The sequence below is a fragment of the Blastococcus sp. VKM Ac-2987 genome (assembly GCF_026967805.1).
GTDB lineage: Bacteria > Actinomycetota > Actinomycetes > Mycobacteriales > Geodermatophilaceae > Blastococcus.
Genome location: NZ_JAPVBG010000002.1, coordinates 538,547 through 594,449, shown reverse-complemented (window position 1 = coordinate 594,449; position 55,903 = coordinate 538,547). Strand labels below are relative to the sequence as shown.

The following is a 55,903-nucleotide window of genomic DNA, read 5'->3' as shown; positions in this document are numbered from 1 at the left end:
CCTGCTGCTGCTGTCGCTGCGCTCCGTCGGCGTGGGCGCCGACCAGGTGGGCACGGCCGAGGCCCTGGCCGTCTTCGCCTTCGCCCGGCTGCTCACCGCCGTCCCGCTCACGCCCGGCGGCCTGGGCGTGGTCGAGCTCGCGCTGATCACCGGCCTCGCGGCGGCCGGCGGGCCGCGGGCGCTCGTGGCCGCGGCGGTGCTGGTGTTCCGGGCGCTGAGCTACGTCCTGCCGATCCCCGTCGGTCTGGGCAGCTACCTGTTCTGGCGGCACAACCGGTCCTGGCGGCGCGAGGCCAACGCCGCGCCGAGGACCGAGCTGGTGCCGGAGGCGGCGTGACACCACCCAGCCGGGCGGGGCGGCCTGTGGTTCAGTGGGACAGGTCACAACCGCGTCCCGGGGGATGGCGCCGTCGTATCCCCGGGGCAGCGTCGAAGGAGTTCCCCGATGGCCCAGCCCGCGACCGAACCAGCCCGTACCGCCTCCGCTGTCCCACCCGGGAGCCCCGACACCGCCCCCGTCGCCGGGACTCCCGAGCAGGCGGCCGAGGCAGTGATGGGCCTGGACATGCTGCTGGTCGACGCGGCCCGCGGACCCCTGCGACGGCTCGTGCCGCCGGCCGGCACCGCACTGCGCTTCGGGGGTGCGCTGGCCCGCAAGCCCGACAAGGTGGCCCGCCGTGGCGGCGAGCTGGTCCGCGAGCTCGGCAAGGTCGTGGCCGGCCGCTCCGAGCTCGCGCCAGGCCCGAAGGACAAGCGCTTCGCCGACCCCGCCTGGAGCGGCAACCCACTGCTCAAGCGTGCGGTGCAGGCGCACCTCGTCACCGCGCGGGTGGCCTGGGAGCTGATCGAGGACGCCGACCTCGACTGGCAGGACGACGAGCGGATCCGCTTCACCGCGACCAACCTGGTCGACGCCTTGGCGCCCAGCAACGTGCCCGGACTGAACCCGGTGTCGCTCAAGGCGGTCATCGACACCGGCGGGGCCAGCGCCCTCAAGGGCCTGCGGCGGCTGATCCGCGACCTCGCCAACCCGCCGCGAGTGCCGACCATGGTGGAGCCCGACGCCTTCACCGTCGGCGAGGACCTGGCGGCCACGCCGGGCGCCGTCGTCTTCCGCAGCGATGTCTTCGAGCTGATCCAGTACCGGCCGACGACGGAGACCGTCCGGAGCCTGCCGCTGCTGATGGTCCCCCCGACGATCAACAAGTTCTACGTCGCCGACATGGCGCCGGGGCGCAGCATCGTCGAGCACTACGTGTCCAGCGGCCAGCAGGTCTTCATGATCTCGTGGCGCAACCCCGACGAGCGGCATGCCGAGTGGGGCATGGACACCTACGGGCAGGCCGTGCTCGACGCGATGGACGCCGTCGAGCGGGTGACCGGGAACGAGCGGGTCGCCGTCCAGTCGTTCTGCTCCGGAGGCATCATCACCGCGATGGTGCTGGCCCACCTCGCCGCGATCGGCCGCCAGGACCGCGTGGCCGCCGCCAGCTACGCCGTCACCGTGCTCGACTGGGCGCGCGCCGGCACCATCTCCGCGTTGATGGACGAGGAGGCCGTGCAGGCCGCCACGGAGAAGTCCCGCAAGAAGGGCTACCTGGACGGGGCCCAGCTGGCCGAGGTGTTCGCCTGGTTGCGGCCCAACGACCTGGTGTGGAACTACTGGGTGAACAACTACCTGCAGGGCAAGCCGCCGCCGAACTTCGACATCCTCTTCTGGAACGCGGACACGACCAGGATGGCCGCTGCGCTGCACCGGGACTTCATCGGCGTCGCGGTCGGCAACTCGCTGACCGAGCCGGGGACGGCGACGATGCTCGGGACGCCGGTCGACCTGTCCAAGGTGGCGGTCGACTCCTACATCACCGCGGGGATCGCCGACCACATCTGCCCGTGGCAGTCCTGCTACCGCTCCACCCAGTTGTTGGGTGGCGAGAGCCGATTCGTCCTGTCCACGAACGGGCACATCGCCTCGCTGGTGAACCCGCCCGGGAACCCGAAGTCGACGTTCCGGGTGGCCGGGTCCACCCCGGCGGACCCCGACCGCTGGCTGCAGCAGGCCGAGACGGTCAAGGGCTCCTGGTGGCCGGACTTCATGTCCTGGCTCGGGGAGCGCTCCGGCGAAGAGGTCCCGGCACCCCGTGAGCTCGGCGGGAACGGCCTGGAGGTTCTGGCCGAGGCCCCGGGGACCTATGTCTTCGACAAGTAGACCGGAGGTCGTCCGGAGCCTGACCGTCGGCGGCCGCACGCTGCGGGTCGCCGTCCGGCCGGGCACCGACGACGAGCTCCCCCCGCTGCTGCTGATGAACGGCATCGGCGCGAGCCTGGAGGTGCTCCAGCCGTTCGTCGACGCCCTCGGCTCCCGCCGGACCGTCATCCGCTTCGATGTGCCGGGCGTGGGCGGGTCGCCGCGGCCGGTGGTCCCGTACACGCTGGCCACGCTGGCCCCGGTCGTGGCCGGGCTGCTCGACCGGCTGGGCCACACCCGGCCGGTCGACGTCCTTGGCCTGTCATGGGGTGGCGCGCTGGCCCAGCAGTTCGCCGTGCAGCACTGGCGAAGGTGCCGGCGACTGGTTCTCGCCGGCACGGCGACGGGCACGCTGATGGTGCCGGCGAGGCCGCAGGTGCTGCGCCGGATGCTCACGCCTCGCCGGCACCGCGATCCCGAGTACGCCCGTGAGGTCGCCGGCCTGATCTACGGCGGAAGCATGCGAACAGAGCCCGAGCGGGCCGCGGCCGTGCTGCACACGTACACGCGGGTGGGCCCCCGGCGCGGCTACTACTACCAGCTCGCGGCGAGCGCCGGCTGGAGCAGCCTGCCGTTCCTGCGGCTGATCCGGCAGCCCACCCTCGTCGTCGCCGGCGACGACGACCCGATCATCCCGGTGGTGAACGCACGGTTGATGGCCCGGCTCATCCCGGACGCCCAGCTGCACGTCTACGCCGGCGGGCACATCGCGCTGGTCACCGAGGCCGACGAGCTGGCCCCGGTGATCGAGCGGTTCCTCGACGCCTGACCCGGCGGGTCAGACCATGCGCGGCCGGGCTGCGAGGTGCTCCTCGTACTTGTCCAGGACGTCGTCGATCAGCTGGGCGTGCGTGTAGTTCATGACGTCGTAGCCCGCGGCGGGCGCCCCGTGCCCCGGCTCCAGGCGCACGTCGAGCCGGGAGTCCGCCGCATCGACCGGGCGGCGGGCCGGCTGGCCGGTCTGGATCCGGTAGCGGAAGGGGGCGCCGCCGTCCACCTCGGCCGCCAGCTCCACGGACCGGTTGCCGGCGTCGTCCACGACCCAGCGCGTCTCGGACACGAGGTCACGCGCCCGCAGCTCGGCCGCCGCCTCGTTCAGGGCCGGCAGCGCGGTCTCGGTGAGGTACTGCGAGGCACGCTCCCGGCCGCTGGTCACCGGCTTACGGCGGCGGCGCAACCGGTCCCGGCGCCGGGCGGCGGGGCGGCGGGTGGGCCCGACCCCGTGCCGGACGGTGGCCCGGTCGGCCTCGTTCCGCAGGGCCCGGTACAGCCCGACCATGACCATCAGCATGACGAAGCCGAACGGCAGCCCCATGATGATCGTCGCGTTCTGCAGCGCCGGCACACCGCCGACCACGAGCATCGCCGCGGTGAGGACGCCGGTGGCGACCGCCCAGACGATCCGGACCCCGCCGGCGGCGTCGTCCTGCGGCCGCGCCAGCCGGGAGGACAGGTTCGCCATCACCAGGGCGCCGGAGTCGGCGGAGGTGACGTAGAACAGCAGGCCGACGAAGGTCGCGATCGAGGCGATCACCGGGAAGGCCGGGTACTCGGCCAGCAGCGTGTAGAAGCCCCGCTCGGGGGTGTTCATCGCCGTCTCCCCGAACGCGGCGTCCCCCTGCCGGATCCGGTCGATCGCGCTGTTCCCGAAGATCGACACCCACATGAGGATGTAGCTGAACGGGAGCAGCAGCGTGCCGGCGACGAACTGGCGGATGGTGCGGCCGCGGGAGATGCGGGCCAGGAAGAGGCCGACGAACGAGGCCCAGGCGATCCACCACGCCCAGAAGAACAGCGTCCAGCCGTTCAGCCACTCGTCCGGCCGGTCGTAGGCGAAGGTGTCCATAGTCCGGCCGGGGAAGGTGCTGACGAAGTCGCCGACGTTCTGCACCAGCCCGTTGAGCAGGAACGCGGTGTTGCCGGTGACGAGGACGAAGCCGGCCAGCCCCAGCGCGAGCAGGACGTTCAGCTGCGAGAGCCGCTTGATCCCCCGGTCCACGCCGCTCACGGCGGAGACCGTCGCCACGGTCACGGCGAGCGCGATCAGCCCGATCTGCGCGGCCCGGCCCTCGGGGATGCCGAAGAGGACCGACAACCCGTAGTTCAGCTGCACGACGCCGATGCCCAGCGAGGTGGCGACGCCGAAGATCGTGCCCAGCACGGCCGCGATGTCCACGGCGTCGCCGAGCCCGCCGTGCACCCGCTTGCCGAAGATCGGGTAGAGCACGGAGCGGATCGCCAGCGGCATGTTCATGCGGTAGGCGAAGTAGGCCAGCGCCATCCCCATCAGCGCGTACATGCCCCAGCCGTTGAGACCGTAGTGGAACAGCGTCCAGACCGTGGCCTCGCGGGCCGCGTCGACCGTCTCGCCCTCCCCGACCGGCGGGGCGAGGTACTGGGTGACCGGCTCGGCGACGGCGAAGAACATCAGGTCGGTACCGATGCCGGCGGCGAACAGCATCGACGCCCAGGCGAAGGTGCTGTACTGCGGGCTGGAGTGCTCCGGGCCGAGCTTGACCCGCCCGTACCGCGAGAACGCGATGGCGAGCACGAAGACGAGCACGGCCGAGGCGAAGGCGATGTAGAACCAGCCGAACCACTCGGAGGTCCAGCCCACCAGCGAGCCGATCGTGCCGCTGGCGGAGGCCGGGCTGAGCATCGCCCAGACCGCGACGACGAGGACGCCGGCGACCGATCCGTAGAAGACGCGTCGCTTCAGCCCGCCGCCCTGCCCACCACTTGCCTCGTCACCGTCCACCGGGCGGATGGTGGCACACCCGGCCGGGCTCGGCAGGATGGCCCCGGACCGGGTGGCTCACCGCACGGGGGCCCCGGGTCCCGGCGAGAAGGCCCGCCGGACGCGGCTCCAGCGGTTCGGCGTGCGTTCGGCGTCGAGCAGCTCGGTCGCGGCCAGGGCGCGGTCGACCACGTGCTGGGCCGGTGGCTCGAACGGCCGCAGCGACCGGCCGGCCGGGGTGCGCAGGCGCTCGACCGCGCGCACGAGCGACCCGCCGGTCGCCTGGATCGCGGTGGTCACCGCCGCCGGCTCGACCCCGAGGTGCTCGCCGAGCAGGCGGTCCCGCATGCCGACGACGGCGGCCGTCAGCTCCGCACGGCGCGGGTCGTCCGGCTGCGCCTCGATGGTGAGGTCGCACTCGGTGTCCAGCCCCATCGACCGGTTGTTCAGGTTCGAGCTGCCGATCCGCAGCAGCCGGTCGTCGACCACCAGCACCTTCGCGTGCACGTACACCGGCCGGCCGGCCTCGGTCACCGGCACGTACATGCGGAACCGGTCGTGGACGTCGGCCTCCCGGACCAGCGCGAGCAGCCGGGCCCGGGCGGTGCCCATGGCCTTCTCCTCCAGCCAGCCCTCCGCCGACTCCGGGGTCACGAGGACGAACTCGGGGCCGGCCTCCTCCCCCAGCCGCTCGGCGATCGCCTCCGCGATCCGGCGGTTGGCGAAGTACTGGGCCTCGATGTAGACGGCGTCCCGGGCCGTCGCGATCGCGGCCAGCCACAGCAGCTCGATCTCGTGCACCAGGTCCTTGCCGCCGTGGCGCGGCCGGGTGCGCGAGATGGCGACGTCGACGTCGGTCAGCAGCGGCTCCACCTCACCGGGCCAGCACGGCTCGGCTTCCTCGACCGGGTCCAGCCGCCGGCCGGTGCCGCTCTCCCACCGCTCGCGCGCCAGCTCACCGAGGGCCTGCGCGGCGGGGCCGGAGACCAGACTCGTCACGTCGTGCCAGGGGCCGGTCGCCCGCCGCGAGGTGGGCCGGTGCCGGTGCCGGTGCCAGTCGGCGTGGTCGGAGGTGTCCCACCGGTCGGCCGTGACGTCGATGCCACCGGCGAAGGCGAGGCAGTCGTCGATCACGACGATCTTCTGGTGGTGCGCGGCGCCCAGCGGGTGGCGGTGATCGACGGCGAACCGGAGCCGCTCGTGCGTCCGGCGACGGAGCAGCGGGACCGGGAGCACCCCGCGCCGCAGCGACTCCACCATCCCCATCCCCCACTGCAGGATGCCGATCTCCAGCCCGGGGTTGGCCCGCACGGCCATCTCGAGCACCCGGCCGAGCCGGTCGTCCCGCGCCCGCCCGGGCGCGCGGGGGTCGAGCCGGATCCGGGGCTCGAAGTCCCAGCCGATGAACAGCACCCGCCGTTCGGCGCGCAGCACCGCCTGCTTGAGGACGGCGAAGTAGTCGGCGGCATCGACGAACACCGCGTAGCGGTCCGCCCGCTCGATCCGCCAGCACGTCTCGCCGGGCACCAGGACCGAGCCGGGCTCGACGCGCGGGATCGTCCGGCCGCCGTCCTCCGGTGCCGCGGTCCCGGCGTCAGCCACCTGCCGCTCCCGTTCCGCGGAGCGGTACCGGCCGGTGGCGGCGGCGCGCCCCGCGGGCCTGGCGGTCCGTCACGCCGGGGAGTCTGCCCGGTCGCGCAGCAGCGCACCGGCCTGCGCGGCCGGCATCGGCCGGTAGAGGAGGTAGCCCTGGGCCCGGTCGCAGGCCTGCGCCTTGAGCCGGGCGAGCTGCCCGGGCTCCTCGACGCCCTCCGCGACGACCGTCAGCCCGAAGGTGTGCGCCGCCCGGATCATCAGGGCCACCAGCTCGCGGTGCGACGGCTCGGCGGACGCCACGAAGCTCCGATCGATCTTCAGCGTGTCCACGGGCATGTTCCGGAGCTGCCCGATGGAGGTGTAGCCGGTCCCGAAGTCGTCGATGGCGATCCCGACGCCCATGTCCCGCAGCTCGGTCAGGTGGTCGTAGGCCACCGGGTCGTCGACGAGGACCGTCTCGGTGACCTCGACCACGAGCAGCCGGGGCGGCAGCCCGGACGCGGCCAGCGCGTCGGCGACGTCGGTGACCACGCGCGGGTCGGCCAGGTGCCGGCCCGAGATGTTGACCGCGACGGTCGGCTCCGGAGCGCCCGGGGCGGGGGGCGACGCGGCCCGCCACTCGGCCAGCTGCCGGGTCGCCTGCAGCAGCACCCACCGGTCGATGTCGCCGATGAGGCGGGAGCCCTCGGCCACCGGGATGAACCGGTCGGGCGGGACCAGGCCGACCCCGGGCCGGTTCCACCGCAGGAGGGCCTCGTACCCGGCGATCCGGCCCGAGGACACGTCGACGACGGGCTGGTAGGCCAGCGTCATCTCGCCGTCGGCCAGGCCGGAGGAGATCGCCGCCTCCAGCTCGGCGCGCTCCTGCAGCTGCCGGCGGAGCGTCTCGTCGAAGATCTCCGCCCGCCCGCGACCGTGGGCCTTGGCCCGGTACGCCGCGGTGTCGGCCTCGGCGAACAGCACGTCGGCGTCGGTGCCGCCGTCCCGGCTGACCGCTACCCCGATGCTCGCGCCGATGCGCACCTGGACCGTCCCGGTCGCGATGGGTTCGCTGACCGAGGCGATCAGTCGGTCGGCGAGCTCCAGCAGGTCGTGCTCCTCGTGCACCGGCTCCACGAGGACGACGAACTCGTCGCCGCCCAGGCGGCACACGACGTCGCCCGGCCGGACGGCGGCGCTCAGCCGCCGGGCGACCTGGCGCAGCACCTCGTCCCCCGCCGCGTGGCCGTGGCCGTCGTTGACGGTCTTGAAGCCGTCCAGGTCGACGAAGAGGAGACCGGTCATCTCGCCGGACCGCCGGCCGCGGTGCAGCGCGGAGGTCACCAGGGTGAGCGCCTGCGCGCGGTTGGGCAGCTCGGTGAGCGGGTCGTGGGTGGCCTGGTGGGCGAGGGCGAACTGCAGCTCCTCCCGCTGGCGCACCGAGTGGACGATCTGCTGCACCGAGGCGTGCACGACCTCGCCCAGCGGGCCGGGCAGCGGCTGGTCGAGGAGCGCGGCGTCGAGGTCCCCGCGGGCGACGGCCTGGGCCTGGGCCTGGATCCGGCGCAGCCCGGCGACCGCGGAGCCGAGGGCGGCCGACACGGTGCGCACCTCACGGGGCCCCGCCACCTCCACCTCGACCAGGGAACCCTCGCTGATCTTCGTGGCCTGGCCGGCCAGCAGGCGGAGCGCCCGCGCCACGCTGCGGCCGAGGAAGAACGCCCCGAGCGCGGAGCCGGCCAGCAGGCCAGCCCCGACCACGAGGATCACCTGCAGCCGGTCGTTGGCGCGTTCGCGGTCGGTCGCGGCGAGCCGCTCCGCCTCGCCGACGGCCGTCTGCACGAGGCCGGTGAGCAGGGCGTTGCGCTCCTGGCCCCGGAACAGCAGCGGCACCAGCTCCGCCACCGGAGGGCCGGCGGCGAGGTCCCCGGTCAGCCCCGCGGCCAGGCGGGCGTCGACCTGCTCCACGACAGCGGCGGTCCGCATCTCCTCCCACGCCTCGCGCAACGGCTCCTGCGACAGGGTCGCCATCTGGCGCTGCGCGTCGACGTAGTCCAGCCACGACGTCTGCCAGGCGGTGCGCGAGCCGATCAGGCCGTCGCCGGCACCGACGAGCAGCGACCCCAGGAACAGCGGCATCTGCCGGCCGGCGGTCTGCGCCAGCCGGGCGATGGTCTGGACGTCCTGGACCGCGCGCAGGGTGGCGTCCGGAACCCCTTCGGCGGTCGCCGCGGCAGCCGTCGCGGCCTGCGCGTTCATCAGGTCGTTCGAGACGTGCAGGAAGTCCAGGTAGACGGCCTCGATGTCCAGCTCGTCGTCCTCGTCGCGCGCACGCAGGGCCGCCAGCTCCTCGCCGGCGTGCGCGGCGGCCCGGGCGGCCGGGGTGCCGGCCGGCACCTGGGCCAGCGCGTGGTCGGTGGTGGCCCGCGCGCTCTCTACCGCCTCGAAGGCGGTCTGCCGCTGGGCGAGCAGCAGGAACTCGGGCAGGCCCAGGGCGGCGGCGGTCCGGGGGTCCTCGATCACGTGCAGCGACAGGGCCGGGATGATCTCCTGCTCGACACCGCTGCGCGCCGCGTCCAGCAGGGCGAGGGTGCGCACCGCCTCCTCGGCGCGCGCCGCCCCGTCCGCCTCGACCGCCCGGGCCTGCGCCGCCGCGCCGGCCAGGACCACGACGCCGATCAGCGGCAGCAGCACGATCGCGGTCAGGTACCGCCACAGCGGCGCCCCGCGCCGGTGGCCACGCCGCACTGCTCCCTGGATGCGCACGGTGTCGTATCGGCAACCCGGGGCGGCGCTTGAGGGGCCGTCCTCCCCGGAGGTGTGAGAGGGCCGGGGCGCGCGGTTTGCCAGGCCGCGCACAGCGGCGCCCCCGCGGATTGTCAGACCCCTCCGCGACCCTGGGGGCACACCGCGACCGAGGAGAGCAGTGATCGACACCCCCGCCCGTACCGACCGCTCGAGCACCGCCGGCCTGCCGCCGGCCGCCCTGCGCCTGCCGGCGCGGCTGCGCCGCCGCCCGGTCCTCGTGGTCCCCCCGAGGCTGGACGACGCCGCCCGCCACCCGTGACCGGGTGGTGCCGGCGGGTCGTCCCCGCCGGCACCGTGCGCCGCACGACCCCGGGCGCCTGATCCGTCGCTCAACGGGCCGGGCTGCTCACCAGGTGGCAGCCGGTGGAGCCGAACTCCTCGACGGGGAAGCCCAGCTGCCGGAGCAGGGTCCCGACGGCGGCGGTCATCGTCCGCTGCACCGCCGTGTCCATCGCCCCGCCGCGCACCTGCTGCAGGCTCATCCGGTCGTGCTGGTGCCAGGTCACGAGGACGCCCTCGCCCGCCGGGTGCGGCGTCAGGCAGACCCCGCCGGCCGGGTCGGCGCCCTCGCAGTCGTGCAGCGGCAGGCCGGCCTCGACCAGGGCCGCGGAGACGTCGACCGCGAGAGTCGTCAGGGAGTCGTCGTCGTCCATGAGCGGGTCCCAGTCCGCGGGGAGGCGGTCCAGCTGGCGCCCCAGCTCGGCCAGCCAGGCCCGCTCCTGGACCGACTGCCGCCGGGCCACGCCGCCGTCGGCGCGCCGGGCCCCGTGCACGACGTCGGCGGTGCCGGGCAGCTCCTCCGAGACGAGGGCCCACTCCGCGTCGAGCCGGTCGGCGAACGGTCCGGCCACCGCCTCACCCCCGGGCTCGCCGACCAGCCACCACCCGGTGGCCGGCGGGCCGTCGGCCAGGTGCCGGCCGGCCGGGTGGGTCGCCAGGCCGACGGCGGTCCGCTCGGCAGCCGGCTGCTCCGGGCCGGCCCCGTCGACGGCCCGGACGGCACCGGTGCGCGCGGCGGCCGGCGCGGGCGCGGCCGCCCGCTGCTGGTTCTGCACGGCGTTGCGCTCGAACTCGTACCGCGCGGTGGAGCTGGCGCCCAGGGCGACGACGACCGCGATCAGCGCGCAGCAGCCCACCAGCGGGGCCAGCACGGCCATCAGCTCACCAGGCACGCCAGGCTCCCTGCGGGCCCGCGCCCCAGAAGGCTGCCCGACGCGACCACTCCTGGACGCGGGTGGCCATCCCCGGCCCCGGCGTCCCGGCGATCGCGGGGACGGCGACCGGCTCGTCCACCATCAGGTCGAGCAGCAGGGCCAGGGCCTCGCGGTCGGGCACCTCCGGGGCAGCGGTGGACGGCTGGTGGAGCGGTAGCGCGGTGGCGTGCACAGGAACTCCTCGCAGGTCGTGCTCCGCGGCTGGGGAAGCGCCGCGGACGACCCGAAGGCTAGGTCCGGGCGGACGGCGCGACGGCTGCTCCGGACACCCCCCGACGGGGCCCGTGTCCCATTCGTTGCACAGCGCATCCCGGGCAGCCGGTGACCCGTCCCAGCGCCCGGCGACCTGTCGACATGACGCCCGCTCCCGAGCGTGGAAATCCCTCCGCCAGGGTCCGGTCGTCCCGGTGCGGCCCCGGCGCGCCCGCGTGTCGCGGCGGAGGAGCCGTGCCGCGGCGCCCCTCGCCCGCTGCGTCATCGGCATCTCCCGGGCGGATCGGCACCGTGCTCCACGGCTCACCTCGACGGCCGGGACCCGGCGGTGCTCCGACGGGTCGCGCAACCCGGCCGAGCCCGGAGGCGACCGGCCGCAGCGCGGTAGCATCGCCGCGTGACGATGCAACCGTCGGTCGCCTCCCCGGCGGGGACGCCGCTGGAGGAGACGGCGGGGCTGTTCCCCGCTGCATCGCTGTTCCACAGCCTGTCCGACCCGGCGCGCCTGGCGATCGTCCGCCACCTCGCGCTGGGCGAGCACAAGGTCGTCGACCTGACCGCCCACCTGGGGCTCGCCCAGTCGACCGTCTCGGCGCACCTGGCCTGCCTGCGCGACTGCGGCCTGGCCACCTCCCGTCCGCAGGGCCGGGCCTCGATGTGGTCGCTCACCCACTCCCCCGACCTGCTGGCCCTGCTGTCGGCCGCGGAACGGCTGCTCGCCGCCACCGGCGACGCGGTCGCCCTCTGCCCGGTCTACGGCGAGCCGTCCAGGGCCTGACCACCCCGGGCCCGCCTCACCCGGCGACGGAGCTCGTGAGGACCGCGAGCCGCTGGGTCGCCCGGGTCATCGCGACGTAGCGGTCGACCGCGCCCTCGATGCCCTCCCCGAACCGCTGCGGGTCGACGAGGACGACCAGGTCGAACTCCAGCCCCTTGGCCAGCACCCCCGTGCCGGAGGCTGGTCATCAGCAGCAGCTCGGAGTCGTCGGCCGCGATCAGCTCGTCGATGACCCCGGCCATCCGCGCGCGCTCGCCGGCGACGACCGCTCGCTGCCGCTGCCGCTGCCGGAGCCGGGATGCCTCGGGGTCGCCGAGCCGCTGCCGGGCGGCGTCCAGCAGCGGCAGGTCCGGGACGGTCCAGGCCCGGGCGTCGTCGCGCTGGAGCGCCCGGATCTCCTCGCGGGTCAGGCCGGGGGCGCACCTGCGCAGGTAGGCGGGCACCGACCACAGGTCCGCGACGACGTCGGCCGGCTCGAGCAGCGGCCACGCGCGGGTGAAGGCACCGCGCAGCTCCCGGTTCCGCTGCAGGGACGCCCGCACCTCGTCGGCCGGCTCGTCGCCGTCGTGCTCGTCGCCGTCGTGCTCGTCGACCAGGATCGTGAGCAGCTCCTCCCACACCTGGTCGCGCGCCTCGTTGTGCGGCGTGCCCGGGTCCGGCGGCTCGAACGCCTCGGCCCAGGCGTCGGCGCGCAGCCGGATGTCGCCCGCGTCGGTCTCGACCGTCATCCCCGTCGTCGGCGGGTCCTCGTAGAACCGGACGGCCGCCTCGATCACCGCCACCACGTCGAGCGACGCCTTGACGCGGGCGACGTCGGCATCGGTCTCGGTACCGGCCGTGGCGCCCTCGGGGACGAGGTCGCGCAGGGTGGCCGTCTGCACGCCCTCCTCCCCGAGGCTGGGGAGGACGTCGGAGACGTACGCCAGGTAGGGCTCGTGCGGGCCGACGACGAGCACGCCACCGCCGTGGGCGCCCAGGCGCGGGTCGGCGTGGAGCAGGTAGGCGGTGCGGTGCAGGGCGACGACGGTCTTCCCCGTCCCGGGGCCGCCGTCGACGACGAGCGCACCCTCGGAGCCCGCGCGGACGATCGCGTCCTGGTCGGCGTGGGTCGCGGCGAAGATCGGCTCGGCCGCGGGCGAGCGCCAGTCGACGAGCAGCCGGCGTCCCGTGCTGTCGGTCAGCCCGAGCCGGCCGACGTAGACGGGGTCCGCGCCGTCTGCGGGAACGATGCGTCCGAGGCAGAGGTCCAGGCCGAACCGGCGGAGGGCACGGAGGCGGGCGCTGATCCGGTGGATCTCCAGGTCGCGGTCCAGGGCTGCCTGGCCGTGCCCGCCGGGTGCCCTGCGCTCGGCGTCGAGCCGGGCGGAGAGCTCGGCGATCGACTGCCGGAGGCTCTCGGCGATGGCCGCGAAGTGCTGCTCGTCGGTCCGATCAGGGCCCGCTCGGCCTCGGCAGCGAGGTGGTCGGGGAGATGGAATGCGCTGGTCGTCAGAGGGTCCACGCCATCAACTCCGATCTGAGGCCAGCGACCATAGGACGAAGATTTCGGCCTCATGAGGACGGCCGGTTCCTGCTACACATGAGGTGGCGGGAGTTCCGGCGCGGCGCTCGCCCGGCACGTGCCACGTGGAACATCCGGCGCCGATGTCGAGAACCCGGAACCGGCTCCGTCCCTGAGGTGAACGCGACCGGAAGGGGTCGCGCCGACACCGAGGAGAGCCCGAGATGGCCAAGTACCTGCTGCTGAAGCACTACCGGGGCGCGCCGGCGGCGAGCAACGACGTGCCCATGGACCGGTGGACGCCGGAGGAGATCTCCGCCCACGTGCAGTACATGCAGGACTTCGCGGCCCGGCTCGAGGGCAGCGGGGAGTTCGTCGACGGGCAGGCGCTCGCCCCCGGCGGGATGTGGGTCCGGTACGACGGCGAGGGGCGCCCGCCGGTCACCGACGGCCCGTTCGCCGAGACCAAGGACCTCATCGCCGGCTGGATGGTGATCGACGTCGACAGCGAGCAGCGCGCGATCGAACTGGCCGGGGAGCTGTCGGCGGCTCCCGGGGCGGGCGGGGAGCCGATCCACGAGTGGCTCGAGGTGCGCCCGTTCCTGACCGCGCCGCCCACCGTTCCGGAGTGACCCCCGCGGTGGACGAGGTCCTGCTGCGCAGCCTCACGCCGGGCGTGCTCGGGGTCCTCGTCCGCCGCGGAGCCGACTTCGCGGCGGCCGAGGACGCCGTGCAGGAGGCGCTGGTCGAGGCGGTCCGCAGCTGGCCGGCCGACCCGCCGCGGGACCCGAAGGGCTGGCTGGTCACCGTTGCCTGGCGCCGGTTCCTGGACGCGACGCGGGCGGACACCGCCCGTCGGCGGCGCGAGGAGCTCGTGGACGAGGAGCCGGCGCCCGGGCCCGCCCCCGAGGTGGACGACACGCTCCAGCTGTACTTCCTGTGCGCCCACCCGTCGCTGTCGCCGTCGTCCGCGGTCGCGCTCACGCTGCGGGCCGTCGGCGGGCTGACCACCCGCCAGATCGCGCAGGCCTACCTCGTGCCCGAGGCGACCATGGCGCAGCGCATCAGCCGGGCCAAGCGCAGCGTGTCCGGCGTGCGGTTCGACCGGCCCGGCGACGTCGCCACCGTGCTGCGCGTCCTCTACCTGGTCTTCAACGAGGGCTACTCCGGCGACGTCGACCTCGTCGCCGAGGCCATCCGGCTCACCCGGCAGCTCGCGGCGGTGATCGACCACCCGGAGGTGGCGGGGCTGCTTGCCCTCATGCTGCTCCACTCCGCCCGGCGCGCCGCCCGGACCGCGCCCGACGGGAGCCTGGTGCCGCTCGCGGAGCAGGATCGCAGCCGGTGGGACACCGCGGCGATCGCGGAGGGCGTCGAGATCCTGCAGACCGCGCTGGCCCGCGACCGGCTGGGCGAGTTCCAGGCGCAGGCCGCCATCGCCGCGCTGCACGCCGACGCGCGCTCCGCCGAGGAGACCGACTGGGTGCAGATCGTCGAGTGGTACGACGAGCTCGTCCGGCTCACCGGGAGCCCGGTGGCCCGGCTCAACCGGGCGGTGGCCGTCGGCGAGGCGGACGGACCGCGCGCCGGGCTGGCGGCGCTCGCCGCGCTGGACGACTCGCTGCCGCGGTACACCGCCGTCGCCGCGTACCTGCACGAGCGCGACGGCGACCTGGTGACCGCTGTCCGGCGGTACGTCGAGGCCGCGCAGCTGGCGACCGACGCCGCCGAACGCGACCACCTGACCCGCCAGGCCGCCCGCCTCAACGCCCGCCGGTCCGGCTGACGGACGGGCAGCGCTGCGGGTTTCGTGAGGATCGAGCCCCCGCCGCGGGGAGCCGGCGAGCGGCTCGGTCGTCGAACGAGCGCCGGTCAGGGCCGGCCGGGCACCGGGTCCGGGTCCGGGAAGGACCGATCCCCGAACAGGATGCGGCGGGCGGCCGCCCGACCGGGAGGCGTGCGCAGCAGGGGGAAGGCCGCCGCGGCGACGGTGGGCGTGCGCACCTGGGCCAGCGCCCGGCGCAGCAGCAGCCGTCCGCGGAAGCCGGCCCGGAGTGCGGCGCCGTCGTAGCGGGCCAACGCGTCCGGACGTCCGGTCCGCAGGGCGTCGTCGAGCGCGCTGGCGGCGTGCTCCGACAGCCGCAGGCACGGGTCGAGGCCGCCGGCGGTGAGCGGCGAGACCGCCCCCGCCGCGTCGCCGACGAGCAATCCGTCGGCGCAGCTGATCCGGCGCAGTAGCCCGCCGACCGGGATCGGTCCCCCGCGCCGCTCGACCGCCTCCGGACGACCTCCGCCGACCAGGCCGGGCGCACGGGCCCCGAAGCGCTGCAGGGCCTCCCGCATGCCCTCGGGGAAGCGGTCGGCATAGCCGGCGACCCCGACGTGGGCGTGGCGCCCGTCGTTGACCACCCACGCCAGGTAGCCCGGCGCGAGCGAGGGGTCGAGCACGCAGTGGAACGCCGGGACCTCGTCGCTGCGGGGCACCGCGAAGACCTCCTCGGCCCCGACCAGCAGGTGGCGGTTGCGGTCCAGGGCGAGGTCGCGGGCCACCCGGGACCGGGCTCCGTCAGCGCCGACGAGGAACCGGGCCCGCACCCGGGTCGTCCCGCCCGGACCGGTCAGCAGGGCGGTGCTCAGCCCCCGACCGGTGTACCTCGTGCCCAGCGCGATGCGTACGCCGGACTCCGCCGCGGCCCGGGCAGCGGCCAGGTAGAGCGGCCCCATGTCGCCCACCCGGTACTCGTCCCGCGCGCTGTCGAGGATCACCGGACGTCGGAGCCCCGGCGGGTAGAGGACCACGCGCCGGATCGGTGGTCCGAGGTGCTCGGGCGGCAACGGGAAGTCGTCGAGCGTCTTGCGCACGAAGATGCCGGTCGTGCGGATGGCCGCGGTGAGACGGGTGCGCCGGTCGACGAGCAGGACCTCGTGCCCGCGCCGGGCGAGCAGCGTGGCGGTGTGCAAACCGGCCAGCCCGGCACCGACGACCAGCACGTCGACCTCCTGGGGGGCGGTCGTGCTCATCGGTTCGCGTCCTGCCGGAGGAGCCGGAGCCCGCCGAGCAGCAACGCGCCGCCGGCCCAGGCGAGCAGGACGGTCACCGCCGATGCCCGCGTCATGCCCTCGAGCTCCTGGAGCAGCAGGAACGCCGCGCCCGATCCCGGCAGCGCCTGGGCGAACGACGTCAGCCACTCGTAGCCGAACTGGGGCAGGAACAGCGGCAGCACCAGCATGAGGAGGAAGACCGCGATCAGGCCACCGGCGGTGTTCCGCAGCAGGAACCCCAGCCCGACCGCGAGCGACGTTCCCGCAGCGAGGACGAGAGCGACGGTCGCGAGCACGTCGACCCCCTCGTCCACGGGCAGGGCGAGCCCGGGCGTGCCCGCCACCCAGGCCGCCGCGGACGAGGCGACGCCGAGCAGCACACCGAGCGTCGTGGCGGTCGCGACGGACACGACCGCCCGGGCGAGGAAGAGGACCGAGCGGCGCGGGGTCCACTGCAGGGTCGGGACGATGCCGCCGGTGGCGTAGTCGGAGGTGACCGCGGTGAGGGCGAGTGCCAGCAAGGCGAACTGCGCGGGCATGGTCGCCAGGGACGCGACCAGCCACGCCGGGTCCCCGCCAGTCGCCTCGCCGCGCGACTCGAGCCCGGCGATCGTGCCGATGCCGACCATCACGACGGTCCCGGCGAGCAGGAACCACCACGTGGCCCGGACCGTCCACAACCGGGCCCACTCCGCCGAGAGCGTGCGGGCGAACAGCTGGACCGTGGGGACGTCGCCACCCACGGCTCGAGCGGGCGAGGACGTCGTCACCGTGCTGCCTCCGTCGTCGCGGCCCCGGTCGGGCCGCCCTGGTACTCCACGCTGTCCCCGGTGAGCGCCAGGTAGGCGTTCTCCAACGACTGCGCGACCTCCGAGAGGTGGCGCAGCGGGATGGCCGAGGCTGCGGCGATCTCGCCGACGTCGTCGGCGGTGCCGTCCTCGACGAGCAGTTCCTGGTCGTCGAGCCGCCGGACGGACAGCCCGCGCTCCCGGAGCCGGGCGAGAAGGGCATCGGCGTGCGCCGTGCGGACCTGCACCTGGCGGTGCCCGAGCCCGCGCAGTATCTCCGCCGTCGTCGCGTCGGCGATGAGCCGGCCGCGGCCGATCACGACCAGGCGGTCGGCGGTCTGCTGCATCTCGCTGAGCAGGTGGCTGGAGACGAGCACGGTGCGCCCCTCGTCCGCGAGCCGGCGCAGCAGCGCCCGGATCCACCGGACGCCGTCGAGGTCCAGGCCGTTGACCGGCTCGTCGAACAGCAGCACGCGGGGGTCGCCGAGCATCGCCGCGGCGATGCCCAGGCGCTGGCGCATCCCGAGGGAGTAGCCCTTGATGCGGCGGCGGGCAGCCGACCCGAGCCCGACCTCCTCGATCACCTCGTCCACCCGCTGCCTGCCGATGCCGTTGGTCCGGGCAGCCACGCGGAGGTGGCTGCGGCCGGTACGGCCGGGGTGCAGGGAGCCGGGGTCGAGCAGCGCGCCGACCTCGCGCAGGGGTTCGGCGAGGGACGCGAACGGCCGTCCGTTCACCAGGACGGTCCCCGACGTCGGCCGGTCGAGCCCGAGCACCATCCGCATCGTCGTGGACTTGCCGGCGCCGTTGGGGCCGAGGAATCCGGTCACCTTGCCCGGTTCGACGTCGAAGCTCAGGTGGTCGACGGCCAGGACGTCGCCGTAGCGCTTCGTCAGGCCCCGCACCTCGATCACCGCCGGGCCTCGCTCGCCGGCTGCGGTGCGACCTCGTCGTCCGGCACCCATTCGAGCAGGTCGCCGGGCTGGCACTGGAGCACCCGGCACATGGCCTCGAGCGTGCTGAAGCGGACCGCCTTGGCGCGGCCGTTCTTGAGCACGGCCACGTTGGCCGGCGTGAGGCCGACCCGCTCCGCGAACTCGCCCACGCTCATCTTGCGCCTGGCCAGCTCGACGTCGATGCGTACGACGATGGCCATCAGATGACCGCTTCCATGTCGGACCGCAGCGTCGTCGCCTGCCGCAGCAGCGCCCGCATGACCACCATGAGCAGGCCGAGCACCGCGCCGACCACGAGCAGGAGCAGGAGGAGCGCCGGCAGCACCGGGTCGTCGCTGACCTCGTCCACGATGAAGTAGTACGAGCAGACGAAGGTCACCAGGAGCATCGCCCAGCCGCCGGCGATCGCCCGCACGATCGCGTTGACCCACGGAAAGGCACTCGCGCTGAATATCCGGTCGTCCGTGACGAGGGTCAGCAGCGCCCAGGTGCACACGACGACGACCTGGACGCACGCCAGCGCCAGCACCGCGGCCGCCAGCATCACCCACCGCATGGAGGACCGCTCCAGCGTCGGCTCGGTCAGGTCCGGGAGGAGCGCGGGGGCGCCCAGGACCTGGGCGAGCACCAGGGCCGCGAAGACGACGACGAGCAGGATGCGGAGCGGCAGCACCACGCGGCGCAGATGCGTCATGCCATCGACTCTCACGGAGAATCTATCGAATGTCAATCGATACGCGCCGTATCGCATGCGCCATCGCCAGGCATTCACCTGCTCGGGTGCGGTGACCTGGCTGCCGGGCGCCACGGCGTCGTCGACGCGCCAGTGCTCGCCCGCCGGGGGGCCGGCAGGTGCGACGAGGTCGCTCCGCTCAGCCACCCTCGGGGGCATCGACTCCCGTGCGGTCGTGCCGGTCGGCAGGGTGGGCCCCGTGGGGATCGAACCCACAACCCGCGGATTAAAAGTCCGCTGCTCTGCCAGTTGAGCTAGAGGCCCGGTGGGTGCAGAAATCCCTCCAGGTGACGCACCACACAACGCGTGAGACAACTGGGGGCGGCTGCGGCCCGCTGCGAGGCTAGCGCGCCGCTCACTGCGAACAGGAGACCGATGGGCCACCTACCCGGTGGTGCTCGGCCTCGAGCCCCCTTCGAGTCCACACGCTCGTCTGCGACGGCCGTTCGTCTGGCCATCTGCACCGACCGTCCTAGACGGTGTGCTCCTGCACAGCCGAAGAGAGCCTGCTCGCGAAGTGGCCGTAGCCGTCGGTGGCGCTGATACCGCGGCACTCCACAGCAAGCGCGACGATCTGCTCGGCTCCCACCTCCACCTGCTCGAACAACTCGACACTCCCGACGGGAAGGACCGGTCCGACGTCGGACGGTCGGGGGTAGAGCAGCACGGCACTCGTCGTCCCGGTGGCACGCATGAAGGCGAGGGTCTCGTAGATGTCGTCGGCCGCCATCGAGGGACGCGTGCCCTCACGGGTGCGGTACTTGGCATCCACGACGAGGACCGGCGTGCCATTCACGACGATCACGACGTCCGGTGTGACGTCGAGCGGGCTCGTCGACCGATCCCCGAGCCGATACGGCTGCTGGCCGAGCACCTCGGCAGGCATTCCGGTGCGCAACGCCGCCTCGACTAGCGCCTGCCATGTCTCCCAAGTCCGCAGCACGAACCCGGGCGTCAGCAGGTGCTCCTCCTGGAACTGAACCCCGAACCCGCGCAGCACCTGCAGGGACAGGTCGTAGGCGACTTGCCACTGCCGGTATCGGCTGGGAAGACGAACCGGGCGCAGCGACGTCACCGGCGGCTGATGGCCGATCGCCTGCCCAACCCGCAGCAGCTGCCGCCGTGTCTCGGAGTCGCGGACCTCGGGCAGCAACGCCCGCACCGCGCCGGCGAGCACCGCGTTGTGCTCGTTGTCGCGCCGCAGTTGCAGGACGCGTTGCGGCCAGCCGTCCGGGGGCGGAACGAACAGGTCGATCGGGTCCACGTCCCCCTCGTAGGCGAACTCCTGTACCTCCCGGGTCCGGTACGAGCGGACCGGACGCCGGTGGCTCTCCCAGAACAGCTGTACGAGTGTCTGGCCTACCAGGGTGGCGAGGTCGCCGCGGCGACCGTGGCCAGCGCGAATGTGCTCACGCGGCAGCACCCGGCCGGTGCGGGAGAACACCGCCAGCAGGAAGAAGTCCTCCTGCCAGCCGGGATCGTCCGGGTCAAGGAACTTCGGCGCGATCTGCAGTTCCAGGTCGGGTGACAGTCGGACGAGCCCGGCGATGCCGTCGACCCGCAATGAGCCCGACGCGCTCACCATGAACGGGCTACTGCGGAGCCGCAAGAGCTCGCGCAGACGACGCGCAGCGGGGTCCAGCAGCGCGAGAACCTCGTCGTGGGGCACACCCAGCGCGGCCGCCGCGGACCGCACCACACCGGGCTCGTCGCGGGCCTCCCGAACGGTCAGCCGCTGAAGCGAGGCCACGTCAGGCCTGGGCGATCGCCCGGAGCGCGGCGAGCAGCGGATCGCCGGAGAGGTACTCCGGCCCGCGCAGGTGCACGACGGGCTGGCCGGCGAACGTGGTCTCGTCCAGCTGGTACGGGCTGGCCCCACGATCCGCGGCGAGCACGTCGGCGACTCCTCGGGTGTCCCCGAAGAAGACCTCGTCCACGTGCTGGCGCACCAACCGCCAGACGCGGGCGGCGTACATGACGGCCTCGGGCAGCGGCTGAGGCGGAGCGTCGAGGATCAGCACTCCGTGGCCAAGCTGGTACTCGGGCCCGCGGCCCAGGCTGATCTTCTCGTTGACCCGCCGCCAAGCCGCGATGAGCAGGCTGTACACCTCTGCAGCCGAAGACGGCGTCCCCGCCGGCACGTCGGCGGCGTGCACGCCGAAGTGCCGATGCAGAACTGCCTCGTCGGGGGTGAGCCGGAACGGGGTGAAGCGGCGCAGGAACGCGACGTCCAGGGCCTCCACCGACGTGTCGACCTGGTTCATCGCCGCGACGATGTACAGGTGCTTCGGCAGCGCGTAGGAGATCTGATGGCCCTGCTCGTCGAGGATGTCGAAGTACGCCGTCCGGTTCGTCGGGCTTCCGGCGTCATCCAACCGCTTGTCGCCGTCGAGCGCGACGATCGACGGGCCGAACACCGCGACCGCCGGCCCGCGGTTGATCTCGTCGATGAGCAGCAACGCGGCGCCGTCCGGAGCGAGCGCGTGCTCGCTGGCCCGGTACAGGCTCCCCTCGGTCACCTCGAACCGGAGCACATCAGAGTCCGGGTCGACCCGGGGAACGATGCCGCGGAGGAGGTCACGCTGCTTGGAGCCGGAGTGCATGGGCATCGGGAACACCTCCCGCGTCCCGCGTGACGGGCTGGGCAGGTACGGCGGCGGCGGGCCGCCCGTGGTGGCCGGGATCGCGATCCTGCTGGTTCGCACGTAGGCCGGGCCACCGGTCTGGTGTCGGAAGCCACGTGCTACCTCGCCGAGCAGCCGTGACTTTCCCGTGCCGGGCGGGCCGCTGATGAGGACGTTGTGGTTCAGGCGCAGCAGGTCGAGAACGTCCTGGGCGTCCTGCGGGACCGGCGCCGGCGGGTTAGCGGACGTCATGCGCGTAGTGGACGTTGTCCTGGAAGTCGATGTAGCCGGCCACGGCACGGTCACGACGCCGGTTCGGGTTATCCAGATGCTCGAGCACCCGCCTGGCAACCGCCGGCGCCCACTCCCCCGCTCGGAGTTCGTGCTCGTATGCGTAGTGCACGCGAAGCTCGCCCTGGTCGTTCTGGACGAACAACACGAAGACCCGCGGCGGCCTGCCCTCCTCGTCCTTCATCGCCTCCCGCGCCTCCAGCAGCTGGCGGGTGGCCGGGGAGGCGTGCACCTTCGCGATGCGTCCCTCGCTAGGACGGGCGTCGGTCGGCGTCTCCCACACCATCTCTGCCTCGGTCGTCGTCTCCCCACCCGTCTCGGTCACCTCGTCCAGGTAGACCGGTCCCGTGCGCAGCGGCACATCGACCCGGCCGCCCTTCCGACGACGGTGCTCCTCACGCGAGAGCGGGAGAAGCCGGGCGAAGATCCCGTCGAACTCCTTGAACGGGAAACGCAGATCGCGAGCTCCGCCACCGCTGTCGCTGTCGTTGGACTTGGCCGCGAGCTTCCGGTAGTCGCCCTCGAGGAGCTCCTTGTAGACGAGCCTGCGTACCCCGACCGGCCTCTCCAGATCCCCGCTCGACACGTGCGACTCCCTACTTCGTCGGCTTGGCGTAGTCCGAAGGCACGTACGGCATCGCGCCCTGCGCCTGGGCACGGTCCGCCCGCACCCTCCAAGTACCAGCATCTTCTCCCAGTTCGGAGGCGAGAGCCGAAAGTGCAACGTCTCGGGTGACGGTGGACCTCTCCTCCCCGGGCAGCGGGGGCTGACCCCGGTCGAGCAACCGGAAGTCGTTGAGCACGATCTCGAGGTCGGCCAGGTCCAGGCCGAGGCTGCGGGCGGCGATCGCGTCGATCTCCGCCCGGTCCTGCCCCAACGCCCACAGATCGGCATCGCGCGCGCCCTCCGCCTGGCGCAGCCTGTCGGCCAGTTCGATGACGCGGAGGATCTCGTCGCGGGTCAGGGCCGGCAAGGGCAGCGACCGCAGCAGGAAGTAGTTCATGCTCGTCGTGACGACGCGGCGGGCGGCCCAGTCGACCGGCAGGCTGTTCGCCAGCGCGACCCACAGCGTGGCCGCCTCCTCGGTGCTCAGGCCGTCGACGTCGAAGGTGAGCGTCGGCACCTTGTTGCCGCACACCACGCCGGCCGGGATCAGCGCGGCTAGCAGGGTGCGTTCGTTCGTCTGCCCCGTGACGTCACAGAACCCCGCGCGGACGTCGCCGGTGCGGGCCTCGAGGGCGGGGGTGAGCAACCGGCGCGGGTACCAGAACTGCGGCGCGACCGCGGCCGCTGCGAGGCGCAGCGGCTCCCAGACCGCGGCGCGACCGGTGCCGGAGCGGTACGCCTTCGCCCGAACGCGGTGCTGATGCACCATGCGACCTTCGACCAGCGGAAGCGCGCTCGACGAGGCGCGGCAGACGAAGTCGGCCTTGTCGTTCGTCATGTCCAGCTCGCGCAGGTAGCTGTGCCGCCAGCTGTCGTGGTCGAGGGTCACGCCCTGTTCGGACATCCGCGCGAAGATCCGCCACTCGTCGGCGGTCCGAACCTCCGGCACGGTGAGATCGGGCCGAAGCCGCCGGAGCTCGGTCCGGTCGATCTCCACGGCCGGCTGAGCGAGGACCCCCGCGCCGGTGCCGGCGGCGTGATGCAACGCCAACGTCGAACCTGCATTCGCCTCGGTGAGCTGCGCGACAACGGCGAGAAACTTGAAGCGGGTGTCGATGGCGAAGAACGAGGCGCGGTTCTCCAGCACCGTGAGCGACAGCGCCTCGGCGTGGTCGAGGAGGAACTCGCGCAGCGGCTGGGTGCCCTGGGAGCGGATCAGTCCAGCCGGCAGCAGCAAGCCGAGCTGGCCGTGGGGGCGGACGACGCGTGCGGCCAGCTCGAGGAACAGCTTGTACAGGTCGGCCTCGCCCTTGCCCTGCAGCCGGGAGCGGGCACCGAGCTCGTCGGCGTACGCCAGCATCCGCTGCCGGGCCTCGTCGTAGGCGGCATCGTCGTGTCCCGTGTAGTCCGAGCCGTAGTGCCGATCGATCCCGGCGGAGGTGAGCAGCTCGTGGCGGGTGACCTTGAGCTTCTCCCACGGCGGGTTGCCGATCGCAGCCGCGAAGCCGCCAGGTGCGAGCGCCTCCCATTCGGCGAGCGGGCGCGTGAGGCTGTCGCCGATCACGAGGCGCTCGTCCAGGGCCGACACGGCGTCGAGGTCGTCGACGGTGGCGGCGAGGGCCGCTCGGGTCGAGGCCAGCGCGTCGCCGTGCAGGTCCGCTCCGCACACGGCGTCACGGACGAACCGCGTGGCCGCTGCTCGGTCACCGTCGGCGACGTGCAGGGTCAGGGCCACCAGCAACATGCCGCTGCCGGCGGCGAGGTCGATCACCCGATCGCCGGTGCGGTAGCTGCGCGGCAGCTGAGCGGCGAGGTGCTGGGCGAGGCGGAAGTCGGTGTAGTAGGCGCCGGCGGTGCGCCGCGCTCCAGGATCGAGCTGGGGGTGCGCCAGCGCCGACAGCGCGAGCGGGACTGGGATGGGGAGCGCGTCGAGCAGGTGCAACAGCTTGTCGCCCCAGACGCGCACGTCGTCTGCGGGGACCTGGCCGGGACGGCTGAAGCGCTCCCGGTAGTCATCCAGGTCCCAGCCGGCGTAGCTGGCCGCCGTCGCCTCCAGCAGGTCGAGCCGGCCAACGGCGGGCGCGTCGAGGTCGGCGAGCGCCCGCGTGACGAGCGCCGCGGCGTCGGCGAGTAGGCGCTGCTCGTGGGTCCGGGGGCGGCTCACGCGGCGGCCTCCAGCTGCGCGACCGGCTTGCGCAGGTCGAACAGATACTCGTTCACGTCGGAGCTGTGGGCGGCCGCGGCGCGGTTGGGCCGGTAGCGGCCGATCGCGCCCAGCCGGTGCACGGTTAGCTCCCCGTGCTCGGCCAGGACCGCCTCGAGGTCCGCGCGGCTCACGTGGCCCTGATTGCTGTAGCTGAGCAAGATGCGACCGGCACCGCATTCCTCGACGAGCCGGTCCAGCGCGGTGAGCGCGCGGCTGCGGTAGCAGAAGTCTGACGCGAGGTGCTTCCACGGACGCAGGCCGGTCACTCCGCCGACGTCCGGCTCGTCGCCCGCCGCGACGGTCTCGAGGATGTGGTAGTAGGCCGCGTACTGCCGCTTGGTGTACGGCGGATCGAAGTAGGCGACGTCCTCGGGCTGGTACTCAACGTCGAGCACGTCCCCGACACTGACCTCGAGCCGCAAGGTCTGCTCAGCGAGCTGTCGAGGCGCCATCCGCAACGGCCGCATCGCCGTGGCCGTCCAGTCCCGCAGGAAGCACCCGTAGGTGCCCGCGGTGTTGGCGACGTGGTTCACCGCGACCATCAGGTCGGCGAGAAGCAGTACATGTTCCAGCTCGGTGAGCCCACCGGCGGCGTTCCAGGCGGCGATCTGAGCGCGCGCCGCGTCGATCTTGCGGGCGTTGGCGACGGTGAAGTACTTCCGCTCCACTCCCGCGGTCTCCACCGAGAGGGGGCTGTACTCGCGCGCGATGAATCCGACGGTGCCCCCGAGTCCGTTCAACGCCGCCACCGCGGCCTCGTACCCGCCGAGGCCCGAGAATCGGGCCTGGTCCCGGCTGACGAGCCGCGCAGTCGCGGTAATCGCGGCGCTGCGCAACGAGTCGTTGAGACGCACACCCCACCCGGCCTCGGCGGCGGCTACGGCGACCGAACCGGTCCCGCAGAACGCGTCGACGAACACACCCGCTGGCGTCCCCGGCGCTCCGAGCTCGTCGATGATCTCCGCCGCGACGCGCGCCTTCGAACCGATGTACCGCAGGCCCACCGCCACCTCCTTCGTCGACCCGTACCGTGCGCGGCGGCCTGCGAGCGGCAATCGACTGAACCCTACGGCCGGGCGGTCCGCCGGTCGGTCAGCCCGCGAACGTGTCGCGGCTGGGTGACGGGTCACATGCGGGGAGGTGGCCGAGCGGGGGTTCGGCCCAGCTTGGCGAATCTGCGAGGCAGTCACGGCGTACCTGTACACGGCCGGGCCGACACAATCACGGCGGGTCCAGCCGCTACCCCCCGTCCTCGCATGCCCCACCCGTCACGCCCGTGAACCATGCCTCGCCCACATGCCTCGTACCGAGGCGCGCGGCCGCCAGCGAGACACCGTTGCTACTGGACGCGCTCATACCCCGTCGTGTCCGCGGCGAGGGTCGCGGCGGTGCTGGTTCACCTCCCGTCGTGCCGGCCTGACCCTCGCCGCGTGGCACGGCGGGTGCCCGCGCGTGATGTGCGGTGTGGAGTTGTCGAGGTGCGTGCGGGCGGCCGGTTGCCGCCAGGCTCCCGTTCCGCCGCGACGGACCGTGCGGCACCGCGCGGAACAGTCAGTCGCCTATTCCAGCCACTGTCTTATGAGCTATCACACGAGAACACATGCAACCTCTTGACACGCAGGCTTGCATGGGAGCACGGTGTGTTCACAAGAGATCGCCGGTGATCTCTAACGAGCGAAAGGAGACACACAATGAACACGCAAGAACTTGCGGACGCCGCCCAGAAGATCGGTGAGGGTTGGCACGAGCTGGCGCAGGCGCTGGCTCGCTTGGGCGACCCCGAGGGCATCGAGCCCGAGGCGCCCGAGGCGGAGACCGAGCTCGACATCTCGGGCAGCACCAACGAAGGAAGGCGTCGTCGGCAGGCGATCGTGCTGCACGCCCTTGAGCAGGCGGGCGGACGCATGCACAAGGACGCCTTCTACCGCATCGCACAGTCGGTCGGGTACGACAACCGCGGGCTGGCCGGCTTCTCGACCGTGCAGGCGAATCTCGTGCAGGTGGAGCACGGGGAGGGCGGCACGGACAGCGGATACCGCGTGCTGACCGACAAGGGCCGCCGCCGACTGGAGGTGAACCGCCACCTGCTGCCGCCGGAGTGAGGCCGGATCACAGCCGCAGTGCCACGAATCCCCGCCACCTGATCGGTGGACGGGGATTCGTGTGCGTGAGGGCGCCGGCAGCTACCCGGCCTCGAGCGGGTCGAGGGCGATCTGGTGGAGGCAGTCGATGCCGTACTCGCGGCCGAGGACGTCGGCGGCGGCGCGCAGCCGGCTGGTCGCCTGGTAGGCGTGGCGGGCGGCCCAGTGGCGGATGGAGTTCGGGGCGACGTCCTCGCCGGTGATGCCGGCGGCGTCGAGGACGCGGTTGAGGTTGCCGCTGATCGAGGCCTGAACGTCCTTGTGCCCGGGGTCTTTGCGGCCGGTGTAGGCCACGGTGGCGCCGGCCGGGACGGCGGTGCGCTGGAGCGTGCGCAGCACCCGCGCGGTCTGTGCGCGCCCCCAGGGAGTGAGGGCGACTGTGCGGGGGGCGGCGTCGCGGGTGCCGACGAACGCAACGGTGGTCGGCGTCTGCATGTCGTCGAAGTCGGTGCCGCGCGCGCTGGGGATCTCACCGGTGCCGCCGCCGGCCTCGGCCAGTGTCCAGGTGATGGTGACCTGGTCACGGCTGGCCGGGTTCCAGCCGGTCACGGTGAGCCGGCCGGCGACGACCTCGATCTCGGTGAGCGGGCGGTCGGGCAGGACGTCGGTCGGCTGGGGCTTCTTGCCGGCGCGGCGGGCCTTCGCGGCGCGGGTGCGCTGCAGTTCGGTCAGCCGGAACAGCTGAGGGACGGGGATCTCGCCGGCCGGCCCACGCCGGCCGCGGGCAACGGTCAGCCAGGCGGGACCGTCGGCGACGTCGGTGCCGGCGGCGGTGGGGATGCCGAGGTGGTCGAGGGTGAGCCAGATGACGATCAGCGTCATCCGACGCCAGTGCTTGTGCTCGAGGGTGGGTTCGCCGTCGAACTTGCCGTTGACGAACCTCGCCGCGCAGCCGGTGTCGACCGCGCGCAGGTCGTCGACCTTGTTGGAGGGCAGCCAGGCGGCGAAGCGGCTCAGCGTGGCGACCGCGGCGTCGAGACCGGCCGGGGTGGGGAACAGGTTGAGCTCGCGCCATACCGCGGGCAGCAGCGCCAGCACCTCGGCCGGCATCAGGGGCTGGTCGGGCTCGGCGCGGTGGCCGGCGGCGATGGTGACCGCCTCGGCGTAGCTGGCGGTCGGCAGCGCGGGCAGTGGCTGCGGGGCAGTTGGGGCGCCCGGGCGCAGGTCGGCAAGGGTGAAGGGGGCGCGGACGCGGGCCGGGACCGCAGGCTCCAGGACCTCCTCGACAGCGGGCGGAACGGGGACGGCGGCGGTCATCGGGAAGGTTCTCCTCGGGGGGTGCCGAGGCGGTCCCCGGCGGTGAACCCACCCTCTTCGACCAGGCCGTTCCCCCGCGTCGGCCGCCGACCCGATCTCTGTGTCCCCCCATCGCCCTACACGACGGCCGCGGCCGGGGACGCCCGGTGGGCGCTCCCCCGGCCGCGGCGGGTGCGGGTGGTACTCGGATCAGGCGGCGGCGCGGGGCGCCTTGCGGGTCTTCTTCGGCTTGTGCCCGGCCTCCAGCCCGGTGCCCAGGTGGTGGACGTAGGTCAGCGCGTTGTTCAGCAGTGCCCAGGCCAGCCAGTCCAGCAGCTGGGCGTGCGGGTCGAGGCTCTGCGCGCGGCCCTGGATGTAGAGGGTCTTGTTGTAGGAGGAGTTGGCGCCCTCGGTGTCGTTGCGGACGTCGAAGAGCGCATGGAAGGCCTCGGTGTAGGCCTCCGGCAGCACCCGCAGCAGCCGAGTGGCCCGGTTGCGCTGGCGGCGGGTGCCAAGCGTGGGGCGCAGCACGATGCGGTGGACGAAATCCCCGTGCCGGCAGGGGATGCGGAAGTCCAGCTGCAGGTAGTAGCAGCCGGCGTCGTCGCGAGGGCGGGCAGCGCCGACGCGCTCCAGCGGCTCACGGGTGGTCTTCACCTTCTCCCCGGTGACCTCATCGAGCGTCCACTCCCATAGGGCCTGGTCGTCGGCGACGAGCCCGTGCCGGCACTCCGTGCCGTCGGCCAGCTCGTGCACCGCGGGGTCGAAGTCGAAGCTGACCAGCGTGGCCTTCTGCTTCGCCTTGCCCGAGGGCGTCAGGAAGGTGCGCTGTCCGACCGGGTCCCGGTAGCCGGGGTCGTCGAGGACGGTGCGCACCGTGTGGTGGAACTCCGCGCCGCGCAGCCGCTTCTTCTCGGCGGCGGTCTTGATCTCCCGGCCGTCGGCACGGTGCGTGGCGATCTTCATCGCCGTCGGCGTGTTGTCCGGCTGGCGGGTGCGGTTGCTCGCCCGCGTGGTGGCCTTCTTGCCGGTGTCGGCCTGCGGCGCCTTGTTGACGGTGATGACGCCCTCGACGAGCAGCTCGTCGATCGGGAGGCCGTCGAACAGGCCGTCGTAGATGAGGAAGTGCAGCGCATCGCCGATCAGGCCGCGCACCTGGCGCACCGCTGGCAGCGCGACCTCCTTCTCCGCGCCGGGCGCCATGCCGGTGAACAGCACCACCCGGCTGTCGGTCAGCTCCGGGTGGCGCCAGTACAGGCCCACCATGTTCAGCCCGACTCCGGTCTTGCCGTCGGCGGCGCTGTCGGTGAAGACCGTCTGCACCCGGGGCGTGCCGACGGTGGCCCTCGAGCCGTACAGCTGGGTCTGGGTGGTGCCGTCGGCGAAGGTGTCGATGAACTCGCGGACCCCGGAGTTGGCCTTCTTCGTCGACCCGTCGCCGTGGATGGCGTTGAGCCGGTTGGGGGTCTGCAGGTCGATGTCCTCGTCGGGGAAGCCCCCCAGGGCGCGAACCAGTTCGACGGAGACCACGCCGAGGTGGCGGATGAGCTGCTGGAGCACCGTCGGCTTGGCCGGGTCGTAGATGCCGTCGTCGATCGGCTGGCCCTTCGTGTGCTTGGGCGCGAGGTACTCGTCGCGGTAGTACTCGAACTGGGCCCAGGTCATTGGCTGCTCGCGCAGCCACACCCCGGTCAGCTGGTGGTAGGCCACCCGGAACCGCAGCCAGTTGATCGGGTTCCGCATCTCCGCGTCGACCTGCGCGCCGGAGCGGAAGACCCGTTCCAGGACGGTGTAGATGAGCATGAGCAGCGGCGGGTAGTCCATCCTCCGGCCGCCCTTGCCCTTCGTGGACTTCGGTTCGGGCAGTACCGCGGCGAAGGTGGCCAGGTCCGGCCACTGCAGCACCGCGCAGGCCACGTCGATCGCCGGGGCCGCGGCGCCGCGAAGGCGCTCGCCGGCGCGCAGGTTGTCCATCGCCAGCAGCTCGGCGACCGACATGCTCAGCAGCGCGGTCACCTCGGCCGGGGCGGTGTCGTCAGAGGAGACCAGCCGGGTCACGGACTGGGGCTGGTGGGAGAAGGCGGGGCCGGTAGCCCCGGTGGGGTTCGGGTGGATCACGGGCGTGGTCGACGTCGGCATCGAGGGGTGCTCCAGGTCAGTCGTGTCAGGGACACGACGACCCGTCCGGACCCGCGTACCGGTAGGCAGTCGCCACCATCGGGCCCGATCGGTGACTCGGCGTTTCGTAGCCACCGCGCGCGCTACGAAAGGCAGGCTGCCGACGTGCCGCGACGACGTACCTGCCTGGCCTGCAAGCGCCCCCTGGCTCACCCCGACACCGGCCGGCCCCGCACGTACTGCTCGCTGAGCTGCCGACAGCGGCTGTACCGGAAGCGCCGCAAGCAACAGCAGCGCGACGAGGCGAGCCTGCTGGCTCAGCTGTGGGCCACCCCTGTCGCGCTACGCGCGCTGGTCTGGGCCGCGTTCCCGCACATCACCCTCGACGTCGCCGCCACCCGGGACACCGCGCTCACCGAGCTCTACATCGGGCCCGACCAGACCGACCCCCTCCTTCAGGACGCCTTGAGCCCGGAGGTGGACTGGGCCGAGCTGGCCGCCGGCGGAGCGTGCTGGATGAACTGCCCGTACCGGCGTGATCTGCTGCCGCGGTTCCTCGCCAAGGCGGTGGCCACCGCCGCCCACTGCGACGTGGTCGGCCTGATCCCCTGCAAGCCGACCGAGCGCTGGTGGATCACGTGGGTCCGAGACACCGGCGCTCGCTGGGAGGCGATCCCCGGCCGGGTCGCCTTCGACCACCCCGATGGGACACCGGGCAGGTCCGCTCCCATGGGAGTGGCGCTGGTGCACTGGCCGGCGAGGATCGGCGAGCTTCCCCACGGCGGGGAGACCCGGTTGCTTGGCGTCGCGGCCGGCCAGTAGCCGACCGTCACCGCGCTCACGGCCGGCGACTCACTCGTTTTCGTGAACCGGCCGGCCGTGGCTCAAGCTCGGCGGCCGTCCCGACGATGCAGTCAGCGCGGTGATGAACCGCCGCCCCGCAAGGGGCCGCGCCCACTCGGGCGCCGGGGCCCTGGGCTCGTCCTTCGGACGACCCAGGGCCCTTCTCCGCATTCGGCGATCCCCGCCGAGCGGACCGGCCGGCAGCGAACACGGCCCGCGCGTTCACTGGACCCTGCCGTTGTCAGTACCAGGTTGCACGATGCCCGCCATGAACAGCGCACCCGAAGCGCCACCGGCCGCCGGCGGGCACCGGTGGCGCTGGCAGAAGCGGCCTCACGGTGCCATTGAATGGGTCGCGCCAGCACCGGGACAGCTGGGCGAGGACGGCGGCACAGTCACGGTGAGTCCGCCCAGCCCGCATCCGGGCCGCTGCCCGTCGTGCGGTCGGCGCGCGCACATCCGCGTCGCCTTCCTCGCGCTGCCCGTGTGCTCACCCTTCGGCCCTGTGGGACAGGGCTGCTCTCGAGCCCACGCCACCCAGTCCATCGCGGCGAAGTGGTCGAGCTGGACAGACGTCAGCGCCGCCCACACCGAGGCGGCCGGCGAGCTCCGTGCGCGCGCGGATGCCTCGGAGTGGGACGAGCGGACCGCTGCCTACATCGAGCATCGCGGCCAGTACGCCGCGTTCCTGGCCGCCGCGCCCAGCGAGACCGCACGCCGGTTGGCACTCCAACTGTGGAGCGGCGACCCTCCCCGGCTCAGCGTGGCCGACACCGCAACCATCATCACCGGCATCCTGACCGAACCACCCGAACACGACGGGCAGGCCAACGCTCGGGACGCGGACGCGGGCCACTGACACAGTCCAGCTAGGGCGTGTCTGCGGGTCTTGCGTGCCACCGCCGATCTCCCTGAAGGCGGCCTATGGGACACCTGCGGCCCTGTTCCTTTCTAAAGAGCACACATGCGCCGATCAGCAGAAATGTCGGAGGCGCGACCTAGCGTTCACCACGTGATTACAGCGAACCCATTCGGCGTCGGAGCCAGTGGCGAGAGCCGAATGCGGCGCTCGGGTCGTTGTGCATGTTGCGGCCTGGCCTACGGGTACGAATGGTGGCCGGGCGCCCCCGCCCAGCCCTACTGCGCCCCTTGTCTCGATCATGCCGGGGGTCCGAACGCCACTGACGACTCACGCACGCTTGCGCGGCTCCTCGACCATGAGCCACGGATCAGGGCCTACGCCGACCACGCTGCCAGGCGGGCGACGCAGTACGAGGGCGAGGCCAAGAAGGCGAAGACCGACGGGGCGAGGCAAGCCGCTGCGGCGCTGAGGCAGCGCGACCACTACCGCCAGTTGCTCGCTGACGTCTACAGGATCCACAGCGAGGCAAAGGGCCAGTGCCATACCTGCAAGTCCAGGTATCCATGCTCCACGGTGAAGGTGCTGGAAGGTGGCCCCGGGGGAACAGGCGACGCCATCATCCGAGCCGCGTCACGGCGAGACGACCATGTGGATCTCTTCGGGGAGCGATAGGCCCTTCCCCGGATCTCACCCTCACCGTAAGGGGGGCGGAGCTGACCACGGCAAATGAGAGCGACGGGCATGGGTCCATCGGGCCTCGTCCACCCCGCGGTCATGTACGGGGTTCAGCCGCGGACGAGTTCAAACTCGACCTCGGGGCTATCGCTCGCGATGGTCACCACGTGGGCACGGATAGGCGCGACATCGTCGCCCAAGATGACAACTGTGTCGCCAGCCTGTAAGCGCCGCCGGACCGAGGCCTTCACGCGCGAGCGCACGCGGCCTGCGTCGCGACCGACCAGGGAGAAGTCGATGAAGATCTCCGGCACCACGCCACCTCCTTGCCTGTAAGCGTGGCATCCGCCGCTGGACTGGTCCATGCGCAGGTGCCGTGCTCAGGCGGAGCGCAGTGATCGCCGACGACCGCCAGCGGGCGTGGCCACGCCGGCCTCTGCTGCCCTGTGAGCGACCACAGCGTTGGACAGCAACGCGAAACAGACCGCGTCGAGCAGCTGACGGCGCCAGCCCAAGCTCATCGCCCTGTTCACCAGCAACGACCGTTTGAACGCGCTGTTGAACGCCTCGGAGTCGTTGCGGATCCCGTAGAGACGGGCGAAGTCCTCCTCGCCTTCGGCGATCAGCCGCACGTTCTCGGCGCGGCGGGCGTCGGGGTCGCCGGTCTCACCGTGCGGGGTGATCCACGCGTCGAAGTCCCCCCGGGGGCAGGGCACCACGAAGGCGGCGGAGAAGTGGTAGTTGCCGTTGCCGCGGCGCGGCCGCTTCACCTGCCGGCGGGTGAGCCGGTGCGCCACGACCGGGTCGCCGGTGTCGTCGAGCGTGACCTCCACGATCGCGCCGTCGACGGCGGCGAGGGCGTGGGTGCACTCGCCGTCGTCGGTGTCGTGCTCCCAGCTGCCCAGCGGATAGCTCTTGACGGCCTTGAGCCCTCCCCGCTCCGCCTTCTCCGCCTCACTGAGCGGTGCTGCGGCGACCTTGTTGACCACGACCAGCCCGTGCCGGGTCATCAGGTGCTCCAAATGCACTCCCCGAAGCGCACCGTCGTACACCACCGCCAGCACGCCGGCGCCGGCGACGCGGTGCACGTCGCCGATGAGCCGGACCGCGGCCTCGGCCTCCCGCCCGGGTCGCTCAGCCCGCCCGACGGCGAGCACGACCCGCTGGAAAGGGGCATCGCCGCGGGCGTAGACGACGACCAGGTTGGTGCCGTGCACCGGGCCGGTGTGCCCGTGCCACTCGGCACTGTCGGGGTCGTAGCGGCGGGTGGGTATCTCGACCAGCTCGCCGGTGCCCTTGTCGCGGTACCGGCGAACCCGCTCCCCCGTCTCCGGGTCCTCGATCCACACCACGGTCGGCGGTTTGTACAGCGAGCGGACGACCGTGCCGTCGCCGTAGACCGTCCGGGACCGGGCCGGATGGTTCAGCGACCCCGGGCCCTTGGGATCCAACAGCCCGAGGGAGCGTGCCTGGGCCACCGAGCCGGCGATGAACAGCCGGTGCATCTCGGCTAGCGCCTCGTCGGTGGTGAGGTGGGTGTTGCGGGCGTACTGCCAGGCGGCCCACGTCGGCGGCCGATCCCCCGGCGGCGCCCACAGCTCGTCGGGCAGCTGGTCCCGCATGGCGGCAGCCTCGGCCTGCATCAGCGGCCACAGGCCGCCGTTGCGCAGCTCGGCGTCCAGCTTCGCGCCCGAGCGGGTCATCCGGGCCAGCACGCCGAAGGCGATGAGCAGGTAGCCGGGGTACACGGGTCGGCGCCCGACCGGCGGGTCGGCAGGAATGAGCGCGCCCAGCTCGTAGATCAGTCGATGCCGCATGACCGCCCGCACCTGCTCCACGGTCGAGGGCACAGCGCTGCGCGGGCGGCTCATCGCGGCTCCCGCCAGGCCAGCGCGATGTCCTCGGCGGCGGAGTCCAGGCTGCGCGCCCCCAACCGGCGGGCCACCTCCTCGATCGGCGCACCGGCGTCGAACAGTTCACGGCCGGCCCAGTGGCGCAGCGACGCCGGGCGTACATCCGGCTCCGCGCTCAGCCCGGCCAGGTTCAGGACGGTGCCGAGCGCGTTGCAGACGCTGGCCTGGCCCACGTGCCCACCGGGCCTCGCGGCGCCGCGGTAGGCCAGCAGCGTGTCGGGGGTGGCACCGGCGGCATGCAGTGCCTCCAGATGGCGGACCAGCACTGCCCCGCCCCATGCGGTCAGCGTCCCGGTGCGCGGGTCGTGGCGGCTGGTGCCGGGCAGCTGTACCGCCTCCGGTCGGTGCGGGTGGTCCAGGTCGCGGATACGCAGCGCACTGATCTCGCTGGACACCGCGGTGGTCTCCCCCAGCGCCCAGCACACCGCCAGCCGCAGCGTCCTCGCTCCCACGCCCATCCGGCTCGACAAGCGGCATAGCGCCGCCTCGTCAGCGGTCAGCGGCCGTGCTGCGAGCACGCCACGCGGCGGCAGGACCAGGTCCAGCGTGGGATCCCCGTCGTACTCGCCACGAGACCGCAGCGATCGGTACAGCATCCGCAGACAGGTGCGCCGGGCGTGCATCGTGGCCAGCTCCGGCGGCAGCCCGGCTCGCGTTGGAGCGTGCACGAACGCCGCCGCGTCCTCTGGCCGCTCCTGCCCGAACCGGTGGACACCGGTGCGTTCCAGTCGGCGTACATACCGGCCGACCGTCTCGGTGGCGCGCAGCATCGTCTGCTCGCTGATCAGCCACTCGTCGCGCCACTGCGCGACCACAGCGGCCATCGCGTCGGCCAGCGGTGGCCCGGCTTTCGCCGTGGCCGTCGCCGGCGGGGTGCTCTTGGCGGCTACCCGTCGCCCCACGTCGTCTCCCTTGGTCGGGTGTGTGACGGGGGCAAGGTGCGGGCGATCTTCGCGGCTGCATTCGCCCGCACGTCCGATCACGTGCGTTCTCTGGCTCGTCGGCGGGTGATTGCGCAGTAGCCAGGAACCGCGCACAGACCTCCACATCCGGTCTTGTGCCGGTGACCGCCGGCGTCACGCCCGGACCGCCTTCGGGCGGGCACCTCGCAGCTCATCCCCATCACGGTGACCGCGGACAACTCCACAGCGAACGAACGGGCCCGGCACACACGTGCGGGCGGGACCGCGACGTCGCGCGCCGATGGCACCGAAGGAGGTGATGAGCAGCCACCGGGCGCAACGGGGACAGGCCTCGGCAGAAAGGAGGTGATCAGCACCGAGGCCACCCACGCGCCCCGCGCTACGTGTGAGCCCCGCGCGAGCTCCAGCCACGTCGGGACGCCCGACCGTCAGCTCATCCACGGGCATAGGCGCGGTCGACCAGAAGGCGGAAGAACCGCTCGTTGAAGCGACACGGGCGGGTTCCACGCGCAACGATGCAGGTCGGAGCCGAGGAAGGAGGCGAGATGCAGCCAACGACAGGGACCAGCCTGAAGCTGCTGCTGGACACAAACGCCTTCATCGCTCTCGAGCCCACATCCACAGCCGTGGAGCGGGGTCTCGAGTTCGGCGCCGAACTTGCCCGCCTGGCTGCGGAGGGCGGTCACCGGCTCTACCTGCACGAGGCGACCCGGCGGGACTTCGCCCGCGACCGTGACCTTGCGCGTCGTAGCGCGCACCTCGCCCTTGCCGCGAAGTACCCGGCGCTATCCGGCATCCCGCAGTCCACGCTCGCGGACCTGGTCACGCGACTGGACCTGCCGGCGCCCCCCGCGCCCGACAGCAACGACGCGGTAGATCTGGAGATGCTGGCGGCCGTTGGCGCAGCCGCCGTCGACTACCTCGTCACGGACGACGCCCGACTGCGAGGCCGAGCGCGCCGCACCGGGCTGGCCGAGAACGTCCTGCCTCTGGCCGAAGCGGTGCAGCTCCTCCGCGACTTGTCACCGCGCCCACTCAAGCCGCCCCCCGCGGTCGAGCACGTCCTGTCCTACCAACTCGACCCACACGACCCGATCTTCGATTCCTTGCGGGAGGACTACCCCGGCTTCGATGCCTGGTTCGCGGGCGTGCGAAGGGCGCACCGGCCCGCGTGGATCATCCGTCACGACGACGAGAGATACGCCGGGGTGATGCTCGTCAAGGAGGAGACCGACACTCCCTACGGGCTGCCCGGCAGGGTGCTGAAGGTCTCGACGCTCAAGGTGACCGACGAGGCGCACGGCCGCCGCTACGGCGAACTGCTGCTCAAGACCCTCTTCAACCATGCCGAGCACCACAGCCACGACACGATCTACGTCACCGTCTTCGAGAAGCACGCGACCCTGGTCGATCTCCTCACCGCATTCGGGTTCCGGGATCACGGACGCAGTCCCGTCGGCGAACTGGTCCTGGCCAAGGCCCGGCGTCCATCTGCGCAGGGCACGGACTTGGACCCCCTGGAGTTCCACACCACATTCGGGCCACCCGCGATCGACACCCGGGCACCCGTCTTCGTAGTTCCGGTGGAGCCGCGCTGGCACAACGTGCTGTTTCCGGACTACCCCGGCCAGTTGAGCCTGCTGACCGGTGAGCACCCGTACGGAAACGCGCTGCGCAAGGCATACCTGTGCAACGCACCCACCCGCCGCGTCACCCCTGGGTCGACGCTGCTGTTCTACCGCTCCCGGGAGCGATCGGCGGTCACCGTCGCCGGCGTCGTCGAGGACGTTCACGTCAGCCACGTCCCAGAAGAGATCGCCCGCTACGTCGGCCGGCGCACCGTCTACACCCTGGAAGACATCACACGTCTCTGCCGCTCGGCGCGTCCGGTGCTCACTCTCCTGTTCCGTCAGGACCGCCTGTTAGAACCAGCATGGTCCCGGCGGGAGCTGATGACCGCCGGGGTACTCAACGGTCACCCGCAGAGCATCACCGAGGTCCGCAACGAGGAGGGACGACGCTGGCTGCAGGAACGGCTCAACGAACAGCGCTGATGTCGATCCATCCGCGGTACGCCGACGCGATCCTCGCCGGCACCAAGCGGGTGGAGTTCCGCAAGCGACGCCTCGCACCGGACGTGTCCACCGTGGTCATCTACGCCACGCAGCCGGTGGGTCGCATCGTCGGCACCTTCGAGGTGCTCGGCCACGACGTGGCGCCGCCCCCCGAGCTATGGAACCGACACCGCATTCACGCCGGGATCAGCGTCGCTGGATACGACGAGTACTACGCGCAGACGCCGGCGGCCGTAGGCATCCTCATCGGCTCGGTGCAGCAGCTATCTCAGCCGCGGCCGGTCACCGATCTGCCCGGCGTCAGCCGACCACCCCAGAGCTTCAGCTACCTGACCCGGGCACAAGCCATTGACGTGCAGACATGGCTTCAGCGCGAACCGCGGGACACCGACAGGACGTCCTCCGCCAGCGGCCCGCCGTCGGTCGTGGCTTCCATTCTCGTCAGGACGGCCGACGCCATTCACGCCGCGGCGAGCTTGCTCCGGCGGGCCGTGTAAGCGATTCGCCGGGGATGAGCGGCTGTACGCGTCAGGCTGGGTAGCGACTGCTGGCCCGTGCCCGCCCGAGGCCTTCCAGTAGTTGTGCCCAGCCGGTGTTCTTCCGCCGGAAGGCGCCCGACGACCGGCGTCGCTGCGCCAGCGTGATGACCTAGACGTCGACCGCCAGCCGGCCTGCGCCGGGGAGCGCTCCAGGTTGACGCGCGCCCGTGTGGCGTTGCGGCTCCGTTGTGCGCTGTCAGTCGGTGGTGTGCTCGCGGAGGGGATGGGACCGGTCGACAGTGATGCGGTCATCAGAGTCCTGCACCTTCAACCGGCTTTCCAGGTCGGCCAACCGCTGAGTCAGGAACTCGACCTGCCGCGTCAGGACTTCAATGCGCTCGTCCGCGGCCCTGACCGCAGCGTCACGGTCAGCTTCGTCCCTGGGCGCAGCTTTCGCCGGTGTTCGTGCTGACGCGAGAGCACCAATCAGCTCCAGCACCTCACCGGCCTTACCGCCAATCACGTGGCCCCCGACCGACGCTCCGAGGCCGACGAGAGGCGGGCTCACCGCGAACAGCGTCGCGGCGATCGACTTCGCCCGCTTTCGGCGCTTGTCTGGATCGTCCTCAGCCGCGACCCAGCCCGCGGCGAGCAGCTCGTCTGGCGAGACCTTCAACGCCTCTGCGAGCTTCTTGAGCGTCGATGGGCTCGGACTGCGCTCGCCTGTCTCGATCTTCAGCACCGTTGAGCGGCTCATGCCCGCCGAGCGCGCAAGCGCCTCCCGCGACAAGCCAGCTCTGATCCGCGCGACCTCGAGGGCCTGCGGGAGCCCGCGATGCGCCTCTTCGCTCTCCGGCTGGGCCGCCGATCGCCGAGTACGAGGCTCGCTTGACATGTCCGCAACTGTACGCCAACGTACCTGACAGCAAGAGTCCGCAACTGTCCGCAGGGAGCAATGACATGACGAACGACGAGTCCCAGTACGAGCACGAGACGGCGCCCGGAAGCGCCGCGGAGATCGACCAGCGATACACCAGCGACTCGTCACGGGCGTCGGAAATCAGGGACCAGCTGCGCGAGGCCCGCGAGTGGGCCGACTACCTGCGTCCCACGGATGAGGACAGCCCGGGTCGGCGCGCCGGGAAGTACCTGGCTCAGGCCGGCATCGTGGCTACGGCCACCGGTGTCGCCATGACCGTCGTCCTGTGACGGACTGAGAGACACGGGGAGAAGCCATGTCATCAGGACAGCGCTGCGGCCACTGCAGGAACGACGGGCACAACGTCCGGACATGTCCGGGCTTCCGCGCCGAACTGCACGAGGCGAAGCACGGCATCACGATCACCCGGCGCGCGGTCGATCGGCTGCGCGAGATGTTCCGGCAGAAGAACGAACGGATCTACGACCTCGAGATCGAGGTCCAAGACCTCCACGTCACGGTCCGCGCGCAGGAGGAGAAGCTCACGAAGCTGGAGTCTGAGCTGGCCGCCGCGCACGTCGTCATCGCTACGCAGGACAGCCTCATCGACGCTTACGCGAACGAGGTCGAGGCCCTCCGCGGGCAGCTGGCCCAGGCGAAGGGCGTCCTTGGGTCGCTGAGCCGTAGGTGATTGGACGCAGCTGACGGGTCCCACTGGGTGTGCCCTCCTGCGCGAAGCGGGGGGCACACCCAGTCAACGCAACCTCGCGCCTCTCCGGCCATAACCCGTCACCACTTGCGGGGCCTTCAGGCATTCCAACTGGGGCGCTCCAGCGCTCCGCGAACCACGGCTCCGTGTCCCATGAAGCGCCTTGTAGACCGTCCGCCGACGACGCGAAGGCGCAGGTGAAAGGGGTTTTCTGCATCCACCAGAGGCCCTCGGCTACAGGGATCCCGCAGCCCTCGGAAGGCTACCGCCGGAACCCCGCCCGGCTGCCGCGCTCGCCGGCATCCCCGACGCGGAGGTCACCGGGACGCCGGCTCCCGCGTCACCCGATCGCGGCACGGCGCTGCCCTCGACGGTCGGCGTGGTCATGATCGCCGTCGTGACCCCTTCGGACGTCGTCCTCGAACTCCGCCAGGCGCCGCTGTCGCAGGCGCTCTACGGCGCGTCACTTGTGGTCGCCGTCGTGGTCGCGGTGGTCGTCCTGACCGGCGACTTCCCCGCGCACTTCACGATCCTCTTCATCGCCTTCATGGTCGGCATCACCGGCTACAACACGGCGACGGCGCTGAGCCGCGCCCGCGCGCACGCCGACGGTTCGCTCGAGGTGCGCAACCGGCTGACCACCCGCCGCCTCCGACGCTCCGACATCGACCGCGTGATGCTGGGCCGCCAGGGCGGGCCCGGCTCCCTGCGCCGGCTGGAACTGCTCCTCCGGGACGGGACGACGCTGCACCTCGTCGCCACCGAGGTGCCTCCGCTGCCCGGCCTGAAGCGGCGACTGGAGGAGCAGGCCGCCGAGCTGCGCGCCTGGCGGGACGGTGCCACGTAGCGCCACGGCTCCCGGGCGCCGGAGGCCTGGCTCGCCGACGGCGTGAAGGTGCACACACCGGCCCGCGCATGGGACCCGTCGGTGCCGGTCATAACCTTGAGGGGCCGTACCGGCGAACTGCGGTGAGATACCTCATACGCCGGCGGTCGCATGTACCGGCCGATTTCGACCGACGATCGATGGAGGGCGCTGCAGCGCCTCGCCGAGCACAGCCAGAGAGGCAGCCGTGACTTCCGAGCGCAGCGTTCCCGACAGCGCGAACCCCGACGTCGTACTCGTCGGGGGCGGCATCATGAGCGCGACCCTGGCCCAGTTGTTCAAGGTCGTCGCCCCCGAGTGGAGCGTCGCGGTCTTCGAGTCGGGCAAGGCCGTCGCCGGCGAGAGCTCGGGCCCCTGGAACAACGCCGGCACCGGGCACGCCGCCCTCTGCGAGCTCAACTACACGCCCGCGGGCCCCGACGGCCAGGTCGACCCGACCAAGGCCATCACGATCAACGAGCAGTTCCAGGTCTCCCGGCAGTTCTGGTCGCACCTCGTGCGCGGCGGGATGACCGGCTCGCCCAAGGACTTCATCTCCCCCGTCCCGCACCTGAGCTTCGTCACGGGTGAGGACGGCCGCAGCTACATGCGCGCCCGCCACGCCGCCCTGGCCGCGCAGCCGCTGTTCGACGGCATCGAGTACACCGAGACCCCGGCCGAGATGGCCGAGTGGCTGCCGCTGATGATGCGCGGCCGCGACCCCGAGGAGATCGTCGCCGCCACCCGCTCGGCAGCGGGCACCGACGTCAACTTCGGCGCCCTCACCCGCCTGATGCTCGACGACGTCGCCACCCGCGGCGTCGACGTGCACGTCAACCAGCGCGTCGACTCCCTGGAGAAGCAGAGCGACGGCCGCTGGAAGGTCACCGTGCGCGACACCGTCTCCGGTGACCGCGTGATCATGCGCGCCCGCTTCGTCTTCGTCGGCGCCGGTGGTGGCGCGCTGCCGCTGCTGCAGAAGGCGGGCATCCCGGAGATCCGCGGCTTCGGCGGCTTCCCGGTGAGCGGCATGTTCCTGCGCAGCCGCTCGCCCGAGCTGGTCGGCGACCACCAGGCCAAGGTGTACGGGCAGGCCGCCGTGGGTGCGCCCCCGATGTCGGTCCCCCACCTGGACCTGCGCCTGATCGACGGCGAGTACTCGATCCTGTTCGGCCCCTACGCCGGCTTCTCCCCCAAGTTCCTCAAGGCCGGGTCGATGTTCGACCTGCCCAAGAGCGTCAAGCCGAACAACCTGGGCTCGATGCTCGGCGTCGCGCGCACCGAGATGGCGCTGACCAAGTACCTCATCGGCGAGCTGATGCAGACCCGGAAGGCCCGCCACCGCACGCTGCAGGCGTTCGTGCCCACCGCCGAGCAGGCCGACTGGGACATGGTCACCGCCGGCCAGCGGGTGCAGGTCATCAAGCAGGACCCGAAGTCGGGCAAGGGCGTCCTGCAGTTCGGCACCGAGTTGATCGTCGGCGGGGACGGCAGCATCGCCGGCCTGCTCGGCGCCTCCCCGGGCGCCTCGACCGCCGTCTCGGCGATGCTCACCCTGCTCGAGCGCTGCTTCCCGCAGCGCATCGACGCCTGGCGACCGCTGCTGCAGACGGCGATCCCCTCGTACGGGCACTCGCTGAACGACGAGCCGGCGCTGCTGGAGCAGGTCCGCACCGAGACCATGCAGACGCTGGAGCTCAACGCCTGATCCCGCCAGGCGCCCCTCCGGGGCCCGCACCTCGCAACATCCGCGCCCCGGGCGCCGGTCTGCCTGCAGACCGGCGCCCGGCGTCGTCAGAGCACGCCCAGCACCAGCAGCAGGATGACGGTCAGCACCGCGGAGATCAGCAGCGAACCGAGACAGCCGAGGCGGCTGGAGAAGAGGAAGAACATCCCTCTCGGGTGCCCAAGAGGTGGTGATCGCCACACGTCGTGTGCGCCGCGTCACCAACACTCGCGCTGGACCACCCGTTCAGGGGACACGGCTAGCCCCAGCGGTTACGTACCGTCATCATCGTTCCGGTCGGGATCGCGGCAACTGCGCTCCCGACCGCCGCATCGTCCGCTCAGCGCTCCGGCGCCCGGCGGGAACGACCCCGGCCCGGCTGACCCGTTCCCCCCGGGGCGGCCGGGCCGGCCTCTCCCCGGCCGGGCTCAGCTCCCGCCGCGGCACACCCGGGCCACCAGATCGGCCAGCGCGGTGCGCAGCCCGTCGTCCACGGGCAGGTCCACCACCACCGGCTCGTCCCCGATGCGCATCCCCAGCGGGACGACGTAGGGCTGCTTGACCTCGGCGAGCACGTGCCCGTCGCAGGTGGCCACGGTGAACCGCACCGCGCCGTCCGCCGCACCCGCCCCGGCCGCCAGCTCCAGGGGGAGCTCCGCCGCCACGTCGAACTGCACGTTGCCCGTCACGCGGTCGAGACCGACCCGCTCGTCGCCCTGCCGTCGGGTCAGGGTGAGGCGGCCCGACAGTTCCTCGTCGCCTGCCCGCAGGTCCGTCACGCCGAGCTCCACCGCCCGGGCCACCGCCGCGGCGGCGCACTCCTCGTCGTGCACCCGCTCCAGCGCGCGCCCGCCGAGCGGGACGCGCGCCTCGTCCACGGCGCCGTCCGGGCGCAGCACCGTGAGCCGGGCGGCAGCGGGCGCCGCGGCCCCGGGGCAGCGCGCTGCCCCGTAGGGGGTCGGCAGGTCGATGACCCGCCCCGGCGCGAAGGCGGCCGCCACCGCCACCGGCGGGAGCGGCGCGAAGCCCGGCACGTCCAGCGCCACCGCGGTGACGGTGAACGGCTCGTCCGCGGTCGCGGTGACCCGCACCTGGATCCGCCCGCCGACGGCCTCGTCGGTGCGCAGCCGCACGGCCTCGGCCGCGATGCCGGGCACGGGCGGCACGGCGGCCGGCACGGGCCCCGCCGACGTCGGCGCCGCCTCGTCACCGACCGGCTCGCCGCCGCACCCGGCCAGGACCAGCGCCACGAGCAGCGCGGTCAGCCGCCTCATGGCCCCGCAGCGTAGGGCCGCGGAGCGTCAGCGGTGGCGGCTCGGCACCCGCGCCTTGACCCGGCCGGCCTCCATGCGCACTTCGAGCTTCTCCTGCGGGTTGGCCGCCGGACCGCGCCGCGGCTCGCCGTTGTCGAGGGCGAACGCCGAGCCGTGCCACGGGCACACCAGGCAGTCGCTGCCCCGCACGTTCTCCACGGTGCCCTCGTCCAGCGGGCCGGACAGGTGCGAGCAGGCCGCCACGAAGACGTCGACCCGCGCCCCGCGCCGGACGACGGCCAGCGGCACCGCCATGCTGCTGCCCTTCCCGGTGCGCATCGCCGGCCGGCCCTCGGGGAGGTCGTCCAGCGGGCCGAGGTCGATCCAGTCGGTGCTCAGGGCCCGCACCGCGGTAGCCGCGTGCGAGGCGCCCGAGGACTGCGCGTAGGACATGTGGCCGCCGATCGCGGCCGAGCCCCCGGCCAGGCCGAGCCCCGAGTAGGCCAGCACCCGGCCCAGCGTGCCGCGCCCCTGTCCCCGGGCCACCAGCGAGCCGGCGTACAGGCCGAGCGCGGCGGTGTTCAGAACCGCGTGCAGCGCGCCCAGCCGGCGCACCCCGCTCCCCTGCTCCGACCAGTCCGCCGCACCCGACAGCGCGGCAGGGACGGAGGCGGCGACGCCGGTGCCGATGAGCACCGTGGCCGCCGGCCGCAGCCGCGGCACCGCGTCCAGCAGACCGGCGGACACCCAGCTGCCGACCGGCACCTGCACCAGCACCGGGTGGAGCGGGTGGCCCAGCCAGGTGCCGTGCAGCACGTCCTTGACCGCGCTCGGCAGGCCCTGGACGGCGCGCCGCGCCGGCTCGATGGCCTTGTCGAACGCCGACACGTCCGCGATGCGGTCCAGGAACCCCATGAGACTCATGGGCGGCCCCTACCCGGGAGGTCGCGGTGTGACGCACCGGGATGCCCGGCCCTGTCAGCGGGTGATCCGCAGGCGACCGTGAGCAAGGACACGGGTGAGTACCGGTTCCCCCCGGCATGTATGGGGGTGACAGAGGTTATGCCGGAGAGGAGCCTTGACCCGGCTCACCTCTACTTTTCGCTCAGCTGCCCGAAGGACCTCCCGTGACCTGCCCGTCCCTGCTCCGCCGCGGCCACGCCGCCGACGCCGTCGGCGACCTGGCACGGACGACGGCGCAGTGGGTGCGGGCGTCGGCGCCGCAGCTGACCGCGCGGCTGCGCCAGGACGACACCGCCGCCCAGTTCGCGCGGTTCGTCCTCGTCGGCGCCGTCACCACCGGGGTCTACGCGATCCTCTTCGTCGCGCTGCGCAGCCGGGGGTACCTGGCCGCCCACCTGGTGGCCACCGCCGTCTCCACGGTGCTGGCCAACGAACTGCACCGCCGGCTGACCTTCCGGGCCGACGAGCGGGTGCGCTGGTTCACCGCCCAGTGGGAGGCCGGCGGGGTCACCGTCATCGGCCTGCTGGCCACCAGCTCCGCTCTCGGCTGGCTGGACGCGGTCACCGACGGCGCCCAGCCCTGGCTGCAGATCGCCACGGTCGTCGCGGTCACCGCCCTGGTCGGTCTCATGCGCTTCGTCGCCCTGCGCTGGATCTTTCGGCCGGAGCCGGCTCCGGCCTGAGATCAGCCGCGCCGGGCCGGCCACTCCCCGGGGCCGCTCGCCGCGCCGCCCCGGGGGCAACGGAGGCGACCGCTAGCGTGTGCGCGATGAGCGATCCCACCGCGACGACGTCGCCCTGGCCGGGGCGTGCCCGGGTGGGCGCACGCTGGGCCGCTCGCACCGCCCTCGCGATCGGCGGTGCGCTGATCGCCGTCCTGCTGTTCGCCCGCGTCTCCGCGCCGATCGGTCCGTTCGACGCCACGCTGGCCTTCCGGCCGGCCTCCGGCGGCGCCGAGGTCGCCGTGCCACCCCTCGGTTCGCTGGCCGTGGACGTCTACGACGGGCCGCTCCGGCTCGACATCTCGCTGCAGAGCGTCGACCAGGCCCGCGCCCAGGCGCTGGCGAGCGACCCGGTCCTGCTGGCCGGCGTCGTCGACCGGGTCACCGAAGACCTGCAGTCGGCCGTCGTCCGGCTGGTGTGGGTCACCGCGTTCTGGGCGCTGGCCGGCGCCGCACTGGTCTCCTGGGTGGTGCTGCGCCGGCGGCGGGAGCCGCTGATCGCGCTCGGCGTCACCACGGCGGTGCTGGCCACCACCGGGGCCGTCGGCGCCGCGACGTGGCGACCGGAGGCGCTCTCCCAGCCGACGTACACGGGCCTGCTCGTCAACGCCAACAGCCTCATCGGCAACGCGCAGGACATCGTCGCCCGGTTCGACGCCTACCGGGCCTCGCTCGAGGACCTGGTGGCCAACGTCGGGACGCTCTACGCGACGCTCTCGGCCCTCCCGAGCCCCACCGGCGCCGGCGACTCGGTGGCGCTCCTGCACATCTCCGACATCCACCTCAACCCCGCCGGCTTCGACCTGATGCGGCAGGTGGTCGAGAAGTTCGACGTGGACGGCGTCCTGGACACCGGCGACCTCACCGACTGGGGCAGCGAGCCGGAGAACCGGCTGATCACCTCCGTCGGCGACCTCGACGTCCCCTACGTCTACATCCGCGGCAACCACGACTCGGCCACCACCGCGGAGATCTTGGCGGCCCAGTCGAACGTCACCGTCCTCGACGACTCCGACGTCCGCATCGCCGGCATCCGCATCGTGGGCGCCCCCGACCCCCGCTTCACCCCGGACAAGAGCACCGGCGACGACGAGGCGGGCGCGGACGTGCTGGTGACCTCCGGCGAGGAGCTGGCGGACTTCGCGGGCACGCTGGCCGAACCGCCGGCGATCGCCCTGGTGCACGACCCGAAGCAGGCACCGCCGCTGGACGGCGTCGTCCCCCTGGTGCTCGCCGGCCACACCCACGAGCGCGCGGTCGAGAGGCTGTCCGAGGAGACGCTCCTCATGGTGCAGGGCTCGACCGGCGGCGCCGGCCTGCGCGGGCTGCAGGGCGAGTACCCCGAGCCGCTCACCTGCACCGTGCTGTACCTCGACCCCGCCTCCGGGAGCCTGCTGGCCTACGACGAGATCACCCTGGGCGGGCTGGGTGCGACCGAGGTGACCGTGCAGCGCACGATCGTCGCGGCCGACCAGGCGCGGGACGCCGAGGGCGCCGTGGCGCCTCCGGAGGAGGGCGGCGCGGTGGTCGCTCCCGTCCCGGCCGGCGACCCGGTGGTGCCGGCCTCCCCGGCCGGGTGAGCGGCGCGCCCTACGCTGCGCCCATGACGTCGACGACCCGTGCCGCCCGGTTCGCCGGAGGGCTGCTCGCCGGAGGGCTTTCCCTCGCGGCGCTCACCGGCTGCTCCTTCACGTCCCACAACGTCTCGTGCTCCTCGGGCTCCTGCACCGCGACCCTGTCCGGTGACGGCGCGCAGGCCGAGATCCTCGGCACCACGCTCTCCTTCGACGGCGTGCAGGACGGCCGCGCCACGCTGAGCGTCGGCGGGACCAGCGTGTCCTGCGGGGAGGGCGAGAGCGTGGCCGCCGGCCCGCTGGAGATCGCCTGCTCGGGCGTCACGGACGACTCGGTGCAGCTGACGGCCAGCCTGGGCTGAGCCGGGCGCCGGGGTCAGCCGGCGTGCAGCACCTCGACGACCACCCGCGCCGGCTCCTCCAGGTACACCCGGAAGGGCCGGCGCTCCTCGGTGCCGACGAACGCCGTCGTGACCCCCTCGTACGTCGCCGCGAAGACCACCCCGGTCACCGCTCCGGCGTCCTCAGCCGTCAGCGGGCCGGGCGCGAAGTACTCCTCGACGCCGGTGTCGTAGGGGTAGCCGGCCCCGGTGACCTGCACCTGGAGCACCGCGTCCCCGGCGACCTCGACCGCGGCGCCGCTCCCCGGGGCGGATGCCTCGTCGACGTACCGGACGTCCCAGCCGGGCGCCCCCTCCCCGGCGGCCTCGAGGACCACCCGGTCGAAGCCGTCGAGCGTCTCCACCCGGATGTCACGGACCGTCACGCGGGCGTCCGCCGACGCGGTCCCGGTGTCCGGCTCCGTGTCGGCCCGGAACGCCGGCCCGCCCGTCGCCGGGTCGGTCTCCGACGCGACGGCCGGGGTGGTCGTGGCCGGGGTGGTAGCCGGGGTGGTCGTGGGGGTGCTGCCCGCCGTCCCACCGGCGGGATCCGCCGTGGGCCCGGCGGCACCGCTGCCGACGCCGGCGCAGGCCGACAGCACGATCAGCGAGGTCAGGAGGGCGGGGACGACCGCCCGGGATCGGGTGCGCACGCGACACAGCCTCACATCCGGGGACCCCGCCTCGGGGGAGGCGCGAGGGGCATGTATTGTTCTCGCTGCCCCCGGCGAACACGAGCCCCCATCGTCTAGCGGTCCAGGACGCCGCCCTTTCAAGGCGGTAGCACGGGTTCGAACCCCGTTGGGGGCACGCACACCAGCACCACAGCAAGGCCCTGTAGCGCAGTTGGTTAGCGCGCCGCCCTGTCACGGCGGAGGTCGCGGGTTCGAGTCCCGTCAGGGTCGCTCTCCGGTGGAGACACCGGGAGGGGCAGGTAGCTCAGTCGGTACGAGCGCTCGCCTGAAAAGCGAGAGGTCGGCGGTTCGACCCCGCCCCTGCCCACACTCCGCTCCGCACGGGCCCGGCATCGCGCCGGGCCCGTCGCCGTCTCAGGCCCAGCTGCGATCCGCCGCGACCTGGGCGTACACCTCCGCGTGGACCCCTTGCACGGCCGCCCGCTGCTGCGCGCGCCAGGCCGGGTCGGCCGGCCGCGGCATGGGCCGGGCCAGGGCCGCGCCGATCGCGGCGGTCAACGACACCGGATCCAGCCCACCGTGCTCGTCGTTGGCGTAGGGCACGACCTCCGACCACTGGTCGGCGAACCAGCCGCAACTGGGCGCCACCACGCGGGTGCCGACGTCGCGGCAGATCTCGACGTCGCGCGAGTGCGTCCCGCACCGCTCCGGCAGCACGGCCACGTGCAGCTGCTGCAGCGCAGCCGCCCACCCGTCGGCCCGGTAGCGGACCAGCTCGATCCGCCCGTCGTCGGCCATGGCGGCGACCACCGGGTCCAGCGCGGGGACGGCGGCCTCGTCGACCAGGATGCGCAGCCGCCCGCCCCCGGAGACCGCACCCGAGAGCGCCGCCCGCACCAGGCCCGCAGGGTCGGGGACGGCGCTCGAGGCCGGGCCCACGCACACCCCCACGAGGCCGCGCTCGGCGCCCAGCCCGGGGTCGGCGGCGGCGATCGAGGGGTGCGCCACCACGATCGAGGTGCGCCCGTACCGGTCCAGGATCACGTCGGCCGCGCCCGGCGTGAGCGTCAGGACCACCTCGGCCGTGGCCAGCACCGCGGCGAGGTGGGCGTCGTGCCGGCCGGGCGCGGCCTCGCCGGCGTCGCGGAGCTGGTGGACGGTCACGACGAGCGGCACACCGAGCCGCTGCAGCTCCTCGGTCCACGTCACGAGCTCCGCGGTGGCCAGGCGCCCGCAGCCGGCGTGCAGGTGCACCACGTCGACCTCGTCCGCGGCGGCGGCGAGGTGCGCGACGTCCAGCCAGGGGCTGGGCTCGGCGGCGTCCCCGATGCGGATCGCGCCCGGGGGCACGACGGCGTCCACGTAGGGGTCGCTGTGCGGGATCGAGACCACCCGGATGCCCGCACCCGCCAGGGTGGGCAGCCCCGGGTGCGGGAGGTCTGCATGCATCACGCGGGGGTGCGTCTCCTCGTACGGTCGAGCGTTCCGACGACAGCGCGGATCGGCTCGACATCCTCAGGGACCGGCCGCGGTGCTCGAGCCCGTCAGCCAGCGTGCTACCCCACCGGCGCCCGGGCCAACCCGGCTCGACTCCATCGGGTGAGCCGACGCGTCCGTTGCGTCACTGGCGGGAAGGCCGGCCGACCTGCCGGGCGATGGCGTACGCCGGCTCCCGGAAGCGCGCCAGCGGCCCGTCGGCCGCCAGGCCCGGCGGCGCGTGGCGGACGGCGTCGAAGCGCACGGCCGGCGCCGGCGGTCGGTGGGCACCCTCGACGCGGAGCAGGGCGAACGGCCGCCACCCGCCCGACCCGACGGCGGCCGCCACCGTGAACGCGACCGCGCCGCGCTCGGCCGCCACCGCCAGCGGCGCCGGGTCGGACGGGATGCCGGTGCGCTCGGGGAAGGCGGCCAGCCGCACCGGCCCGGCCGCCGTCCGGTAGGCCATGATCGAGCCGTAGACGGCCGCCGCGTCCCTCCTGGGCACGGGCACCCGCCGGGTCAGCGGGCCGCGGCCGGAGGTGGAGAGCAGGAGGTCGACCGGGGAGCCGGCCGCACCGGGCAGCCGGACCGCCAGCCCGAGGACGTCGGGCAGCGGCGCAGGCAGGCCGGCGCCGCGGGACATCCGGACGACGACCCGGTCGGAGCGCACCTCGTCGAGCCACGGGACGCCGAAGGACGGGCTCCCGCCGCGCCGGTCCAGCACCGCGTCCAGGACGGCGCCCCGGGGGTGCAACGGCCGGCCCCGGCGCCACCGCGCCACCGCCCCGAAGGGCACGGCCACCAGCCCTCCGGCCACCCCCGCGAGATCCCGCACGACGCCCTCCGCTCCTCGGACCGGCGGGCTGCCTACCCGCGCGGGCCTCCGGGGTATGCAGGGGCGCCGGGCGTGCCGACGTCGAGCGGACCTGACACCGGGGATACGGGCAGCCGCCGCGTCGATGGCCGTGCAGCGAACTCTGCACATGTCGCCGCTCATCTTCGGAGACATCTGCCTGGTGACACGGAATGATCTGACGCTTACGTTGAGTGCATGCTCTCGACGCTCCTGGTCATCGGTGGTGTTCTGGTCGGCCTGGTGGCGCTGCTGGCCGTGATCGTGAGCCTCAGCGCGCGCCCGGCCACCATCAGCCGCGGCACGCAGTCCGGCCTCCGCACGCCGGACTGGGCCGCCGACGCCGGCCGCCCGCACCCCGACGCGTGGTCGCCCCTCACCTCCACCACGACCAGCGAGATGCCCGCCGTCCGCTGATCCCCCGAGCCCGGGGTCCCGGCGGCTGCGACCGCGCGCCGCCGGGACCGTCCGGCCGTCGGGCCGGGTGCGGCTGCCCCGTCGGCACGCCCCGCGGCCGGTCAGCCGCCGGTCATGAGCTCCGCGGCCCGCTCCCCCACGAGCACGGCGGTGGCGGCGGGCCCCCGGCTCGGGACCCGTGGCAGCACCGAGGTGTCGGCCACGCGCAGCCCCTCGACGCCGCGCACGCGCAGCCACTGGTCGACGACGGCAGCCGGATCGCTCTCCGGTCCCATCCGCGCCGTGCCGGAGAGGTGCACCGCGGTCGTCAGCCGCTCGCCGATCCAGCGGTCCAGCGCCGCGTCGTCGGCCAGCAGCGGCTCGGGAAGGTCCCTGGCAGGCCGCCCCACGGCCGCCAGCGCCCGGGTGCGCAGCAGCGCGGCGGCGGCGCGGACCCCTTCCCGCATCCGCCGCCGGTCGGCCGTCTCCGCGAGGTGCCCGTACTCCACGACCGGCGGGCGGGCGGGATCACCGCCGGCGAGGACCAGGCGGCCGACGCCCGCCGTGCGCTGCAGCCCCACGCCGATCTCCACCGCCTCGCCGGCGGGCGCGGGGCGACCGGTCATCACCTGCGCGAACGGGGCCAGCCACGGCAGCACCTCGAGGTCGCCCGGGACCTCGCCCCCCGCGGAGGTCAGGTGGAGGACGCCCTCGAGCGGTGACCGCCCCGGGGCCGCCGTCGTCCCCGGGACCGCGCGGAACGGCAGGTAGACCAGCGGGTGGTCCGAGCAGTTCCGGCCCACCCCCGGGGCGTCGACGAGCACGTCGATGCCGGCCTCGCGCAGCACGGCCGCCGGGCCGATGCCGGACAGCAGCAGCAGGTGCGCCGACCCCACCGCCCCGGCGGCGAGCACGACCTCGTCGGCGGCGACGTCGCCCGCCGTCGTGCGCACGCCCACCGCCCGGCCGCCCTCTACCAGCACGCGCAGCACCCGGACGCCCCCGCGCACGCTGAGCCCGCGGAGCCCGCGGCGCGGGGCCAGGTAGGCCTGCGCCGTGCTGATCCGCACGCCGTCGACGACGTTGCGCGGCAGCGGGCCGTAGCCCGGGGCGCCCCCGGCGTTCTTGTCGGGCTCGGCGGGCACACCCAGCTCCTCGGCGGCCGCGGCGAACGCCTCGGCCAGGGGCGGGCCGCCCGTGGGGCGGACCACCGGGACCGGCCCGCCGGCGCCGTGCCCGGGCCGGTCGCCGAAGTCGCGGTCGTCCTCCAGCCGGCACAGCGCGGGCAGCAGCCGGTCCCAGGACCACAGGTCGTTGCCCGCGGCGGCCCAGCCGGCGGCGTCCGCAGGGGTCGGGCGCACGAAGTAGCCGGCGTTCACCGCGCTGGAGCCCCCCGTGACCCGGCCGCGCGGCACGCGGACGGTCCGCCCGCCCGGGAGCAGACCCGGCAGGTCCCAGTTGGCGGGGTGGCCGGGCACGGCGGCCTGCAGGGTGGTGGCGTCGCGCAGCTCGCCGGGCACGTCGGCGGGATCGGGGTGGTGCGCCCCGGCCTCCAGGAGCAGGACGGTGCGGCCGGCGTCGGCCAGCCGGGCGGCCAGCGGGCAGCCCGCGGTGCCGGCGCCGACCACGACGACGTCCCAGTGCTCAGCCACCCGCGAGCCCGAGCACCCCCGGGAGGTCCAGCCGGCGCACCTTCCCGGTGGAGGTCCGGGGCAGGTCGTCCAGCGCGTGCAGCGACTTCGGGCGCTTGGCGGGCGCCAGCCGCGCCCGTGCCCAGGCGGCCAGGTCGTCGGCGCCGACCTCGCCCACGTAGGCGGCCACCACCCGCTGCCCCCAGTCTGCGTCGGGCAGGCCGAAGACCGCGCTCTCCACGACACCGGGATGGGCGTCGAGCACCGCCTCCACCTCCGCGGGGTAGACGTTCACCCCGCCGGAGATCACCAGATCCTCCCGCCGGCCGTCCAGCCAGACGGTCCCGTCGTCGTCCACCCGGCCCAGGTCGCCGACGGTCACCCGGTCCCCCCGCCAGGCCGCCGCCGTCTTCTCCGGAGCCCGCCAGTACTCGAACCGCGCCCAGCCGGGCACCGTGCACCAGAGCTGGCCGCGCTCGTCGGTCTCCAGCCGCCGGCCCGGGCGCGCCCGCCCGACGCTGCCGGGGTGCGCCAGCCAGTCGTCGGGCGAGCAGACGGTGAACTGGGCCTCCGTGGAGCCGTAGAACTCCCACACGCTGCCCTCCGGCAGCGCCGCCAGCACCGCGCGCTTGAGCGGCTCGGGGCAGGGCGCACCCGCATGCACGAGGCGGCGGAACGACGACCAGTCGACGTCGTCGCGGGCGAGCAGCCGCTGCAGGTGGGTGGGCACGCAGAACGCCGTCGTCGGCCGGAGGCCGGTGATCAGTTTCGCGGCGCGGGCGGCATGGAAGGGGCCGGGCAGCAGCACCTCGCCGCCGGCCAGCAGGGTGTGGATCGCGAACCGCAGCGGCGCGCTGTGGTGCAGCGGGGAGAGGACGAGGTGCCGGTCCTGCGGACCGAAGCCCCACAGCTCGATCTCCTCGCCGGCCAGGGCGCGCGCGTCGGCGTCGGCGAGGACGCCGGACCACACGCCCTTGCGCCGGCCGGTGGTGCCCGACGTGTAGTGCATCGGGCGGGCCAGCGGCACCGGGGCGAGCGCGGCCTCGGCGTCGCCGAGCAGGCGTGCGGGATCCGAACCGGCGTCCAGGGCCGGGTCGGCATCCGCGGCGAGCGCCGCCCGCTCCCCGGCGGGCAGCGCCGGGTCCAGGACCACCGGCACGATCCCGGTGCGCAGCGCCCCCAGCACGACGGCGAGCAGCGCCGGCGAGGCGGCGGCCGACACCAGCAGCCGGTCGCCCTCCCGCAGGCCGGCCGCGGCCAGCGCCGCCGCCGCCCGCCGCTGGTCGCGCTCGCTCCCGGCCGCCGTGACGACCGGCACGCCCCCCGCGGCCACGTCGCTCACGCCGGCCGCACGCCGCCGTCGCCGGACAGCACGACCCGCCCCTCGGCGGCGAGCTTGGCCAGCGTGGCGCGGGTGGACTGCGCCGCGGCCGGCCAGAGCTCCCGGGGGACCTCCGCGTAGACGGTGGCGACCAGCTCGTCGACGCTGCCCGCGCCGCGGGCCAGCGCGTCCACCAGCTGCTGCTCCCGGTACGCCCGGTGGGCCAGGTAGTAGCCGAGGACGGCGCCCGGGTCCTCGGTCAGCTCGGGGCCGTGGCCGCAGTAGAGGGCGCTGGGGCCCAGGTCGTGCACCCGGCGCAGCGAGTCCAGGTATGCGACGACGTCACCCTCCGGGTGGGTGACCACCGAGGTGCCGCGGCCGAGCACGTGGTCACCGACGAGCACCGCGCCGGACTCCAGCCGGAAGGCCAGGTGGTCGGCCGTGTGACCGGGGGTGGGGACGACGTCGATCGACGTCCCGGCCAGGCGCAGCCGCTCCCCCGGACCCAGCACCCGGCCCGCGGGGCCGGCGACGGCCTCCGACGCCGCGGCCACTGGAGCGCCGAAGCGGGCGCCCCACGGCCGGGCGGCGTCGGCGTGGTCGCCGTGGTGGTGGGTGACCAGGACGGCGACGCAGCGGGCGGCGCGCGCCGCCAGGGCGGCCTCGACCGCCGCCAGGTGCGCGGGGTCGTCGGGACCGGGGTCCACCACCACCGCCTGGCCGCTGCCCGGCGCGCCGACCACGTAGGTGTTCGTCCCGTCGAGGGTCATCGGCGAGGGGTTGGGCGCCAGCACCCGGCTGACCAGCGGCTCCAGCTCGGCGGAGCGCGGCAGGGCGCCGAAGGCGGGGAGATCCCACGCGCCGCGGGGATCGGACGGAACGGCCACGACCGGCACGCTAGCCGCGAGGCCCCCGCACCGCGCACCCGGCCGCTACCCTTGGCCATGCGCAGATCCATCCTCCGGGCCGCCGTCCTCCCTGCGGCCACCGCCCTCGCCCTGCTCGCCGGCTGCGGGGGGTCCGACGACGAGGACACCACCGCGTCCGAGGAGACCTCGGCCGCGGAGACCTCCGCCGCGGAGCAGACCGGCTCCGACGAGACCGGCTCCCCGGGGACCGGTTCGGAGCAGACCGCCACCGAGGGCGCCGGCTCCGAGTTCTGCACGCAGGCCTCGACCATCCAGGATCGGATCTCCGGCAGCGCCACGGCGGGCGACCCGACCGATCTGCCGCGGGTCTTCCGGGCGGCGGCGGAGGAGATCCGCTCCATCGAGGCGCCCGAGGAGCTGACCCCGGACTGGACGGCGCTCGCCGACGGCGCCGAGCGGTTCGCCTCGACGCTGGAGAACATCGACCTGACCGATCCGAACGCGCTGGCCACCCTGCAGCAGGAGCTGGCCCCGCTGGAGCAGGAGCTGAGCCAGGCCTCGTCGAACGTGGAGACCTACCTCGCCGAGGAGTGCGGCCTGGAGGTGTCCACCGAGGAGACCGCGCCGTCCAGCTGAGCGCCCCCTCCCCCGGCACGACCGCGGCCCGCCACCCCTCCCCAGGGGTGGCGGGCCGCTGTGCCGTCGCGGGTGCGGTCAGCCGCCGCAGCCCCCGACCCGGACGCCGCGGGCGTTCAGCCACGGCACCGGGTCGGCCTGGCCGCCGTACATCCGGCCGCCCGGGTGGACCTCGAAGTGCAGGTGCGGCCCGGTGGACTGGCCCCGGTTGCCGACCTCGGCGATCCGCTCGCCCGCGACGACCCGCTCGCCGGTGGACACGAAGTACCGGTGCACGTGGCCGTAGACGGTCACCGCGCCGTCGTCACCCTCGATGTAGACGGCGTAGCCGAAGCCGGTGGCCGTACCGGCGCGGCGCACCACGCCGCTGGTCACCGCGTAGACCGGCGTGCCGATGGGGGCGGCGATGTCCACGCCGCCGTGCAGGGCGCCCCAGCGCCAGCCGAAGCAGCTCGACACCCGGCCCGACGTGGGCTTGACGTATCCGGCGCCGCTCACGCCACCGCCGCCACCGCTGCCGCCGCCGGTGTTCCCACCGCCGTTGCCGCCGCCGCTGTCGGCGGCGTCGCGGGCGGCGGTCCGGGCGGCCTCGGCCGCCGCCTCGGCCTCGCGGGCGGCGCGTTCGGCGGCCTCCCGGGCCGCCGCCTCCTCGGCCGCCTTCTGCGCGGCCCACTGCTGGTAGGCGTTGCGCGCCCCCTGCAGCTCCAGCAGCCGGATCTGCGCGGCCTGCAGCTGGGCCTCGTACTGCGCCTTCTGGGTCTCGATCTCCGCGTAGGCGGCCTGCCGGGAGGCGAGCTGCGCGTCCGCGGCCTCCTTGGCGGCCTGGGCGGCGTCCTCCGCGGCGGCGCGCTCGTCGCGGGCGGCGCGGGCGGCCGAGTCGGCGTTGGCCTGCCGCACCCGGGCCACCTCGAGCTCGCCGAGGACGTCGAGCTGGTTGGCGGCCACGTAGTCGAGCATCGCGGCCCGCTGGATGAGCTCGCCCGGGCCCTCGGAGTCCAGCAGCGCCGCCGAGCTGGTCAGCGAGGAGCCGTTCATGTAGCTGTCCCGGGAGAACGCCGCGATGCGCCTTCCGGCCGCGGCGACCGCCTCGTCGGCGGCGCGGAGCTCGGCGGCAGCGCGGTCGGCGGCCTCCTGGGCGATCGCCAGCTCCTCCTCGGCGATGAGGTAGGCGGTGCCGGCGGCCTCGGCCTGGACGCCCACCCGCTCGAGCTCGGACTCGGCCTCGGCGACGAGCCCGGCGATGCGGCCGACCTCGGCGGCGGCGGCCGCCTGCTGGCCCTGGGCCTCGCCGATCTGGCTGTCGCTGGGGTTGGGCGGCGGCTCGGGGACGGCGCCGGCGGGAGCGGCGGTCACCATCAGCGTCGCTCCGGCCACCACGCCGATCAG

53 protein-coding genes and 4 tRNA genes (2 of these 57 cut by a window edge) are annotated in these 55,903 nt (G+C 73.6%); 25 read left to right on the top strand and 32 right to left on the bottom strand.

Translation table 11 applies throughout. The features are described 5' to 3' along the window. The 3 genes from O2W17_RS11735 to phaZ all read left to right on the top strand — a co-directional run. Positions 1-337, top strand: the 3' end of a protein-coding gene (locus O2W17_RS11735; RefSeq protein ID WP_269192615.1) for a lysylphosphatidylglycerol synthase transmembrane domain-containing protein. Its footprint begins 755 nt before the window's first position; only the last 337 of its 1,092 coding nucleotides appear in the window; its start codon lies off the left edge, out of view; it ends in the stop codon at positions 335-337. A 108-nt stretch (positions 338-445) separates the two neighbouring features. Next, entirely contained in the window at positions 446-2,209 is a 1,764-nt protein-coding gene (locus O2W17_RS11730; protein WP_269192614.1) for a PHA/PHB synthase family protein, read from the top strand. Beyond that, positions 2,193-3,017, top strand: a complete 825-nt coding sequence (phaZ, locus tag O2W17_RS11725; protein WP_269192613.1) for a poly(3-hydroxyalkanoate) depolymerase — start codon at positions 2,193-2,195, stop codon at positions 3,015-3,017. Before O2W17_RS11730 ends, phaZ begins: the two co-directional genes overlap by 17 nt. 9 nt (positions 3,018-3,026) lie before the next feature. Here the strand turns inward: phaZ and betT are convergent, their stop codons facing one another. From betT to O2W17_RS11710, 3 genes are all read right to left on the bottom strand, one after another. After that, complete coding sequence (gene betT, locus O2W17_RS11720; protein WP_269192612.1) at positions 3,027-5,006, bottom strand: choline BCCT transporter BetT; 1,980 nt, start codon at positions 5,004-5,006, stop codon at positions 3,027-3,029. Between the two features lie 57 nt (positions 5,007-5,063). Beyond that, positions 5,064-6,587, bottom strand: a complete 1,524-nt coding sequence (locus O2W17_RS11715; RefSeq protein ID WP_269192611.1) for a phospholipase D-like domain-containing protein — start codon at positions 6,585-6,587, stop codon at positions 5,064-5,066. Positions 6,588-6,656: 69 nt separating this feature from the next. Beyond that, the gene (locus O2W17_RS11710; protein ID WP_269192610.1) at positions 6,657-9,308 is read right to left on the bottom strand and encodes a putative bifunctional diguanylate cyclase/phosphodiesterase; all 2,652 of its coding nucleotides are present in this window, start codon (positions 9,306-9,308) and stop codon (positions 6,657-6,659) included. A 178-nt stretch (positions 9,309-9,486) separates the two neighbouring features. On the opposite strand from O2W17_RS11710, the gene O2W17_RS11705 reads away from it, so the two are divergent. Then, on the top strand, positions 9,487-9,627 hold the full coding sequence (locus tag O2W17_RS11705) for a hypothetical protein (RefSeq protein ID WP_269192609.1): 141 nt from the start codon (positions 9,487-9,489) through the stop codon (positions 9,625-9,627). 70 nt (positions 9,628-9,697) lie between these two features. Here the strand turns inward: O2W17_RS11705 and O2W17_RS11700 are convergent, their stop codons facing one another. Together O2W17_RS11700 and O2W17_RS11695 are read right to left on the bottom strand one after the other, a co-directional pair. Then, positions 9,698-10,540 carry a hypothetical protein gene (locus O2W17_RS11700; RefSeq protein ID WP_269192608.1) on the bottom strand — a complete coding sequence of 281 codons (843 nt, stop codon included), beginning with the start codon at positions 10,538-10,540 and terminating at the stop codon, positions 9,698-9,700. Beyond that, positions 10,530-10,754 (bottom strand): hypothetical protein, encoded by a 225-nt coding sequence (locus O2W17_RS11695; protein WP_269192607.1) that lies wholly within the window; start codon positions 10,752-10,754, stop codon positions 10,530-10,532. The genes O2W17_RS11700 and O2W17_RS11695 overlap by 11 nt, the downstream gene beginning before the upstream one ends. 444 nt (positions 10,755-11,198) lie before the next feature. Here O2W17_RS11695 and O2W17_RS11690 point away from each other — a divergent pair, with 444 nt between their 5' ends. Next, a complete protein-coding gene (locus tag O2W17_RS11690; protein ID WP_269193292.1) occupies positions 11,199-11,573 on the top strand; it encodes an ArsR/SmtB family transcription factor in 375 nt (124 codons plus the stop codon). Here the strand turns inward: O2W17_RS11690 and O2W17_RS11685 are convergent. Further along, entirely contained in the window at positions 11,549-12,529 is a 981-nt protein-coding gene (locus O2W17_RS11685; protein WP_269192606.1) for a hypothetical protein, read from the bottom strand. The two genes, O2W17_RS11690 and O2W17_RS11685, sit on opposite strands and share 25 nt — an antisense overlap. Here O2W17_RS11685 and O2W17_RS11680 point away from each other — a divergent pair. From O2W17_RS11680 to O2W17_RS11670, 3 genes are all read left to right on the top strand, one after another. Further along, the gene (locus O2W17_RS11680) at positions 12,509-13,093 is read left to right on the top strand and encodes a hypothetical protein (protein ID WP_269192605.1); all 585 of its coding nucleotides are present in this window, start codon (positions 12,509-12,511) and stop codon (positions 13,091-13,093) included. The genes O2W17_RS11685 and O2W17_RS11680 overlap by 21 nt on opposite strands. Before the next feature lie 205 nt (positions 13,094-13,298). Then, the gene (locus O2W17_RS11675) at positions 13,299-13,706 is read left to right on the top strand and encodes a YciI family protein (RefSeq protein WP_269192604.1); all 408 of its coding nucleotides are present in this window, start codon (positions 13,299-13,301) and stop codon (positions 13,704-13,706) included. Next, positions 13,703-14,860: an RNA polymerase sigma factor gene (locus tag O2W17_RS11670; RefSeq protein WP_269192603.1), complete on the top strand. Its 1,158-nt coding sequence runs from the start codon at positions 13,703-13,705 to the stop codon at positions 14,858-14,860. The genes O2W17_RS11675 and O2W17_RS11670 overlap by 4 nt, the downstream gene beginning before the upstream one ends. Positions 14,861-14,946: 86 nt before the next feature. Here O2W17_RS11670 and O2W17_RS11665 read toward each other — a convergent pair whose 3' ends face one another. From O2W17_RS11665 to O2W17_RS11615, 11 genes are all read right to left on the bottom strand, one after another. After that, entirely contained in the window at positions 14,947-16,095 is a 1,149-nt protein-coding gene (locus O2W17_RS11665) for an NAD(P)/FAD-dependent oxidoreductase (protein WP_269192602.1), read from the bottom strand. Further along, positions 16,092-16,886, bottom strand: a complete 795-nt coding sequence (locus O2W17_RS11660; protein WP_269192601.1) for a hypothetical protein — start codon at positions 16,884-16,886, stop codon at positions 16,092-16,094. The genes O2W17_RS11665 and O2W17_RS11660 overlap by 4 nt, the downstream gene beginning before the upstream one ends. Continuing rightward, positions 16,883-17,818 (bottom strand): ABC transporter ATP-binding protein, encoded by a 936-nt coding sequence (locus O2W17_RS11655; RefSeq protein WP_269192600.1) that lies wholly within the window; start codon positions 17,816-17,818, stop codon positions 16,883-16,885. Before O2W17_RS11655 ends, O2W17_RS11660 begins: the two co-directional genes overlap by 4 nt. Continuing rightward, entirely contained in the window at positions 17,815-18,060 is a 246-nt protein-coding gene (locus O2W17_RS11650; RefSeq protein WP_269192599.1) for a helix-turn-helix domain-containing protein, read from the bottom strand. The genes O2W17_RS11655 and O2W17_RS11650 overlap by 4 nt, the downstream gene beginning before the upstream one ends. Then, a complete protein-coding gene (locus O2W17_RS11645; RefSeq protein WP_269192598.1) occupies positions 18,060-18,554 on the bottom strand; it encodes a DUF2975 domain-containing protein in 495 nt (164 codons plus the stop codon). Before O2W17_RS11645 ends, O2W17_RS11650 begins: the two co-directional genes overlap by 1 nt. 230 nt (positions 18,555-18,784) lie before the next feature. Continuing rightward, positions 18,785-18,857, bottom strand: a tRNA-Lys gene (locus O2W17_RS11640). Positions 18,858-19,065: 208 nt separating this feature from the next. Continuing rightward, the gene (locus O2W17_RS11635; protein WP_269192597.1) at positions 19,066-20,343 is read right to left on the bottom strand and encodes a 5-methylcytosine restriction system specificity protein McrC; all 1,278 of its coding nucleotides are present in this window, start codon (positions 20,341-20,343) and stop codon (positions 19,066-19,068) included. A 1-nt stretch (position 20,344) separates the two neighbouring features. Beyond that, positions 20,345-21,469, bottom strand: coding sequence for an AAA family ATPase (locus O2W17_RS11630; RefSeq protein ID WP_269192596.1), 1,125 nt, complete (start codon positions 21,467-21,469; stop codon positions 20,345-20,347). Next, complete coding sequence (locus tag O2W17_RS11625; protein ID WP_269192595.1) at positions 21,456-22,094, bottom strand: hypothetical protein; 639 nt, start codon at positions 22,092-22,094, stop codon at positions 21,456-21,458. Before O2W17_RS11625 ends, O2W17_RS11630 begins: the two co-directional genes overlap by 14 nt. A 10-nt stretch (positions 22,095-22,104) precedes the next feature. Continuing rightward, complete coding sequence (locus O2W17_RS11620; RefSeq protein ID WP_269192594.1) at positions 22,105-24,279, bottom strand: Eco57I restriction-modification methylase domain-containing protein; 2,175 nt, start codon at positions 24,277-24,279, stop codon at positions 22,105-22,107. Continuing rightward, positions 24,276-25,325, bottom strand: coding sequence for a DNA adenine methylase (locus O2W17_RS11615; protein WP_269192593.1), 1,050 nt, complete (start codon positions 25,323-25,325; stop codon positions 24,276-24,278). The genes O2W17_RS11620 and O2W17_RS11615 overlap by 4 nt, the downstream gene beginning before the upstream one ends. A 687-nt stretch (positions 25,326-26,012) precedes the next feature. Here O2W17_RS11615 and O2W17_RS11610 point away from each other — a divergent pair. Then, positions 26,013-26,423, top strand: a complete 411-nt coding sequence (locus O2W17_RS11610) for a hypothetical protein (RefSeq protein WP_269192592.1) — start codon at positions 26,013-26,015, stop codon at positions 26,421-26,423. Between the two features lie 81 nt (positions 26,424-26,504). Here the strand turns inward: O2W17_RS11610 and O2W17_RS11605 are convergent, their stop codons facing one another. Further along, positions 26,505-27,719: a hypothetical protein gene (locus O2W17_RS11605; RefSeq protein ID WP_269192591.1), complete on the bottom strand. Its 1,215-nt coding sequence runs from the start codon at positions 27,717-27,719 to the stop codon at positions 26,505-26,507. A 189-nt stretch (positions 27,720-27,908) separates the two neighbouring features. After that, positions 27,909-29,837 carry a hypothetical protein gene (locus O2W17_RS11600; protein ID WP_269192590.1) on the bottom strand — a complete coding sequence of 643 codons (1,929 nt, stop codon included), beginning with the start codon at positions 29,835-29,837 and terminating at the stop codon, positions 27,909-27,911. 144 nt (positions 29,838-29,981) lie between these two features. Here O2W17_RS11600 and O2W17_RS11595 point away from each other — a divergent pair, with 144 nt between their 5' ends. Both O2W17_RS11595 and O2W17_RS11590 read left to right on the top strand, forming a co-directional pair. Continuing rightward, positions 29,982-30,638, top strand: coding sequence for a DNA N-6-adenine-methyltransferase (locus O2W17_RS11595; RefSeq protein WP_269192589.1), 657 nt, complete (start codon positions 29,982-29,984; stop codon positions 30,636-30,638). Between the two features lie 289 nt (positions 30,639-30,927). Next, positions 30,928-31,518, top strand: coding sequence for a hypothetical protein (locus tag O2W17_RS11590; protein WP_269192588.1), 591 nt, complete (start codon positions 30,928-30,930; stop codon positions 31,516-31,518). A gap of 788 nt (positions 31,519-32,306) precedes the next feature. Here the strand turns inward: O2W17_RS11590 and O2W17_RS11585 are convergent. The 3 genes from O2W17_RS11585 to O2W17_RS11575 all read right to left on the bottom strand — a co-directional run bounded on the left by O2W17_RS11585 (position 32,307) and on the right by O2W17_RS11575 (position 35,011). After that, a complete protein-coding gene (locus O2W17_RS11585) occupies positions 32,307-32,513 on the bottom strand; it encodes a hypothetical protein (RefSeq protein WP_269192587.1) in 207 nt (68 codons plus the stop codon). 63 nt (positions 32,514-32,576) lie between these two features. Beyond that, positions 32,577-34,067, bottom strand: a complete 1,491-nt coding sequence (locus O2W17_RS11580) for a hypothetical protein (protein WP_269192586.1) — start codon at positions 34,065-34,067, stop codon at positions 32,577-32,579. Further along, positions 34,064-35,011, bottom strand: a complete 948-nt coding sequence (locus tag O2W17_RS11575) for a hypothetical protein (RefSeq protein ID WP_269192585.1) — start codon at positions 35,009-35,011, stop codon at positions 34,064-34,066. The genes O2W17_RS11580 and O2W17_RS11575 overlap by 4 nt, the downstream gene beginning before the upstream one ends. Positions 35,012-35,577: 566 nt before the next feature. On the opposite strand from O2W17_RS11575, the gene O2W17_RS11570 reads away from it, so the two are divergent. Continuing rightward, complete coding sequence (locus tag O2W17_RS11570) at positions 35,578-37,086, top strand: GNAT family N-acetyltransferase (protein WP_269192584.1); 1,509 nt, start codon at positions 35,578-35,580, stop codon at positions 37,084-37,086. Next, entirely contained in the window at positions 37,086-37,604 is a 519-nt protein-coding gene (locus O2W17_RS11565; RefSeq protein WP_269192583.1) for an ASCH domain-containing protein, read from the top strand. The genes O2W17_RS11570 and O2W17_RS11565 overlap by 1 nt, the downstream gene beginning before the upstream one ends. 238 nt (positions 37,605-37,842) lie before the next feature. Here the strand turns inward: O2W17_RS11565 and O2W17_RS11560 are convergent, their stop codons facing one another. Continuing rightward, positions 37,843-38,481 carry a helix-turn-helix transcriptional regulator gene (locus O2W17_RS11560; RefSeq protein WP_269192582.1) on the bottom strand — a complete coding sequence of 213 codons (639 nt, stop codon included), beginning with the start codon at positions 38,479-38,481 and terminating at the stop codon, positions 37,843-37,845. Between the two features lie 65 nt (positions 38,482-38,546). Between O2W17_RS11560 and O2W17_RS11555 the strand changes: the two genes are divergently transcribed. The 4 genes from O2W17_RS11555 to mqo all read left to right on the top strand — a co-directional run bounded on the left by O2W17_RS11555 (position 38,547) and on the right by mqo (position 41,787). Next, complete coding sequence (locus tag O2W17_RS11555; RefSeq protein WP_269192581.1) at positions 38,547-38,795, top strand: hypothetical protein; 249 nt, start codon at positions 38,547-38,549, stop codon at positions 38,793-38,795. A 26-nt stretch (positions 38,796-38,821) separates the two neighbouring features. Next, complete coding sequence (locus O2W17_RS11550) at positions 38,822-39,196, top strand: hypothetical protein (RefSeq protein WP_269192580.1); 375 nt, start codon at positions 38,822-38,824, stop codon at positions 39,194-39,196. Positions 39,197-39,611: 415 nt separating this feature from the next. Then, positions 39,612-40,061, top strand: coding sequence for a hypothetical protein (locus O2W17_RS11545; RefSeq protein WP_269192579.1), 450 nt, complete (start codon positions 39,612-39,614; stop codon positions 40,059-40,061). A gap of 226 nt (positions 40,062-40,287) precedes the next feature. Further along, positions 40,288-41,787: a malate dehydrogenase (quinone) gene (gene mqo / locus O2W17_RS11540; protein WP_269192578.1), complete on the top strand. Its 1,500-nt coding sequence runs from the start codon at positions 40,288-40,290 to the stop codon at positions 41,785-41,787. Between the two features lie 446 nt (positions 41,788-42,233). On the opposite strand, the gene O2W17_RS11535 is transcribed toward mqo, so the two are convergent. Together O2W17_RS11535 and O2W17_RS11530 are read right to left on the bottom strand one after the other, a co-directional pair. Continuing rightward, positions 42,234-43,079: a hypothetical protein gene (locus O2W17_RS11535; RefSeq protein ID WP_269192577.1), complete on the bottom strand. Its 846-nt coding sequence runs from the start codon at positions 43,077-43,079 to the stop codon at positions 42,234-42,236. Positions 43,080-43,106: 27 nt separating this feature from the next. Beyond that, the gene (locus O2W17_RS11530; protein ID WP_269192576.1) at positions 43,107-43,982 is read right to left on the bottom strand and encodes a Rieske 2Fe-2S domain-containing protein; all 876 of its coding nucleotides are present in this window, start codon (positions 43,980-43,982) and stop codon (positions 43,107-43,109) included. Between the two features lie 203 nt (positions 43,983-44,185). Between O2W17_RS11530 and O2W17_RS11525 the strand changes: the two genes are divergently transcribed. The 3 genes from O2W17_RS11525 (at position 44,186) to O2W17_RS11515 (ending at position 46,679) form a co-directional block, all read left to right on the top strand. Further along, entirely contained in the window at positions 44,186-44,704 is a 519-nt protein-coding gene (locus tag O2W17_RS11525) for a GtrA family protein (RefSeq protein ID WP_269192575.1), read from the top strand. Positions 44,705-44,790: 86 nt separating this feature from the next. Continuing rightward, positions 44,791-46,323: a metallophosphoesterase gene (locus O2W17_RS11520; RefSeq protein ID WP_269192574.1), complete on the top strand. Its 1,533-nt coding sequence runs from the start codon at positions 44,791-44,793 to the stop codon at positions 46,321-46,323. Positions 46,324-46,346: 23 nt separating this feature from the next. Then, on the top strand, positions 46,347-46,679 hold the full coding sequence (locus O2W17_RS11515; RefSeq protein ID WP_269192573.1) for a hypothetical protein: 333 nt from the start codon (positions 46,347-46,349) through the stop codon (positions 46,677-46,679). Between the two features lie 14 nt (positions 46,680-46,693). Here the strand turns inward: O2W17_RS11515 and O2W17_RS11510 are convergent, their stop codons facing one another. Beyond that, a complete protein-coding gene (locus O2W17_RS11510) occupies positions 46,694-47,350 on the bottom strand; it encodes an AMIN-like domain-containing (lipo)protein (protein ID WP_269192572.1) in 657 nt (218 codons plus the stop codon). 84 nt (positions 47,351-47,434) lie between these two features. Here O2W17_RS11510 and O2W17_RS11505 point away from each other — a divergent pair. The 3 genes from O2W17_RS11505 to O2W17_RS11495 all read left to right on the top strand — a co-directional run bounded on the left by O2W17_RS11505 (position 47,435) and on the right by O2W17_RS11495 (position 47,699). Then, positions 47,435-47,507 (top strand) — tRNA-Glu (locus tag O2W17_RS11505). A 21-nt stretch (positions 47,508-47,528) separates the two neighbouring features. Continuing rightward, a tRNA-Asp gene (locus O2W17_RS11500) sits at positions 47,529-47,602 on the top strand. Between the two features lie 23 nt (positions 47,603-47,625). Then, positions 47,626-47,699, top strand: a tRNA-Phe gene (locus O2W17_RS11495). Positions 47,700-47,746: 47 nt separating this feature from the next. Here O2W17_RS11495 and O2W17_RS11490 read toward each other — a convergent pair. Beyond that, positions 47,747-48,781: a hypothetical protein gene (locus O2W17_RS11490; protein ID WP_269193291.1), complete on the bottom strand. Its 1,035-nt coding sequence runs from the start codon at positions 48,779-48,781 to the stop codon at positions 47,747-47,749. Between the two features lie 172 nt (positions 48,782-48,953). After that, a complete protein-coding gene (locus tag O2W17_RS11485; RefSeq protein ID WP_269192571.1) occupies positions 48,954-49,646 on the bottom strand; it encodes a phosphodiesterase in 693 nt (230 codons plus the stop codon). 216 nt (positions 49,647-49,862) lie between these two features. Between O2W17_RS11485 and O2W17_RS11480 the strand changes: the two genes are divergently transcribed. After that, entirely contained in the window at positions 49,863-50,081 is a 219-nt protein-coding gene (locus O2W17_RS11480) for a hypothetical protein (RefSeq protein ID WP_269192570.1), read from the top strand. A gap of 101 nt (positions 50,082-50,182) precedes the next feature. On the opposite strand, the gene mftG is transcribed toward O2W17_RS11480, so the two are convergent. Genes mftG through O2W17_RS11465 form a run of 3 tightly spaced genes read right to left on the bottom strand, consistent with a single transcriptional unit; the run spans position 50,183 to position 53,899 of the window. Next, the gene (gene mftG / locus O2W17_RS11475; RefSeq protein WP_269192569.1) at positions 50,183-51,712 is read right to left on the bottom strand and encodes a mycofactocin dehydrogenase MftG; all 1,530 of its coding nucleotides are present in this window, start codon (positions 51,710-51,712) and stop codon (positions 50,183-50,185) included. Beyond that, complete coding sequence (locus O2W17_RS11470; RefSeq protein WP_269192568.1) at positions 51,705-53,033, bottom strand: class I adenylate-forming enzyme family protein; 1,329 nt, start codon at positions 53,031-53,033, stop codon at positions 51,705-51,707. The genes mftG and O2W17_RS11470 overlap by 8 nt, the downstream gene beginning before the upstream one ends. Beyond that, positions 53,030-53,899: an MBL fold metallo-hydrolase gene (locus O2W17_RS11465; RefSeq protein WP_269192567.1), complete on the bottom strand. Its 870-nt coding sequence runs from the start codon at positions 53,897-53,899 to the stop codon at positions 53,030-53,032. The genes O2W17_RS11470 and O2W17_RS11465 overlap by 4 nt, the downstream gene beginning before the upstream one ends. Positions 53,900-53,956: 57 nt before the next feature. Here O2W17_RS11465 and O2W17_RS11460 point away from each other — a divergent pair, with 57 nt between their 5' ends. Next, a complete protein-coding gene (locus O2W17_RS11460) occupies positions 53,957-54,517 on the top strand; it encodes a hypothetical protein (RefSeq protein ID WP_269192566.1) in 561 nt (186 codons plus the stop codon). A 78-nt stretch (positions 54,518-54,595) separates the two neighbouring features. Here O2W17_RS11460 and O2W17_RS11455 read toward each other — a convergent pair whose 3' ends face one another. Further along, positions 54,596-55,903, bottom strand: the 3' portion of a protein-coding gene (locus O2W17_RS11455; RefSeq protein ID WP_269192565.1) for a peptidoglycan DD-metalloendopeptidase family protein. It continues 93 nt past the right edge of the window; the window shows 1,308 of its 1,401 coding nt (coding positions 94-1,401); its start codon lies beyond the right edge, outside the window; the stop codon is at positions 54,596-54,598.

What these genes read in the sequence shown, in the direction of transcription:
- O2W17_RS11730 (WP_269192614.1), top strand. Translation starts at nt 446, where the DNA reads ATGGCCCAGCCCGCGACCGAACCAGCCCGTACCGCCTCCGCTGTCCCA.
- phaZ (WP_269192613.1), top strand. Translation starts at nt 2,193, where the DNA reads ATGTCTTCGACAAGTAGACCGGAGGTCGTCCGGAGCCTGACCGTCGGC.
- O2W17_RS11690 (WP_269193292.1), top strand. Translation starts at nt 11,199, where the DNA reads ATGCAACCGTCGGTCGCCTCCCCGGCGGGGACGCCGCTGGAGGAGACG.
- O2W17_RS11675 (WP_269192604.1), top strand. Translation starts at nt 13,299, where the DNA reads ATGGCCAAGTACCTGCTGCTGAAGCACTACCGGGGCGCGCCGGCGGCG.
- O2W17_RS11665 (WP_269192602.1), bottom strand. Translation starts at nt 16,095, where the DNA reads ATGAGCACGACCGCCCCCCAGGAGGTCGACGTGCTGGTCGTCGGTGCC.
- O2W17_RS11650 (WP_269192599.1), bottom strand. Translation starts at nt 18,060, where the DNA reads ATGGCCATCGTCGTACGCATCGACGTCGAGCTGGCCAGGCGCAAGATG.
- O2W17_RS11645 (WP_269192598.1), bottom strand. Translation starts at nt 18,554, where the DNA reads ATGACGCATCTGCGCCGCGTGGTGCTGCCGCTCCGCATCCTGCTCGTC.
- O2W17_RS11630 (WP_269192596.1), bottom strand. Translation starts at nt 21,469, where the DNA reads ATGACGTCCGCTAACCCGCCGGCGCCGGTCCCGCAGGACGCCCAGGAC.
- O2W17_RS11610 (WP_269192592.1), top strand. Translation starts at nt 26,013, where the DNA reads ATGAACACGCAAGAACTTGCGGACGCCGCCCAGAAGATCGGTGAGGGT.
- O2W17_RS11605 (WP_269192591.1), bottom strand. Translation starts at nt 27,719, where the DNA reads ATGACCGCCGCCGTCCCCGTTCCGCCCGCTGTCGAGGAGGTCCTGGAG.
- O2W17_RS11600 (WP_269192590.1), bottom strand. Translation starts at nt 29,837, where the DNA reads ATGCCGACGTCGACCACGCCCGTGATCCACCCGAACCCCACCGGGGCT.
- O2W17_RS11590 (WP_269192588.1), top strand. Translation starts at nt 30,928, where the DNA reads ATGAACAGCGCACCCGAAGCGCCACCGGCCGCCGGCGGGCACCGGTGG.
- O2W17_RS11580 (WP_269192586.1), bottom strand. Translation starts at nt 34,067, where the DNA reads ATGAGCCGCCCGCGCAGCGCTGTGCCCTCGACCGTGGAGCAGGTGCGG.
- O2W17_RS11570 (WP_269192584.1), top strand. Translation starts at nt 35,578, where the DNA reads ATGCAGCCAACGACAGGGACCAGCCTGAAGCTGCTGCTGGACACAAAC.
- O2W17_RS11565 (WP_269192583.1), top strand. Translation starts at nt 37,086, where the DNA reads ATGTCGATCCATCCGCGGTACGCCGACGCGATCCTCGCCGGCACCAAG.
- O2W17_RS11560 (WP_269192582.1), bottom strand. Translation starts at nt 38,481, where the DNA reads ATGTCAAGCGAGCCTCGTACTCGGCGATCGGCGGCCCAGCCGGAGAGC.
- O2W17_RS11555 (WP_269192581.1), top strand. Translation starts at nt 38,547, where the DNA reads ATGACGAACGACGAGTCCCAGTACGAGCACGAGACGGCGCCCGGAAGC.
- O2W17_RS11550 (WP_269192580.1), top strand. Translation starts at nt 38,822, where the DNA reads ATGTCATCAGGACAGCGCTGCGGCCACTGCAGGAACGACGGGCACAAC.
- O2W17_RS11535 (WP_269192577.1), bottom strand. Translation starts at nt 43,079, where the DNA reads ATGAGGCGGCTGACCGCGCTGCTCGTGGCGCTGGTCCTGGCCGGGTGC.
- O2W17_RS11530 (WP_269192576.1), bottom strand. Translation starts at nt 43,982, where the DNA reads ATGAGTCTCATGGGGTTCCTGGACCGCATCGCGGACGTGTCGGCGTTC.
- O2W17_RS11520 (WP_269192574.1), top strand. Translation starts at nt 44,791, where the DNA reads ATGAGCGATCCCACCGCGACGACGTCGCCCTGGCCGGGGCGTGCCCGG.
- O2W17_RS11515 (WP_269192573.1), top strand. Translation starts at nt 46,347, where the DNA reads ATGACGTCGACGACCCGTGCCGCCCGGTTCGCCGGAGGGCTGCTCGCC.
- O2W17_RS11490 (WP_269193291.1), bottom strand. Translation starts at nt 48,781, where the DNA reads ATGCATGCAGACCTCCCGCACCCGGGGCTGCCCACCCTGGCGGGTGCG.
- O2W17_RS11480 (WP_269192570.1), top strand. Translation starts at nt 49,863, where the DNA reads ATGCTCTCGACGCTCCTGGTCATCGGTGGTGTTCTGGTCGGCCTGGTG.
- O2W17_RS11460 (WP_269192566.1), top strand. Translation starts at nt 53,957, where the DNA reads ATGCGCAGATCCATCCTCCGGGCCGCCGTCCTCCCTGCGGCCACCGCC.